Source organism: Bacillus sp. XT-4 (assembly GCF_050864245.1).
Lineage (GTDB): Bacteria > Bacillota > Bacilli > Bacillales > Bacillaceae > Bacillus > Bacillus altitudinis.
In genome coordinates this window covers 454,158-510,586 of record NZ_JBPAFI010000001.1, presented here as the reverse complement: position 1 = coordinate 510,586, position 56,429 = coordinate 454,158, and the positions used below count along the sequence as shown (strand labels likewise).

Annotated in this window: 67 protein-coding genes, 1 tRNA gene and 1 pseudogene (2 of these 69 cut by a window edge); 56 read left to right on the top strand and 13 right to left on the bottom strand. The window is 40.5% G+C overall.

Annotated elements, in window-relative coordinates:
* The 13 genes from era to ACRRMM_RS02670 form a co-directional block, all read left to right on the top strand.
* Positions 1-3, top strand: partial view of a GTPase Era gene (era, locus tag ACRRMM_RS02730; RefSeq protein ID WP_007501305.1) — the 3' end only. It extends 903 nt beyond the left edge of the window; 3 of the gene's 906 nt are visible here — the last part of the coding sequence; its start codon lies beyond the left edge, outside the window; the stop codon is at positions 1-3.
* A 147-nt stretch (positions 4-150) separates the two neighbouring features.
* Positions 151-294: a YqzL family protein gene (locus tag ACRRMM_RS02725; RefSeq protein ID WP_008342408.1), complete on the top strand. Its 144-nt coding sequence runs from the start codon at positions 151-153 to the stop codon at positions 292-294.
* Between the two features lie 35 nt (positions 295-329).
* Entirely contained in the window at positions 330-1,100 is a 771-nt protein-coding gene (recO, locus tag ACRRMM_RS02720) for a DNA repair protein RecO (protein ID WP_007501304.1), read from the top strand.
* A gap of 329 nt (positions 1,101-1,429) precedes the next feature.
* Positions 1,430-2,317, top strand: a complete 888-nt coding sequence (gene glyQ, locus ACRRMM_RS02715; protein WP_003217487.1) for a glycine--tRNA ligase subunit alpha — start codon at positions 1,430-1,432, stop codon at positions 2,315-2,317.
* The gene (gene glyS / locus ACRRMM_RS02710) at positions 2,310-4,355 is read left to right on the top strand and encodes a glycine--tRNA ligase subunit beta (RefSeq protein ID WP_017367621.1); all 2,046 of its coding nucleotides are present in this window, start codon (positions 2,310-2,312) and stop codon (positions 4,353-4,355) included. The genes glyQ and glyS overlap by 8 nt, the downstream gene beginning before the upstream one ends.
* 166 nt (positions 4,356-4,521) lie before the next feature.
* Complete coding sequence (locus ACRRMM_RS02705) at positions 4,522-5,160, top strand: helix-turn-helix transcriptional regulator (RefSeq protein WP_024423017.1); 639 nt, start codon at positions 4,522-4,524, stop codon at positions 5,158-5,160.
* A 25-nt stretch (positions 5,161-5,185) separates the two neighbouring features.
* Positions 5,186-6,007 (top strand): pyruvate, water dikinase regulatory protein, encoded by an 822-nt coding sequence (locus ACRRMM_RS02700; RefSeq protein ID WP_008342399.1) that lies wholly within the window; start codon positions 5,186-5,188, stop codon positions 6,005-6,007.
* A gap of 261 nt (positions 6,008-6,268) precedes the next feature.
* Complete coding sequence (locus ACRRMM_RS02695; RefSeq protein WP_008342395.1) at positions 6,269-6,769, top strand: YaiI/YqxD family protein; 501 nt, start codon at positions 6,269-6,271, stop codon at positions 6,767-6,769.
* 33 nt (positions 6,770-6,802) lie between these two features.
* Positions 6,803-8,632 carry a DNA primase gene (dnaG, locus tag ACRRMM_RS02690; RefSeq protein ID WP_008342393.1) on the top strand — a complete coding sequence of 610 codons (1,830 nt, stop codon included), beginning with the start codon at positions 6,803-6,805 and terminating at the stop codon, positions 8,630-8,632.
* Between the two features lie 203 nt (positions 8,633-8,835).
* Positions 8,836-9,957, top strand: a complete 1,122-nt coding sequence (rpoD, locus tag ACRRMM_RS02685) for an RNA polymerase sigma factor RpoD (RefSeq protein ID WP_326136234.1) — start codon at positions 8,836-8,838, stop codon at positions 9,955-9,957.
* Between the two features lie 301 nt (positions 9,958-10,258).
* The gene (gene cccA, locus ACRRMM_RS02680; protein WP_008342390.1) at positions 10,259-10,618 is read left to right on the top strand and encodes a cytochrome c550; all 360 of its coding nucleotides are present in this window, start codon (positions 10,259-10,261) and stop codon (positions 10,616-10,618) included.
* Positions 10,619-10,738: 120 nt separating this feature from the next.
* Positions 10,739-11,455 carry a tRNA (adenine(22)-N(1))-methyltransferase gene (locus ACRRMM_RS02675; RefSeq protein WP_017367620.1) on the top strand — a complete coding sequence of 239 codons (717 nt, stop codon included), beginning with the start codon at positions 10,739-10,741 and terminating at the stop codon, positions 11,453-11,455.
* Positions 11,448-12,569, top strand: coding sequence for a Nif3-like dinuclear metal center hexameric protein (locus ACRRMM_RS02670; protein ID WP_048001530.1), 1,122 nt, complete (start codon positions 11,448-11,450; stop codon positions 12,567-12,569). Before ACRRMM_RS02675 ends, ACRRMM_RS02670 begins: the two co-directional genes overlap by 8 nt.
* A 36-nt stretch (positions 12,570-12,605) precedes the next feature.
* On the opposite strand, the gene ACRRMM_RS02665 is transcribed toward ACRRMM_RS02670, so the two are convergent.
* Complete coding sequence (locus ACRRMM_RS02665) at positions 12,606-13,550, bottom strand: 4-hydroxy-3-methylbut-2-enyl diphosphate reductase (RefSeq protein WP_007501283.1); 945 nt, start codon at positions 13,548-13,550, stop codon at positions 12,606-12,608.
* A gap of 156 nt (positions 13,551-13,706) precedes the next feature.
* Positions 13,707-14,420, bottom strand: coding sequence for a VrrA/YqfQ family protein (gene vrrA, locus ACRRMM_RS02660; protein ID WP_076822217.1), 714 nt, complete (start codon positions 14,418-14,420; stop codon positions 13,707-13,709).
* A gap of 155 nt (positions 14,421-14,575) precedes the next feature.
* Between vrrA and ACRRMM_RS02655 the strand changes: the two genes are divergently transcribed.
* Entirely contained in the window at positions 14,576-15,895 is a 1,320-nt protein-coding gene (locus ACRRMM_RS02655; RefSeq protein ID WP_048001533.1) for a DEAD/DEAH box helicase, read from the top strand.
* 9 nt (positions 15,896-15,904) lie between these two features.
* Positions 15,905-16,798 carry a deoxyribonuclease IV gene (locus ACRRMM_RS02650; protein ID WP_017358005.1) on the top strand — a complete coding sequence of 298 codons (894 nt, stop codon included), beginning with the start codon at positions 15,905-15,907 and terminating at the stop codon, positions 16,796-16,798.
* Positions 16,799-16,847: 49 nt separating this feature from the next.
* Here ACRRMM_RS02650 and ACRRMM_RS02645 read toward each other — a convergent pair whose 3' ends face one another.
* A complete protein-coding gene (locus ACRRMM_RS02645) occupies positions 16,848-17,102 on the bottom strand; it encodes a DUF2624 domain-containing protein (RefSeq protein WP_008342377.1) in 255 nt (84 codons plus the stop codon).
* Between the two features lie 140 nt (positions 17,103-17,242).
* Between ACRRMM_RS02645 and ACRRMM_RS02640 the strand changes: the two genes are divergently transcribed.
* From ACRRMM_RS02640 to ACRRMM_RS02620, 5 genes are all read left to right on the top strand, one after another.
* Positions 17,243-18,124, top strand: a complete 882-nt coding sequence (locus ACRRMM_RS02640) for a YitT family protein (protein ID WP_008342375.1) — start codon at positions 17,243-17,245, stop codon at positions 18,122-18,124.
* Between the two features lie 136 nt (positions 18,125-18,260).
* Entirely contained in the window at positions 18,261-19,037 is a 777-nt protein-coding gene (locus ACRRMM_RS02635) for a metal ABC transporter ATP-binding protein (protein WP_017367616.1), read from the top strand.
* Positions 19,037-19,897: a metal ABC transporter permease gene (locus tag ACRRMM_RS02630; protein WP_007501274.1), complete on the top strand. Its 861-nt coding sequence runs from the start codon at positions 19,037-19,039 to the stop codon at positions 19,895-19,897. The genes ACRRMM_RS02635 and ACRRMM_RS02630 overlap by 1 nt, the downstream gene beginning before the upstream one ends.
* Entirely contained in the window at positions 19,875-20,303 is a 429-nt protein-coding gene (locus ACRRMM_RS02625; protein ID WP_003217433.1) for a Fur family transcriptional regulator, read from the top strand. The genes ACRRMM_RS02630 and ACRRMM_RS02625 overlap by 23 nt, the downstream gene beginning before the upstream one ends.
* 141 nt (positions 20,304-20,444) lie before the next feature.
* Positions 20,445-21,362 carry an ROK family protein gene (locus ACRRMM_RS02620; protein WP_008342363.1) on the top strand — a complete coding sequence of 306 codons (918 nt, stop codon included), beginning with the start codon at positions 20,445-20,447 and terminating at the stop codon, positions 21,360-21,362.
* 227 nt (positions 21,363-21,589) lie between these two features.
* Here the strand turns inward: ACRRMM_RS02620 and ACRRMM_RS02615 are convergent, their stop codons facing one another.
* Complete coding sequence (locus ACRRMM_RS02615; protein ID WP_008342361.1) at positions 21,590-22,168, bottom strand: 5' nucleotidase, NT5C type; 579 nt, start codon at positions 22,166-22,168, stop codon at positions 21,590-21,592.
* Between the two features lie 139 nt (positions 22,169-22,307).
* Between ACRRMM_RS02615 and ACRRMM_RS02610 the strand changes: the two genes are divergently transcribed.
* Entirely contained in the window at positions 22,308-22,670 is a 363-nt protein-coding gene (locus tag ACRRMM_RS02610) for a cell division protein CrgA (RefSeq protein WP_432450776.1), read from the top strand.
* Positions 22,671-22,718: 48 nt separating this feature from the next.
* Here the strand turns inward: ACRRMM_RS02610 and ispG are convergent, their stop codons facing one another.
* Positions 22,719-23,834, bottom strand: a complete 1,116-nt coding sequence (gene ispG / locus ACRRMM_RS02605) for a flavodoxin-dependent (E)-4-hydroxy-3-methylbut-2-enyl-diphosphate synthase (RefSeq protein ID WP_008342357.1) — start codon at positions 23,832-23,834, stop codon at positions 22,719-22,721.
* Positions 23,835-23,940: 106 nt separating this feature from the next.
* Positions 23,941-24,243: a hypothetical protein gene (locus tag ACRRMM_RS02600; RefSeq protein WP_046527054.1), complete on the bottom strand. Its 303-nt coding sequence runs from the start codon at positions 24,241-24,243 to the stop codon at positions 23,941-23,943.
* Between the two features lie 185 nt (positions 24,244-24,428).
* Between ACRRMM_RS02600 and ACRRMM_RS02595 the strand changes: the two genes are divergently transcribed.
* Complete coding sequence (locus ACRRMM_RS02595) at positions 24,429-24,974, top strand: GNAT family N-acetyltransferase (RefSeq protein WP_019743866.1); 546 nt, start codon at positions 24,429-24,431, stop codon at positions 24,972-24,974.
* Between the two features lie 39 nt (positions 24,975-25,013).
* On the opposite strand, the gene ACRRMM_RS02590 is transcribed toward ACRRMM_RS02595, so the two are convergent.
* Complete coding sequence (locus tag ACRRMM_RS02590) at positions 25,014-25,766, bottom strand: DUF1189 domain-containing protein (protein WP_035390831.1); 753 nt, start codon at positions 25,764-25,766, stop codon at positions 25,014-25,016.
* Between the two features lie 143 nt (positions 25,767-25,909).
* On the opposite strand from ACRRMM_RS02590, the gene ACRRMM_RS02585 reads away from it, so the two are divergent.
* From ACRRMM_RS02585 to pstB (ACRRMM_RS02545), 9 genes are all read left to right on the top strand, one after another.
* The gene (locus ACRRMM_RS02585; protein ID WP_007501265.1) at positions 25,910-26,395 is read left to right on the top strand and encodes a DUF456 domain-containing protein; all 486 of its coding nucleotides are present in this window, start codon (positions 25,910-25,912) and stop codon (positions 26,393-26,395) included.
* Between the two features lie 183 nt (positions 26,396-26,578).
* On the top strand, positions 26,579-27,187 hold the full coding sequence (sodA, locus tag ACRRMM_RS02580) for a superoxide dismutase SodA (protein WP_007501264.1): 609 nt from the start codon (positions 26,579-26,581) through the stop codon (positions 27,185-27,187).
* Positions 27,188-27,310: 123 nt separating this feature from the next.
* Positions 27,311-28,597, top strand: a complete 1,287-nt coding sequence (locus ACRRMM_RS02575; protein ID WP_025207632.1) for an MFS transporter — start codon at positions 27,311-27,313, stop codon at positions 28,595-28,597.
* A gap of 122 nt (positions 28,598-28,719) precedes the next feature.
* Complete coding sequence (locus ACRRMM_RS02570) at positions 28,720-30,855, top strand: peptidoglycan D,D-transpeptidase FtsI family protein (RefSeq protein ID WP_039964027.1); 2,136 nt, start codon at positions 28,720-28,722, stop codon at positions 30,853-30,855.
* A gap of 214 nt (positions 30,856-31,069) precedes the next feature.
* The gene (locus tag ACRRMM_RS02565; RefSeq protein ID WP_007501261.1) at positions 31,070-31,987 is read left to right on the top strand and encodes a phosphate ABC transporter substrate-binding protein; all 918 of its coding nucleotides are present in this window, start codon (positions 31,070-31,072) and stop codon (positions 31,985-31,987) included.
* Positions 31,988-32,066: 79 nt separating this feature from the next.
* Positions 32,067-32,993: a phosphate ABC transporter permease subunit PstC gene (gene pstC / locus ACRRMM_RS02560; protein WP_017357999.1), complete on the top strand. Its 927-nt coding sequence runs from the start codon at positions 32,067-32,069 to the stop codon at positions 32,991-32,993.
* On the top strand, positions 32,993-33,877 hold the full coding sequence (gene pstA, locus ACRRMM_RS02555) for a phosphate ABC transporter permease PstA (RefSeq protein WP_007501259.1): 885 nt from the start codon (positions 32,993-32,995) through the stop codon (positions 33,875-33,877). The genes pstC and pstA overlap by 1 nt, the downstream gene beginning before the upstream one ends.
* A 23-nt stretch (positions 33,878-33,900) precedes the next feature.
* Positions 33,901-34,713, top strand: a complete 813-nt coding sequence (gene pstB, locus ACRRMM_RS02550; protein WP_007501258.1) for a phosphate ABC transporter ATP-binding protein PstB — start codon at positions 33,901-33,903, stop codon at positions 34,711-34,713.
* 15 nt (positions 34,714-34,728) lie between these two features.
* Positions 34,729-35,511, top strand: coding sequence for a phosphate ABC transporter ATP-binding protein PstB (gene pstB / locus ACRRMM_RS02545; protein ID WP_008342337.1), 783 nt, complete (start codon positions 34,729-34,731; stop codon positions 35,509-35,511).
* A gap of 45 nt (positions 35,512-35,556) precedes the next feature.
* Here the strand turns inward: pstB (ACRRMM_RS02545) and ACRRMM_RS02540 are convergent, their stop codons facing one another.
* Entirely contained in the window at positions 35,557-36,057 is a 501-nt protein-coding gene (locus ACRRMM_RS02540; RefSeq protein WP_007501254.1) for an endolytic transglycosylase MltG, read from the bottom strand.
* On the bottom strand, positions 36,054-36,401 hold the full coding sequence (locus ACRRMM_RS02535) for a hypothetical protein (RefSeq protein ID WP_003217285.1): 348 nt from the start codon (positions 36,399-36,401) through the stop codon (positions 36,054-36,056). The genes ACRRMM_RS02540 and ACRRMM_RS02535 overlap by 4 nt, the downstream gene beginning before the upstream one ends.
* A gap of 451 nt (positions 36,402-36,852) precedes the next feature.
* Between ACRRMM_RS02535 and rpmG the strand changes: the two genes are divergently transcribed.
* The 11 genes and pseudogenes from rpmG to ACRRMM_RS02480 all read left to right on the top strand — a co-directional run bounded on the left by rpmG (position 36,853) and on the right by ACRRMM_RS02480 (position 46,406).
* A complete protein-coding gene (gene rpmG / locus ACRRMM_RS02530) occupies positions 36,853-37,002 on the top strand; it encodes a 50S ribosomal protein L33 (RefSeq protein ID WP_008360061.1) in 150 nt (49 codons plus the stop codon).
* 49 nt (positions 37,003-37,051) lie between these two features.
* Positions 37,052-37,612 carry a 5-formyltetrahydrofolate cyclo-ligase gene (locus ACRRMM_RS02525; protein WP_048001749.1) on the top strand — a complete coding sequence of 187 codons (561 nt, stop codon included), beginning with the start codon at positions 37,052-37,054 and terminating at the stop codon, positions 37,610-37,612.
* 136 nt (positions 37,613-37,748) lie between these two features.
* Positions 37,749-37,961 (top strand): annotated as a pseudogene (locus ACRRMM_RS02520) (hypothetical protein).
* Between the two features lie 89 nt (positions 37,962-38,050).
* A complete protein-coding gene (locus ACRRMM_RS02515; protein WP_017357994.1) occupies positions 38,051-38,224 on the top strand; it encodes a hypothetical protein in 174 nt (57 codons plus the stop codon).
* Between the two features lie 86 nt (positions 38,225-38,310).
* A complete protein-coding gene (locus tag ACRRMM_RS02510; RefSeq protein WP_428828446.1) occupies positions 38,311-39,849 on the top strand; it encodes a rhomboid family intramembrane serine protease in 1,539 nt (512 codons plus the stop codon).
* A gap of 70 nt (positions 39,850-39,919) precedes the next feature.
* Entirely contained in the window at positions 39,920-40,123 is a 204-nt protein-coding gene (locus tag ACRRMM_RS02505) for a YqgQ family protein (RefSeq protein ID WP_008342322.1), read from the top strand.
* Between the two features lie 13 nt (positions 40,124-40,136).
* Positions 40,137-41,090: an ROK family glucokinase gene (locus tag ACRRMM_RS02500; protein ID WP_046343980.1), complete on the top strand. Its 954-nt coding sequence runs from the start codon at positions 40,137-40,139 to the stop codon at positions 41,088-41,090.
* Between the two features lie 212 nt (positions 41,091-41,302).
* Entirely contained in the window at positions 41,303-43,222 is a 1,920-nt protein-coding gene (locus ACRRMM_RS02495) for an LTA synthase family protein (RefSeq protein WP_007501242.1), read from the top strand.
* A gap of 86 nt (positions 43,223-43,308) precedes the next feature.
* Positions 43,309-44,430 (top strand): M14 family metallopeptidase, encoded by a 1,122-nt coding sequence (locus ACRRMM_RS02490; RefSeq protein WP_116307144.1) that lies wholly within the window; start codon positions 43,309-43,311, stop codon positions 44,428-44,430.
* A 330-nt stretch (positions 44,431-44,760) separates the two neighbouring features.
* Entirely contained in the window at positions 44,761-46,014 is a 1,254-nt protein-coding gene (locus ACRRMM_RS02485) for an MFS transporter (RefSeq protein ID WP_048001385.1), read from the top strand.
* Between the two features lie 77 nt (positions 46,015-46,091).
* A complete protein-coding gene (locus tag ACRRMM_RS02480; protein ID WP_017367597.1) occupies positions 46,092-46,406 on the top strand; it encodes an MTH1187 family thiamine-binding protein in 315 nt (104 codons plus the stop codon).
* A 222-nt stretch (positions 46,407-46,628) separates the two neighbouring features.
* On the opposite strand, the gene ACRRMM_RS02475 is transcribed toward ACRRMM_RS02480, so the two are convergent.
* The gene (locus tag ACRRMM_RS02475) at positions 46,629-46,802 is read right to left on the bottom strand and encodes a DUF2759 domain-containing protein (protein WP_003217333.1); all 174 of its coding nucleotides are present in this window, start codon (positions 46,800-46,802) and stop codon (positions 46,629-46,631) included.
* A gap of 160 nt (positions 46,803-46,962) precedes the next feature.
* On the opposite strand from ACRRMM_RS02475, the gene ACRRMM_RS02470 reads away from it, so the two are divergent.
* Positions 46,963-47,601, top strand: coding sequence for an MBL fold metallo-hydrolase (locus ACRRMM_RS02470; protein WP_017357989.1), 639 nt, complete (start codon positions 46,963-46,965; stop codon positions 47,599-47,601).
* A gap of 48 nt (positions 47,602-47,649) precedes the next feature.
* Here ACRRMM_RS02470 and ACRRMM_RS02465 read toward each other — a convergent pair whose 3' ends face one another.
* On the bottom strand, positions 47,650-47,892 hold the full coding sequence (locus tag ACRRMM_RS02465) for a DUF2626 domain-containing protein (protein WP_003217440.1): 243 nt from the start codon (positions 47,890-47,892) through the stop codon (positions 47,650-47,652).
* A 212-nt stretch (positions 47,893-48,104) separates the two neighbouring features.
* On the opposite strand from ACRRMM_RS02465, the gene ACRRMM_RS02460 reads away from it, so the two are divergent.
* The gene (locus ACRRMM_RS02460; RefSeq protein WP_007501232.1) at positions 48,105-48,485 is read left to right on the top strand and encodes a Spx/MgsR family RNA polymerase-binding regulatory protein; all 381 of its coding nucleotides are present in this window, start codon (positions 48,105-48,107) and stop codon (positions 48,483-48,485) included.
* Between the two features lie 55 nt (positions 48,486-48,540).
* Here ACRRMM_RS02460 and ACRRMM_RS02455 read toward each other — a convergent pair.
* Positions 48,541-48,611 (bottom strand) — tRNA-Gln (locus tag ACRRMM_RS02455).
* Between the two features lie 99 nt (positions 48,612-48,710).
* Between ACRRMM_RS02455 and ACRRMM_RS02450 the strand changes: the two genes are divergently transcribed.
* From ACRRMM_RS02450 to ACRRMM_RS02410, 9 genes are all read left to right on the top strand, one after another.
* The gene (locus ACRRMM_RS02450; RefSeq protein ID WP_007501231.1) at positions 48,711-49,580 is read left to right on the top strand and encodes an STAS domain-containing protein; all 870 of its coding nucleotides are present in this window, start codon (positions 48,711-48,713) and stop codon (positions 49,578-49,580) included.
* A gap of 457 nt (positions 49,581-50,037) precedes the next feature.
* On the top strand, positions 50,038-51,108 hold the full coding sequence (comGA, locus tag ACRRMM_RS02445) for a competence type IV pilus ATPase ComGA (protein WP_019743634.1): 1,071 nt from the start codon (positions 50,038-50,040) through the stop codon (positions 51,106-51,108).
* Positions 51,089-52,129, top strand: a complete 1,041-nt coding sequence (gene comGB, locus ACRRMM_RS02440) for a competence type IV pilus assembly protein ComGB (RefSeq protein ID WP_079920615.1) — start codon at positions 51,089-51,091, stop codon at positions 52,127-52,129. Before comGA ends, comGB begins: the two co-directional genes overlap by 20 nt.
* Positions 52,130-52,146: 17 nt before the next feature.
* Positions 52,147-52,440, top strand: coding sequence for a competence type IV pilus major pilin ComGC (gene comGC, locus ACRRMM_RS02435; RefSeq protein WP_008342186.1), 294 nt, complete (start codon positions 52,147-52,149; stop codon positions 52,438-52,440).
* Positions 52,433-52,879 (top strand): competence type IV pilus minor pilin ComGD, encoded by a 447-nt coding sequence (gene comGD, locus ACRRMM_RS02430; protein WP_125590428.1) that lies wholly within the window; start codon positions 52,433-52,435, stop codon positions 52,877-52,879. Before comGC ends, comGD begins: the two co-directional genes overlap by 8 nt.
* Positions 52,863-53,177 carry a competence type IV pilus minor pilin ComGE gene (gene comGE / locus ACRRMM_RS02425; RefSeq protein ID WP_007501227.1) on the top strand — a complete coding sequence of 105 codons (315 nt, stop codon included), beginning with the start codon at positions 52,863-52,865 and terminating at the stop codon, positions 53,175-53,177. Before comGD ends, comGE begins: the two co-directional genes overlap by 17 nt.
* The gene (comGF, locus tag ACRRMM_RS02420) at positions 53,119-53,616 is read left to right on the top strand and encodes a competence type IV pilus minor pilin ComGF (RefSeq protein WP_125590430.1); all 498 of its coding nucleotides are present in this window, start codon (positions 53,119-53,121) and stop codon (positions 53,614-53,616) included. Before comGE ends, comGF begins: the two co-directional genes overlap by 59 nt.
* Positions 53,613-53,996: a competence type IV pilus minor pilin ComGG gene (locus ACRRMM_RS02415; protein WP_125590432.1), complete on the top strand. Its 384-nt coding sequence runs from the start codon at positions 53,613-53,615 to the stop codon at positions 53,994-53,996. Before comGF ends, ACRRMM_RS02415 begins: the two co-directional genes overlap by 4 nt.
* Positions 53,997-54,056: 60 nt before the next feature.
* Positions 54,057-54,245 carry a YqzE family protein gene (locus ACRRMM_RS02410; protein ID WP_008360237.1) on the top strand — a complete coding sequence of 63 codons (189 nt, stop codon included), beginning with the start codon at positions 54,057-54,059 and terminating at the stop codon, positions 54,243-54,245.
* Positions 54,246-54,279: 34 nt separating this feature from the next.
* Here the strand turns inward: ACRRMM_RS02410 and ACRRMM_RS02405 are convergent, their stop codons facing one another.
* A complete protein-coding gene (locus tag ACRRMM_RS02405) occupies positions 54,280-54,606 on the bottom strand; it encodes a DUF3889 domain-containing protein (RefSeq protein WP_019743005.1) in 327 nt (108 codons plus the stop codon).
* Between the two features lie 252 nt (positions 54,607-54,858).
* On the opposite strand from ACRRMM_RS02405, the gene tapA reads away from it, so the two are divergent.
* The 3 genes in view from tapA to tasA are tightly spaced (at most 58 nt apart) and all read left to right on the top strand, a layout consistent with a single transcriptional unit that may run on beyond the window.
* Positions 54,859-55,386, top strand: coding sequence for an amyloid fiber anchoring/assembly protein TapA (gene tapA / locus ACRRMM_RS02400; protein ID WP_041091748.1), 528 nt, complete (start codon positions 54,859-54,861; stop codon positions 55,384-55,386).
* A gap of 49 nt (positions 55,387-55,435) precedes the next feature.
* A complete protein-coding gene (sipW, locus tag ACRRMM_RS02395; protein ID WP_125590433.1) occupies positions 55,436-56,008 on the top strand; it encodes a signal peptidase I SipW in 573 nt (190 codons plus the stop codon).
* Between the two features lie 58 nt (positions 56,009-56,066).
* Positions 56,067-56,429, top strand: partial view of a biofilm matrix protein TasA gene (tasA, locus tag ACRRMM_RS02390; protein WP_008342195.1) — the beginning only. It continues 438 nt past the right edge of the window; only the first 363 of its 801 coding nucleotides appear in the window; the start codon lies at positions 56,067-56,069; its stop codon lies beyond the right edge, outside the window.

The following is a 56,429-nucleotide window of genomic DNA, read 5'->3' as shown; positions in this document are numbered from 1 at the left end:
TAAAAACCGATACAGTTGTTAGTAGATCTGACAATGGTGCGGTTCGATTAGTAAAAATTGTTTATCATGAAATGGAGGTAGCCTGGTCAAGATAAAATTAATATGTTGGATGTAGCGTTGCTGCTTCTAATAAAGAAAGGTGGGGTTTTTATGTTGAATTTTACATGGAACGTATTTTCACAAACAGGAAGCGTTGACACGTATCTGCTTTTCAAAGAGTTAGAAAAGGAGAACCTGGAAAGACCCGATGTACTTGAAGAAGAAATAGCACGACTTGATTTTCCAATCTTATAATTCTTGACCCCCTCCAATGCTCGGAGTGTAGACAAATGCTCATTAAAAGTGAAGGAATCGTCCTTAGAACAACAGATTATGGCGAAACAAACAAAATTGTCACGCTGCTCACTAGAGAACATGGGAAAATTGGTGTGATGGCAAGAGGCGCTAAGAAATCGAACAGCCGCCTGTCAGCCATAAGCCAGCCGTTTTTATACGGAACCTTCCTGATCCAATCATCAACAGGACTTGGAACGCTCCAGCAAGGTGAAATGATGGAAAGCATGCGAACCATTCGGGAAGATTTATTTCTGACTGCATATGCCGCATATATGACAGAATTACTTGATAAAGGAACAGAAGAAAAGAAGCCAAACCCTTACTTGTTTGAACTTCTTCTTCAATCTTTACGCCATCTCAATGAAGGCACAGATGCTGATATTATTTTATTTATCGTAGAGGTCAAAATGCTGTCAGTGATGGGGTTGAAGCCTGAACTGGACCAATGTGTACACTGCGGTCAAAAAGAAGGGCAGTTCCATTTCTCAATTAGAGATAACGGATTCATCTGTAGGCAATGCTTTTCTAAAGATCCATATAAACTGCCCTTATCCCCAGCAGCAGCAAGACTGCTCCGTTTGTTTCATTATTTTGATTTATCAAGGCTTGGTCAGGTTGACGTGAAACCACAGACGAAACAAGAAATTCGTCAAGTGCTCGATCATTATTATGAAGAGTATTCAGGTCTTTATTTAAAATCAAAAAAATTCATGAATCAAATGGAATCCATGAAAAAGCTAATGGACGGTGAAAACAAAAGTTGACATCTCTCGTGACTTTTTGTAAGATCATCTAAGATCAAATATGTTGCATTGACAGAAAGAAGTACTTACGTATCAGCCATAAAAGCGACCTTAGGGCGGTGTGAGCTAAGGATGGACACGTAACGAAAGGCATTCTTGAGCAACGTAAAACAAAGCGGCTGGGTGCTACGACACCAGCAAATAGGGTGGAACCGCGGGAAAAACTCTCGTCCCTATGTTTGCAAGGAACCTTGTGAGCATAGAGACGGGAGTTTTTGTGTTTTGCAAAAAGGTTCTAGGCCCCACCGCCATACATAGCGGATGGTGTAAAAAAGATGGAGGTGCGATCATTGAATATTCAAGACATGATTTTGACACTGCAAAAGCATTGGTCAAATGAAGGCTGCGTATTAATGCAGGCATATGACACAGAAAAAGGTGCTGGAACGATGAGTCCATACACGTTCCTCAGAAGCATTGGGCCAGAGCCATGGAAGGTAGCTTATGTAGAACCTTCAAGACGCCCGGCTGACGGCAGATATGGAGAAAACCCAAACAGATTGTATCAACATCATCAATTTCAAGTGATCATTAAGCCATCACCTGACAATATTCAAGAACTGTATCTAGAATCATTGAAGGCGCTTGGCATTGACCCGCTGAAACATGATATTCGTTTTGTTGAAGACAACTGGGAAAACCCATCTCTTGGCTGCGCAGGACTTGGCTGGGAAGTTTGGCTTGATGGAATGGAAATTACGCAATTTACGTATTTCCAGCAAGTCGGCGGTTTAGAATGTAAGCCAGTTTCTGTTGAAATCACATACGGAATTGAGCGCCTTGCTTCTTACATTCAGGACAAAGAAAATGTGTTTGACCTTGAATGGACAGATGGCTTTACTGTAAGAGATTTATTCTTAATGGCTGAATACGAGCATTCTGTGTATACGTTTGAAACATCTAATACGGATATGCTGTTCGATTTATTTACAACATATGAAAAAGAAGCACATAGCCAAATGGACAAAGGACTTGTTCACCCGGCATATGATTATGTACTCAAATGTTCTCACACCTTTAACCTGCTTGATGCCAAAGGCGCGATTTCTGTGACTGAGCGAACAGGTTATATCGGAAGAGTACGTCAGTTAGCGAGAAAAGTAGCCAAAACATATTACGAAGAACGAGAAAAACTAGGATTCCCTATGCTAAAAGAGGAGGCGGCTTCTCATGAATAAACAAGATGTATTACTTGAAATCGGCTTAGAAGAGATGCCGGCTCGTTTCATGCCAGAAAGCACAAAGCAGCTAGGTGACAAAGTAAAAGCTTGGTTCGTAGCGCAAAATATTTCATTCGAAGACGTTGCTTTATTTAATTCACCAAGACGTCTAGCTGTACTCGTTAAAGGTGTTGCAGAAAAACAAGAGGACATCAAAGAAGAAGCAAAAGGACCGGCTAAAAAGATTGCTCAAGATGCTGAAGGCAATTGGACAAAAGCTGCCGAAGGTTTTGCCCGCGGACAAGGCGCTTCAACAGATGATCTTTATTTCAAAGACATCAAAGGTGTGGATTATGTCCATGTCCAAAAGTTTCAAGAAGGAAAACAAGTCAAAGACCTTCTTCCAGCATTGGGGGACATTGCCGCTTCATTGAGTTTTCCAAAGAACATGAGATGGGGAAGCGAGGATTTACGCTATATCCGTCCAATTAAATGGATTGTTTGTTTATTTGGTCAAGAGATCATTCCTGTCGAAATTGCAGGAGTGAAAAGCGGACGGGAGACTAGAGGACATCGTTTCCTAGGGACGACAGCCAGCATTGACACACCAGCTTCTTATGAGCAAACATTAAGAGATCAATTTGTCATTGTAGATTCAGATAAAAGAAAACAATTAATTACTGAGCAATTACATGCGCTTTCTTCCGAAAAAGGCTGGGTCATTCCAGTTGATCCTGAGCTTCTAGAAGAAGTGAACGATCTCGTTGAATATCCAACCGTTCTATTTGGTTCTTTTGAAGAAGAATTTCTTGCGCTGCCAGAAGAAGTGCTTGTCACGACAATGAAAGAGCATCAGCGTTATTTCCCAGTGAAAAATGAACAAGGGGAATTACTGCCGCACTTTATTACGGTCAGAAATGGAAACAGTGAGGCACTTGAAAATGTGGCAAGAGGGAACGAAAAGGTTCTTCGTGCACGTTTATCAGATGCGGCATTTTTCTATAAAGAAGACGAAAAACTCGTCATTGAAGACAACATTCAAAAGCTTGATAAAGTCGTATTCCATGAGAAACTTGGCACGATTGGCGACAAGCTGAAAAGAGTAACAGACATTGCCGTCCGCCTTGCTAGTCATGTGGGAGCAGATGAAGAAACGTCTAAACGCGCTGCAAGAGCAGCCAGTATTTCTAAATTTGATCTTGTGACTCAGATGGTCTATGAATTCCCAGAACTGCAAGGAATCATGGGTGAAAAATATGCTAGAGCACTTGGCGAGCATGAAGAAGTGGCAAAGAGTATCAACGAGCACTATATGCCGCGTTTTGCCGGTGACGATGCGCCGTCAACACTTATTGGGGCGATTGTTGCAGTGGCGGATAAGCTAGATTCTATTTGTTCATTCTTCTCAATTGATGTCATTCCAACGGGCTCTCAAGATCCTTATGGATTAAGAAGACAAGCGAGCGGTATCGTTCAAATCCTGCTTGACCGCCAATGGAATCTTTCATTTAAAGAGCTTTTAGCACTAGCTCAAGTAGAGACAAAACATGAAGCGGCTCTCATTGAATTTTTAACACACCGTTTGAAATATGTTCTCCAAGCAGAACATATCCGTCATGACGTGGTGGAAGCAGTCCTTGATGTTGAAAATATTGAACCATATGCAGTTGTGAAAAAAGCAGCTGTTCTTGAGGAGAGCGTGAAACAGGAAAGTTTCAAAGAAACGGCTGAGGCACTAGGCCGCGTCATTTCAATCAGTAAAAAAGGGGAAGACGCACAGATTCAGCCTGAACTGTTTGAAAATGAACACGAACAAAAGCTATTTGAAGCGTATCAGCAAGCGGAAAAAGCCGTCAACGAGCATATGGCAAGTGGACAGTACCATTCAGCACTTGAAGCGTTAGATACGTTAAAGGCACCAATTGTTCATTATTTCGACCATACAATGGTTCATGCCGATGATGAAAAACTGAAACAAAATCGTTTGGCACAAATGGTCAAACTTGCAAAAGTCATTCAATCATTTGCGAATATGAACAATTTAATTGTAAAATAAATACCTAAGAACGGTTGCCTTTTTCGAAGGGCAATCGTTTTTTACTCATTTAATTCACGGTTTTTGAGTGGATTTTTGTTTCATTCGGACGAAGATGCGCTATAATATGATGAGTTATGAAATTGATATACATAAAGTAAGGATTCGCTCTCTCTATTTAAAGGTGGTGAGTACAATCGAGTTAAATAAACGGCAAGAGCAGATTTTACAGATTGTCAAAGAGAATGGTCCGATCACTGGAGAGCATATCGCCGATCGGCTGAACTTAACAAGGGCTACCCTCAGACCGGATTTAGCCATTTTAACGATGTCTGGCTTTTTAGAAGCAAGACCAAGGGTCGGCTACTTTTTTACAGGCAAAACAGGCACGCAGCTTCTGGCAGATAAGCTGAAAAAACTTCAAGTGAAAGATTTTCAGTCCATTCCGGTCGTGATACACGAGAATGTTTCGGTTTATGATGCGATTTGTACGATGTTTTTAGAGGATGTGGGCACATTATTCGTTGTGGACGATCACTCTATTTTAACAGGCGTGTTATCAAGAAAAGACCTCCTTCGAGCAAGTATTGGGAAACAAGAGCTTCCGTCTATACCTGTCCATATTATTATGACAAGAATGCCGAACATTACCGTTTGCCGCAAAGAAGATTTTATTATGGATGTGGCCAAGCACTTGATTGAAAAACAAATAGATGCACTTCCTGTTATAAAAGATACGGATAAAGGCTTTGAAGTGGTCGGCAGAATTACGAAAACAAACATGACGAAAATACTTGTTAGCTTATCAGAGAACGAAATTATCTAATTACAGAAGACTGCGAGGGGATGTTATGAGTAATCGTGTAATTTTTGTTGTATCAGATTCAGTCGGAGAAACGGCAGAGCTCGTGGTCAAAGCGGCACTTAGCCAATTTGATGGCGGCTCATCCGACCATTCAAATATTAGAAGAATCCCATATGTAGAGGATGTCGGTACGATTAAAGAAGTGATTTCATTGGCGAAAGCAGATAATGGAATCGTTTGCTTTACTCTTGTTGTGCCAGAAATGCGCCAATTCTTAATTGAAGAAGCAGAAGCGAATGGCGTCGTGTACTATGACATTATCGGTCCACTTATTGATAAAATGGAGACGGCATATGGAAATGAAGCGAAACATGAGCCAGGTCGTGTACGTCAATTAGATGAGGACTATTTTAAAAAGGTAGAAGCCATTGAGTTCGCTGTGAAATATGATGATGGCCGGGACCCAAGAGGTATTCTAAAGGCTGATATTGTGCTGATTGGTGTATCGCGTACGTCTAAGACACCACTTTCTCAATACTTAGCACATAAACGCTTGAAGGTAGCAAACGTTCCGATTGTTCCTGAAGTTGATCCGCCAGAGGAGTTATTCTCAGTTGATCCAAAAAAATGCATCGGCCTAAAAATTAGTCCAGACAAACTAAATCATATCCGTAAAGAACGTTTAAAATCACTCGGTTTAAATGACCGTGCCATTTATGCGAATATCGAGCGGATTAAAGAGGAACTAGAATATTTTGAAAAAGTGGTTGACCGCATTAACTGTCAAGTTGTTGATGTATCGAATAAAGCAGTTGAGGAGACAGCAAATGTCATTCATCAAATGCTGACCAAAAGAGGTTCCGAATAAACTCAGGATGCTCCTCCTGGGTTTTTCCTATGGTGGGAAACGGGTAAACAAAAACAATAGCATATTTGCTGCATTTGTATTATAATAAAAAATTGTGATAAAATGATTGATTTTAGGTTTAAGTTAAGTCAAGAACGAATAAACTAATATTGGCAGAAGTCAAGTGATTCTGAACATAACTTTTCGACAAAATGAGTTTTACTGTTGATTGCTTTATGGGGGAAAAGTATGGTCTTTTTGCTTCTCTAAAGCAGGAATAAGGTGGAGGGATGGAGAATTAGTCACCTGAATGAACGTAAAAAAGAAAGGACGATTTATGTCGATGCAGATGCTTGTCCTGTAAAAGACGAAATCCTTTCTGTCGCATCTCAATTTCAAGTACCTGTGACTTTCATTGCTTCATATGAGCATTTTCAAACCAAACGATCACCACTTGAAGATTGGCGGTTTGTTGATACACATAAGGAAGCAGCAGATTTAGTCATTGCGAACTTAGCTGTCAAGCACGATATTGTTGTCACCCAGGATATTGGTCTGGCCTCCTTACTGCTTCCAAGACAAGTCATTGTTCTGTCTGAAAGAGGACGAATGTACACAAACGAAACAATTGATTTTGATTTGGAACGCAGGCATGTTTCCAGTAAACAGCGAAGAAAAGGTGTATACGGAAAAGGTCCCAAAAAGCTTTTAGAAGAGGATAAAAAGCGATTTATTGCCCAACTACAAAAAATCCTGTCGAATCATGAAGGATTTTTGAATTAAAAGGCGAATAATGTACGACGGAGTGTTATTAGGATGAGCAAACGTATACCAGATGAACTTTTGGAGCAAATCCAAAAAAACGCAGACATTGTCGAAGTGATTGGAGAATACGTACAGCTTAGAAAACAAGGTCGGAATTATTTCGGTCTTTGTCCATTCCATGGTGAAAATACTCCTTCATTCTCTGTTTCAGCAGATAAGCAAATCTTCCATTGTTTTGGCTGTGGTGCAGGAGGCAATGTATTTTCGTTCCTCAGACAAATGGAAGGCTACTCATTTATTGAAGCCGTTTCACATGTTGCTGATAAGTACCATATTGATTTGCCGGATCATGTAGCGAATGCGCAGATCAGTTCCTCACAGCAAGAGGATACAGCAGATCATAAAATGATTGAGGCGCATGAGCTTCTTAAGAAATTTTACCACCATTTGCTGGTAAATACAAAGGAAGGTCAAAACGCACTCGATTATTTAAGGTCCAGGGGCTTTACGGATGAAACAATTGCCAAGTTCGAGATCGGGTATGCTCTCGACTCGTGGGATTTCGTGACCAAGTTTTTAGAAAAACGAGGGTTTGATCCTGCGATGATGGAGAAGGCTGGTCTTTTGATTCAACGAGAAAACGGCACAGGTTTTTTTGACCGCTTTAGAGATCGTGTCATGTTTCCGATTCATGATCATCACGGGACGGTCGTCGCTTTTTCTGGAAGATCACTTGGTGATCAGCAGCCAAAGTATATGAATAGTCCTGAAACGCCACTTTTTCATAAAAGTAAGCTGCTTTATCACTTTCATGACGCGCGTATGCATATTAGAAAACGCGAACGTGCAGTCCTTTTCGAAGGATTTGCTGACGTCATCTCGGCTGTCACAAGTGGTGTTGGCGAAAGTGTTGCAACAATGGGTACGTCTTTAACAGAAGAGCACGTAAAGCTTCTTAGGCGGAACGTAGAAGAGATCATTTTATGTTATGACTCTGACACGGCCGGGTATGAAGCGACCATGAAAGCATCAGATTTGCTTGGAAAAAGAGGATGTAAAGTTCGCGTTGCCATGATACCAGATGGACTTGATCCAGATGATTACATTCGTAAATATGGCGGCGAGAAATTTAGGAATGACATCATAGATGCAAGTGTGACATTAATGACATTTAAGATGAATTTTTTCCGAAGAGGAAAGAATTTGTCTGACGAAGGAGACCGCCTGACTTACATGAAGCAGGTTCTCCGAGAAATCAGCCGATTAAACGGTTCCTTGGAACAAGAGATTTACATGAAGCAGCTGGCCGGGGAGTTCTCCATTTCACTTGACTCATTAAAGGAGCAATTGGAGCTTTTTGAAAAGCAGCAGCGACAAGAGGCCAAGAGCTCGCAAGAAGAAAATGGGCTTGAAAAGCGGCGTGCACATCTGTCAACACAGGTAAGACGAAAACGTCTAAGGCCGGCATATGAAAACGCAGAGCGAATGCTCCTTGCACATATGTTGAAAAATGATGACGTGATCCGAAAAGTGCTTGATAGGATAGGGTTTGAATTTAATATAGATTCGCACAGAGCGCTGGCAACATACATTTATGCATTGTATGAAGAAGGCAAGGAGCCGACCCCGCAGCATCTGATGAACCGTATAGAAGATGATGTGATCAATCAGCTCCTGACGGATATTTTCATGATTCAAGTTGGAGACGAACTAAGTGAAGCTGAATTAAGTGATTATGTAAAAAAAGTGTTGAATCATCGGAATTTGTCAATGATAAAGGAAAAAGAACTAGAACGTGCAGAGGCGGAGAGGCAAAAAGATTTCTTCAAAGCGGCAACACTTGCAAAAGAAATTATTCAGTTGAACCGTTCGCTGAAGTAATACGTCTACTATTTATGACAAGACTTACGGCTGGCAATGAATCCTTTAATGGGAGGAGCATAAGACCGCAAGCATCTTGCCTTCATCATTATTTATTTTATTCCTATTTGCTCATTCTGTTTGATAGAGAGAGAAAGGCAGAGCAGAAGCAAATCGCAAGTTACTTTAGAATTCGTTGCAAGCTTTGGAAGGAGGGATCCATAATGGCTGATAAACAAGCCCACGAAACTGAAACTGAATTAACCTTTGAACAGGTGAGAGATAAGCTCACTGAAACGGGTAAAAAACGGGGCGTTTTAACATACGAAGAAATTGCAGAGCGTATGTCTAGCTTTGAAATTGAATCAGACCAGATGGATGAATACTATGAATACTTAGGCGAACAGGGTGTAGAACTCATCAGTGAAAACGAAGAGACTGAAGACCCAAATGTTCAGCAGCTGGCTAAGGCAGAAGAGGAATTTGACCTGAATGATTTAAGCGTACCACCAGGTGTCAAAATTAATGATCCTGTTCGTATGTACTTAAAAGAGATCGGGCGCGTCAATTTGCTATCTGCGAAAGAAGAGATTACGTATGCTCAAAAGATTGAAGAAGGCGATGAGGAATCAAAAAGAAGATTAGCGGAAGCGAACCTTCGTCTTGTTGTCAGCATTGCGAAACGTTATGTTGGTCGTGGTATGCTGTTCCTTGACTTAATTCAAGAAGGAAACATGGGGCTCATGAAGGCGGTTGAGAAGTTTGATTACCGCAAAGGATACAAATTCTCAACATATGCGACTTGGTGGATTAGACAGGCGATCACACGTGCGATTGCCGATCAGGCGAGAACAATCCGGATCCCGGTTCATATGGTGGAAACCATTAATAAATTAATCCGTGTCCAAAGACAGCTTCTACAAGATCTAGGTAGAGAACCAACGCCAGAAGAAATTGCGGAAGACATGGATTTAACACCAGAGAAAGTAAGAGAAATTCTTAAAATTGCGCAAGAGCCAGTATCTTTAGAAACACCTATTGGTGAGGAAGATGACTCGCATCTTGGTGATTTTATCGAAGACCAAGATGCGACTTCTCCATCAGACCATGCTGCCTATGAGCTCTTAAAAGAGCAGCTTGAAGATGTATTAGATACGCTAACGGACCGTGAAGAAAATGTGCTGAGACTGCGTTTCGGACTAGATGACGGAAGAACACGCACATTAGAAGAGGTAGGAAAGGTTTTTGGCGTAACAAGAGAGCGTATTCGCCAAATTGAAGCGAAAGCTCTTCGTAAATTAAGACACCCAAGCAGAAGTAAACGATTAAAAGACTTCTTAGAATAGAAACCGGACGGATCTTGAGAGAGATCCGTTCTTTCTTCATCAAAATGAAAACGCTTTTTTGATCTGATTATATTTTACTGAATAACAAATGAATTTGCAACGTTCTTAGAGAAAAGATGTATAAAAAATACATCTAAATGTGCTGAAGGCTTCTTTTCTCATTTTGAATCATTTTTGTCTAATCTGTGAACTTGACCAAAGTTTTGTATCATAATTCGTTTACTTTTTGTAAAATTAAAGTAGAATTAGAATTGTTTGCATAGTCTCAAAGGGGTTTTTCACAAAGGGGAGGATGAAAGAAATGAAACGGAATCCACTTATACCATTCTTATTGATTGCCATTTTAGGTATTGGACTCACTTTTTTCTTATCAATGAAGGGGCTGAAAGATGAAGACAAAATTGCCTCTGGGGGCAAAGAGCAAAAGCAAGAAGAGACCGCAAATGCAACGCCGGAAGAATTGTATAAGCAGAACTGTATTAGCTGTCATGGGGAAAACTACGAAGGTGGCGCTGGTCCTGCATTAAAAGGTGTTGGCGACAAGCTTGAAGTAGCAGACATCAAGAAGAAAATTCAAGAAGGCGGAAATGGGATGCCGGGCGGGCTAATTCCGAATGAAAAGCTCGATGAAATGTCAGAATGGGTATCCAAAATTAAATAATAAAGCGCAAAAAGCTCTTTTTCATCAGAAGAGCTTTTTTCATTTGAAAACGACTTTTAAAAAGTCCATAATTTATATAAGATAGACAAGTATGAACATTAAAGAAAAGTAGTGATATGGATGAATGAAATGAATTTGTCAAAACGATTAAAAAGAGTCGCAGACTTTTTACCAAAAGAGGCGGTCTTTGCTGATATTGGCTCAGATCATGCCTATTTGCCATGTTATGCGATATTACATCATAAAGCATTGAAAGCCATTGCTGGTGAAATTACTGATGGACCACTTCAATCTGCGAAGCAGCAAGTACATAGGCTTGAATTAGATGAGCAGATTTCAGTCAGAAAAGGAAATGGCCTTGAAGTGATTGAAAAAGGCGAGGTAAATGCTGTCACGATTGCAGGGATGGGCGGAGCACTTATTGCAAGCATTCTAAATGAAGGTAAACACAAGCTCACAGGGCAGGAGAGGCTTATTCTTCAGCCTAATATTCATGCCCACCATATTCGTTTATGGCTCTATCAAGAGGGGTATGAATTGATGGATGAAGTGATTTTAGAAGAGGATGGCAAAATATACGAAATCATCATTGCCGAAACTGGCGACAAAGATAAAGCCTATGAAGGCATGTCGATTGAAAAAGGCATGCTCGTTGGTCCGTTTCTTGCCAAAGAGCAAAATGATGTCTTCCGGCGCAAATGGATGAATGAGCTTCAGCACATGGAGCATATAGAAGGCCAGATTCAAAAAGCAGCGCCGACGGAAGAGAACAAAGAACGTCTGAAAGAGCTGAATGCGAAAATAAAAATGCTAAAGGAGGTTTTGACTGTTGGCTAAAACAGTGAACGGGCATGAAATCATCCAATTATTTGAGCAATTCTCACCAAAGGCATATGCGGTGGAAGGTGATAAAATTGGGCTCCAGATTGGAACGCTGAATAAAAAAGTGACCAATGTCATGATCACCTTAGATGTATTAGAAAATGTGGTAGATGAGGCAATTGAGCGGAAGGTGGATCTCATTATTGCCCACCATCCGCCAATTTTCCGTCCATTAAAACATGTGGCGACAGATCAGCCGGCAGGACGGATCATTGAGAAATGCATCAAACATGATATTGCGGTGTATGTAGCACATACAAACCTGGATGTGGCTGATGGAGGAGTCAATGACTTGCTTGCAGAGGCTTTAGAGCTCGGGGAAACAAAAGTGCTAGTTCCAACATACGAAGATCCAATTAAGCAGCTAGCTTTGTATGTCCCAGTGGAATTTGAAGAGGCCATCAGGACGGCTTTAGGAAATGCGGGAGCTGGCCATATTGGCAACTACAGTCATTGCGCTTTTTCAAATGAAGGGACAGGCAGTTTTCTGCCATCAGAAGAAGCTGTGCCATTTATTGGTGAGACGGGTAAATTGGAATTTGTGAAAGAAGTACGAATTGAAACCATTTTCCCAGCGAGTATTGAAAAACAAGTGATTCGTGAAATGATCAAAGCACACCCTTATGAAGAAGTGGCTTACAGTGTACACACGACAGATCTTCCTCCTATTCAAAAAGGCCTTGGCCGTATTGGAGAATTAAAAGAACCTATGACACTTAAAGACTTCACTCAATTTGTGAAAACGAAGTTAGATGTGAATGGAGCGCGTTTTGTAGGAGATCAGGAAGCGGTCGTGAAAAAAGTAGCTGTGCTTGGAGGAGACGGAAATAAATATATCCATCAAGCGAAAAGAATGGGTGCAGATGTGTACGTGACTGGCGACCTTTATTTCCATGTCGCTCACGATGCCATGATGCTCGGACTGAATGTAGTGGACCCAGGTCATTACGCAGAAAAGATCATGAAAGAGGGCGTGAAGACAAAGCTAGAATCGCTATGTACAGATAAAAAATATGATGTGCAATTCTTTGTATCAGAATCAAACACAAATCCGTTTCAATTTGTGTAAATAAAAACGTCAGAGCATAGCAGCTCTGACGTTTTTTTATTTCTTTGTTTTCACGCGAGGTAATATCTTAGAAAGAGGAACCGTCCGTTCAATTTTCCATGTCGATTCATCATCAGGTTCGTAGTTTTCTAAGAAACGAATGACTTCTTTTGTAATAGGTGTTGGTGTGGAAGCACCTGCAGTAACGGCAACTGTTTTTACCCCTTGGAGCCATTCAAGCTTTAACTCACTGAGATCACCAATTCGGTAAGCCTGCGTTCCTGCAATCTCCATTGACACTTGCGCCAGACGATTTGAGTTATTGCTTTTTGGATCGCCGACCACAATGGTCAGATCGGCTTGGCCTGCTTGCTGTGACACAGCTTCCTGACGTACCTGTGTCGCAAGGCAGATTTCTTGATGGTACTCGACGTGAGGGTATTTTTCTTTAATGAGCTCCATCAGATCATGAACATCCCACTGAGACATTGTCGTCTGATTGGTGATGAGTAGTTTATCTGACGTTAAATCGAGCGCTTTAATATCAGCTTCTGTTTCGACAAGGTGCACTTTGTCAGGTGCAACACCGACGGCTCCTTCTGGCTCAGGGTGCCCCTTTTTCCCGATATAAATAATGTCATATCCATCAGCTGTTTTTTCTGAAATGAGTTCATGTGTTTTCGTGACATCTGGACACGTCGCATCAATGGCGACAAGGCCTTTTTCTTCTGCAATTTGACGGACTTCAGGAGATACGCCGTGAGCGGTGAAAATCACTGTGCCACTTTCAACCTGTTTTAAAATATCTAGACGGTTTGGTCCGTCCAGTGTGTAAATTCCATCTTCTTCGAAGGCATCTGTGACATGTTTGTTGTGCACAATCATACCTAATATATAAATTGGGCGTGGCAAGTTTTTATCAAGTGCGGCATTTTTAGCAATGACCATTGCATCTACAACGCCATAGCAATAGCCACGCGGCGAAATTTTAATTACATTCATTTATTCGTCCTCCTGTAGGGAAGTGCTGCTAGAGAAGAACAATATAAAAAGCCGTGAAAAACGGCTTTTGATCATTCTCTTCCTTCATTATAGCCAAAGTAAGCGCATATATCAAAGATTGTTATACATGGGAAACACTTCGCCTTTAAAAGATCACTAGACATATAGTTTCGGAATGGAACTGCCCGATCTTTTTTTCGGTTTTGCTTCAGGAGCAGCTGATGTGTATACAGTGTTTTTTTTGACAAGGATGTCCTCTGGTTCTTCTTCTTTTCCTTCTTCTATTTCATCATCAACTGGTTCTTGCGGAACGTCTGTTTCTGCAGTGATTTCTTTTGGTTCTTCGTCTGCATCATTCGTATTTGTTTCATCATCATCCGCACTGCCAAGCTGGCTATAGAGTTTAATCATGGCAGGCAAATTTCTGACTAAAGGACCGTATTGCTGAATCATAGGCGTGAATTGCTGCGCCATTCCGAGTACTTTTTGAACATTTCCTAACATGCTTGAAAGGTTCGCAGGGTTTGCGAAGCTCTGGATTCCTTGTAATCCCGCACCACCTCCAGCTCCAGAGATCCCTGCTCCTCCAGCTCCAGGAAGAAATTTTGCCAGCATGCCCTTAATTCCGGCTCCGCCGCCTAGTGCTCGGCTTTCGCCTCCAGGAATGCCACCCATCCCGCGTAGACCGCCGCCTTGTACAGACGGAGAGCGAGGCATCATTTGTTGAAATTGGTTGCCTTGCCCTTGAAAAGGCTGTTCGATCGGAGCCTGCTGTCTCCGTTGAAAAATCCCGGGCTGACCGCCATTTCCAAGGTGCCGGCGTGAGGGACGATGCGGCTGAAAATCGCCCATAGGCCTTTGCCCTAACATACTTGTACCTCCCTTACTGCATTCTCTTTCTCTTCATAGGTTATGCAGGGAAGTATCATTTGGTTTCCTGTGAGAAAAGCGGACATGGTTTTTTTGCTGAAAATCAGCTATAATGAGGAGATGAGCAAAAAGGCATTGCCTTAAGGAGTGAAAACATGAAAGAAACGAAATTTACGACATATGAATTAAAGTCTTTTATTATAGATGCTATTCATGAACTGGGCTTTTATGAGCCGACTGATATTCAAAAAAGAATCATCCCTGCTGTTTTAAAAGGTGAAAGCGTGATTGGACAGTCACAAACAGGGACAGGGAAAACCCATGCGTATTTATTGCCGCTTATTCATTCAATTGATCCAAGCAAAGAGCAAGTACAAGTGGTCATTACTGCACCAACACGAGAATTAGCGAATCAAATTTTTAAAGAAGCACAAACGATCTTAAAAAATACGTCTCCAGAAGAAGAAATCAAGGCAAAGCTTTACATTGGCGGAACGGACAAGCAGAAATCCATTCAAAAGCTAAAGAATCAGCCGCACTTAGTGGTCGGCACTCCTGGACGTATTGCTGATCTTATTCATGAGCAAGCGCTGAATGTGTACAAAGCAACATCTCTTGTCATTGATGAAGCAGACCTTATGCTAGATATGGGCTTTTTAGAAGATGTGGATCGTATTGGTTCACAAATGCCAGAACAGTTGCAAATGCTCGTGTTCTCAGCAACTATCCCAGAAAAATTAAAACCTTTCCTCAAAAAATATATGGATAATCCGAAATATGCACATGTTGAACCGAAACGCATTACGGCTGAAAACATTCAGCATATTTTAGTTCCATCTAAACAACGTGATAAATTAAAATTACTTCATGAAATGGTGACGAATGTACAGCCTTATTTAGGGATCATCTTTGCCAATACAAAATCAACTGTTGATGAAATTGCCTCATTCCTACAGGAAAAAGGAATGAAAATCGGGGTGCTTCATGGCGGTTTAACGCCTCGTGAACGTAAAAAAGTGATGAAACAAATTGAAGATTTGGAGTTCACATATATTGTGGCATCTGATCTTGCTGCCCGCGGGATTGATATTAAGGGCGTCAGCCACGTGATTAACTATGAGCTCCCATCCGATCTTGATTTTTATGTTCACCGTGTGGGAAGAACGGCTCGCGCTGGTTCATCTGGCATTGCAATGACCATTTATGATCTCGCTGATGAGGATGCACTCGTTCAAATTGAAAAAATGGGTGTTGTGTTTGAAAACAAAACGATTGTTCATGGCGAATGGCGAGATGCAGATGATCGTTTGAAGCGTCAAAGACGTAAAAAAGCACCAAATGAAATTGAAGAAAAAGCAAAACGCCTTGTCAGAAAACCGAAAGCCGTCAAACCTGGATATAAAAAGAAAATGACACGTGAGATGGATAAGATCAAAAGACAAGAACGTAGAAAGTCAAAGCGTAACGGAAAGTAGGGGGACACATTGTTGAAGATTGGATCACATGTATCCATGAGCGGAAAACATATGCTACTTGCAGCGAGTGAGGAAGCTGCCTCTTATGGTTCAAATACTTTTATGATTTATACAGGTGCACCGCAAAATACGCGCCGTAAAAAAATTGAAGATCTCAATATTGAAGCTGGACAAGCGCATATGAAAGAGCATGGTATGACAGATATCGTCGTTCATGCACCGTATATTATCAATATTGGGAACACAGTGAATCCAGCGACATTTGAGCTTGGAGTGGATTTCCTTCGCTCTGAGATAGAGCGTACAGAAGCGCTAGGTGCAAGACAAATTGTTCTTCATCCAGGTGCGCATGTCGGAGCAGGTGCAGATGCTGGAATTCAAAAAATCATTGAAGGTCTCAATGAAGTCATTGTGAAGGGGCAGGAGGTTCAAATTGCGCTGGAAACAATGGCGGGAAAAGGATCAGAGTGCGGAAGAAGCTTTGAAGAGCTTGCTCAAATTATTGACGGTGTGACACATAACGAAGCACTTTCTGTCTGCTTTGATACGTGTCACACGCACGATGCTGGTTATCCCATTGTGAGTGATTTTGATGGAGTATTAGAAGAATTTGATCGAATTGTTGGGATCGACCGAATCAAAGTTCTTCATATTAATGATAGTAAAAATGTACAAGGCGCAAGAAAAGACCGACATGAAAATATCGGTTTCGGAGAAATTGGTTTTGATGCCCTGAGCTATATCGTTCATCATCCACAGCTTCAAGATGTGCCGAAGATTCTAGAAACGCCTTATGTAGGTGAAGATAAAAAGAACAAGAAACCACCTTATAAATTCGAAATTGCGATGCTGAAAGAAAAGCAATTTGATGAAGGTTTACTAGATAAGATTACGGGTCAATAAAAAGTGCATGCAATGTGATGAGGTGCCGCTAAATGCGGCCCTTTTTTGCCTAATTTGTGAACTGATTAAACAGATCGTTGACGGTCTGTGCAGTTTGTTTAGACGTAATCGCTTCTACTTGCTTAAGCAGCCGGTTGCGCTCTGCATCATTAAAAATATTGACGTTTTTCCCATTCATGAGTTTGGCGACCTCAGCAGCCTGATTGGATGTTAAACTGACCCCGTACTGTTTCGCATACCTTAACAAATCATTTGCTGTGATCTGATTCAGACGCTGCAACACAATTTTTTGAATTAAAATCAATTCCATTCCTCCCCTCTGTATCAATGTATGGGCGAAAACGGAAAATGTGCAAAAAATTTTATTTTACTCTGTGAAATGATAAAATAGTAAAGTGAATAAAATGTTCATTGAAAACTAAACATGTGTAGAAGGGAGAACGTATGGCAAATAGTAAACAGCATAGAAAGGAATCAGTGCCTCATTTTATTTTGAGAATTTTTCTGATTCTAGTAGGAGCTGCATGTGCAGCAGTCAGCATTGAATTATTTTTAGTGCCAAACAATATTATTGATGGAGGCATCATCGGTATTTCGCTTATTTTGGATTATCTTTTTACGGATAACCCATTCATTAATTTCGCGACGATTGTTGTCATTTTAAATATTCCATTTATGATATCAGGATACAAACATATTGGGAAAACCTTCTTGATTTCCACTGTGATTGGGATTGTCAGCTTGGCCGTGATTGAATCTTCACTCCATCATGTAGAAGCATTTACGACGCAGCCGATTTTAGCTACTGTATTTGGGGGGCTGTTACTCGGGTTTGGCGTTGGGCTTGTGATACGGAATGGAGGCTCAATGGACGGAACGGAAATCTTAGGAATTCTTCTGACGAAAAAAATTCCTTTCTCCGTCGGTGAGTTTGTCATGATCGTCAATGTGTTCATTTTTATTTGGGCGGGCTTTGTCTTCGGACCGGAGCAAGCTATGTATTCTGTCATGACATATTATTTGGCAATGAAAACAATTGATGCTGTCATTCAAGGACTAGATGAAACAAAAGCTGTCATTATCGTTTCGGATTATTATGATGAAATTTCAGATGCGATCCTTCATCGTCTCGGCAGGGGAACGACCAAGCTTAGAGGAAAAGGCGGTTATACCGATGAAGAAAAAGATGTCATTTACGCCGTCGTGACAAGACTTGAAATTACGAAGCTGAAATCTATCGTGTTTGAAATTGATGGTCAAGCCTTTATTACGATTATGGATACGCATGAAACAAAAGGCGGTAAATTCAAAACAGCCATTCATTAGCTTTTATTTTACTTTTTTATCTTTCTTTTATATAATGAAATGTATGTATGGACAAAGAAAATGGCTTTTGCCATTTTCTTTTTGTTGTATAAATCGTAATCATTCTTTTTATATTGGATTAAAGGTGGAAAGATTTATGGCAAAGCCAATTATTGAAATGAAGGATATTTCGTATTCATATGGACAGCGAAATGTCATCGATCACATTCATTTAACAGTAGAGGAAGGAAACTTTCTAGCACTTGTTGGACCGAATGGATCTGGTAAAACAACCTTATTAAAATGCCTGCTTGGCTTGATTAAACCACAGCAGGGAGAATTGAAGCTCTTTGGCACACCTGCTCAAAAATTTAAAGACTGGGATCAAATTGGATTTGTTTCTCAAAAGGCGAATAGCTTTAATACAGGGTTTCCTGCTTCTGTATACGAGGTCGTGGCAAGTGGTTTAACGGCGAAGATTGGTTTATTCAAACGCATGACTAAGCAAGATAAGCTTCAAGTAGATGAGGCCATACGCTCAGTTGGCATACAAGACTTAAAACACCAAAACATTGGTGAGCTTTCAGGCGGTCAGCAGCAGCGTACATTTATTGCCCGTGCGCTCGTCAGTCAGCCGAAGCTGCTCATTTTAGATGAGCCGACTGTGGGTGTAGACCAAAGAACAGTAGAGGGCTTTTATCAGCTGTTAGAAACATTGAACAAAGAAAAAGGAATGTCTTTAATTCTCGTTACACATGACGTAGGAACCGTTTCTGACAAAGTCACGCATGTGGCTTGTTTAAATCAGACACTTCATTTTCATGGAGATGCGGAAACGTTTGATTCGATGGATGATCAGGCGCTTTCTCAGTTTTACGGGCATGACATTCAAGTGATTCATCACGATCATCACCATCATGGGGGACATGAATAATGCTATTTCCATTTTTTCATTATGAATTTTTACAAAATGCGTTTATCGCAGGGATGCTGATCGGCTTTATTGCGCCCTTACTTGGTGTATTTATTGTCGTGAGAAGGCTCTCTCTCATCGCAGATGCGCTTAGTCACGTGTCACTTGCTGGGATAGCGGCAAGTTTATTCCTTGATAAAAAATTTGGACTTTTGACAGGGGTTAGCCCGCTTTACTTAGGAATGGCTTTTTCTGTGGCTGGCTCATTGTTTATTGAACGTCTGCGCTCTGTGTATAAACATTATCAGGAGCTGGCGATTCCCATTATTTTATCAGGTGGTATTGGGATCTCTGTTATTTTCATTTCACTTGCAAATGGTTTTAATACAGATTTGTTCAGCTATTTGTTTGGAAGTGTCAGTGCGGTTTCAAGGCTCGATCTTTGGATTATTGTTGGGATCTCACTTGTTGTTGTATTAGTGGTTGTGCTCTTGTATAAAGAATTGTTTTTGCTTTCTTTTGATGAAGAACATGCGAAGGCTTCTGGTATTTCAGCGAAGTGGATTCATTTTATTTTTATTTTAGTTGTTGCACTTGTCATCGCAGCATCGATGCGTATTGTCGGTACACTCCTAGTGTCGGCACTCATGACACTGCCTGTTGCGGCAAGTATTCGGATTGCCAAAGGGTTTAAACAGGCGATTTTCCTTTCCATCTTATTTGGGGAATTGTCTGTCATGGTCGGCTTGATTTTAAGTTATTATCTTGATTTAGCGCCGGGTGGAACCATTGTGATGCTGTCTATTTTGATTTTAATCGGGTGTATTAGTATTGGGAAATTCAGAAGGGGGAATCATCATGAACGTACAAGAAGCGCTTGATTTATTAAAGGAAAAAGGCTATAAATATACAAGCAAACGTGAAGATATGCTTCAATTGTTTTCTGATTCTGATAAATACTTGACCGCTAAAAATGTATTAACAGCATTAAGTGAAGATTACCCAGGGCTTAGTTTTGATACGATTTATCGAAACCTGTCTTTATATGAAGATCTTGGGATATTAGAGACAACGGAATTATCAGGGGAGAAACTGTTCCGTTTTAAATGTTCGTTTTCCCATCATCATCATCACTTTATTTGTTTGACATGCGGTAAAACAAAGGAAATCGACGCTTGCCCTATGGACAAGCTTGATGCTGATCTAGAGGATTATCACATTAGCGGACATAAATTTGAGATTTACGGAACGTGTCCTTCTTGCGAACCGAAGGAAGTTCATTCATGAAAGAAGCCAGCCGATGGGCTGGCTTTTTGTTTTGTCATGTTGAAAACGTTTTACAAAGGATAGCTGTTTCATTAAAATGAGAACAACAGATCATCTATAGAAGCAGATTTGAGTCTTTAGAAATAGGGGGAGGGGTCAAAAGTGGCGTATTATATCGTATTCGATGTAGGCGGGACAAAAACAAAGCACGGGGTCATGAATCGAAATGGTGAGCTGATCACGAGCGGCGACTACGAAACAAACTGCCGGCAGCTTAAGCGGTTTTTAGAGGACATGGAGAACGTGGTGAAAGAGTATCAAAGGACTTGGGATATCAAAGGGATTGCGATGAGTCTTCCGGGGTTTGTTGACAGTCAAACGGGTTATACGGAATTTGCAGGAGCGATTATTGCTTTAAATGGCCAAAATGTCAAAACACTTTTGGAAGAAAAAACATCACTTCGTGTAGAAGTAGAAAATGATGCGAACTGTGCAGCTCTGGCTGAAAAATTTAGTGGTCATGCGAAAGAGTGTGACAGCTTTATATGTATGACGCTTGGGACTGGTGTCGGCGGTGGTATTTTTGCTGGTGGCGAGCTTGTGCGCGGTGCCTCTTTTCGCGGCGGTGAATTTGGCATGATGCTGACAGAAACAGAAAACGGTCAGTTTACCACACTCAACAGCAGTGCTTCGACAGCTGGATTGATACGAAGCTACAAAGAGCAGCAAGGAATTCCACAAAGTCAGCAAATCGACGGTCAAGAAATCTTTGAAAAAGCCAAGCAAGATCCGGCCATTGAGAAGATGATCGATAAGTGGTACAAGCGAATCGCAATTGGCATTTACAATGTGGCAACAGTTCTCAATCCAGAGAAAATCCTCATTGGCGGGGGCGTGAGTGCAAGGCCCGATTTGATTCCAAACATTGAGAAACATTTACATACTTTGCATGCATGGAAAAACATACAGGTGACACTGGAAACGTGCTATTACTTCAATCAGGCAGGTATGATGGGTGCACTTTATCATTTTTTAATAAAAGAAGGACATCATCGTACAATCAAAAAGCCGATACATTAAACTGATCGGCTTCAGCGCGCAGACAAACCCTCGCATTCTTTGTCAGTCCTGCGTGCTGGTGCTCACGAATGTTACATTCGCTCCGCGCCAGTACTCGTCCTTCCTAGGGCTGCAAAGGTTTTCTATCACGCTGAAACGAAGACAAAGGGCTAAAATAAAGTTCATTTTAGCCCTTTGTCAACAATCTGAAGCCGATACATTAAAAACGTATCGGCTTTTGATCTGTTTTAGTAAGCAGTTTGCAGACGCTTTTCATACTGTTTGATCCATTGGGATGCTTCTTGCCAATTATTCACGCGAATGATCCGTTCATCAATTGGCATTTGATTATACGGTGAGTTAAACAGAATCACTGGAATGTCAGCTTCTTTTGCAATCATTGTGGCATTGCCATGATGATCTTCAAAAAACACATCGATCTTATGTTTTTGAACAGCTTCCACCTTATGATGTCCGCCAACAAGCTCGATATCGTCATAATGGACATGATTCTCCTCAAACCATTTGTAGGTGATGTCTGAGTGATGCTGCCTTCTGGCTGTGATATAAATCAATTGATGATGATGTTTCATTTGATTGAGGATTTCTTTTGCACCCTCGGCAGGCTTTGCCTGTTTATAAATAAGAGGCTCATACTCATTCATCCAGCCCCAAAATTCTTCATTTGAAATCTTTAAAAGCTTCGTCAAATCATATTCCGTCATATCATCTAGTGTGATGTCACATTGAAACGACTCATTTAAGTAGGGGACAAAGGTGTCCTGCGCCGTGACTGTGCCATCGATATCAATTCCTAAACGTAACATGCCCACACTCCTCATATTTATCCTCTTAAAGTGTAACATAATCAATTCACAATTCCAGCAAGTTTTAGCAAACATGAAACAGACATTTTTGCTCATACTAAAAAAGCTCCTTTCTATTAACCAAAAGGGGGAATTGATCATGGAAAGAGACGAAGATTTCAGAAGAAATGATCGTGAAATCGACACACACTTTAGTAATGATGATAGCTATTTAGAGGAAACAGCTGCTGAAATAGCAGAGCCATATCAAGCATCAAGAGATCGTGAAGACAGAAGAGAACGTGACCATGTAGGTGACGATTCAGGCAGTAAGGGGATAGGCTATACAGCACTCGCGATTGCGATTATCTCATTATTTGTCTTGCCGGTGCTATTAGGGGTAGCGGCAATCGTCGTTGGTTATGTTGCAAGAAGAAAAGGAGCACATGCGCTTGGCGCGTGGTCAATCGGGATCGGAATCGTTTCCGTCATCCTCGGCATCTTTATCACCCCGTTCTTTTAACAGGATAGGAACAGAAAAACGCCTGACAGTGATGTCAGGCGTTCTTTGTTATGCGTTCGCTTGTTTTGCTTTTTCAGCTTCCATTTTTGCATAATGTTCTTCAGCGATTTTATCGATTTCTTTTTTCAGTTCTTCGACCATTGTTTCTTCTGGCACTTTCCGAACGATTTCACCTTTGCGGAATAAAAGGCCTTCACCTCTAGCGCCAGCGATGCCAATATCAGCTTCACGCGCTTCACCCGGACCGTTTACAGCACATCCGAGAACAGCTACTTTAATTGGTGCTTTAATTTTAGAAATATATTCTTCGACTTCATTTGCAATGCTAATGAGGTCAATTTCAATTCGTCCACAAGTTGGACAAGAGATGAGTGTTGCTGCATTTGATGCAAGGCCAAATGATTTTAATAATTCACGTGCCACTTTGACCTCTTCGACCGGGTCAGCACTTAATGAAATACGGAGTGTGTTACCAATCCCCATATTCAAGATTGCGCCAAGACCAGCTGCACTTTTGACCGTACCTGCAAATAACGTACCTGATTCTGTAATCCCAAGATGAAGAGGGTAATCAAAGGCTTTTGCTGCTTTTTCGTATGCCTCAATCGCAAGGTTTACATCAGATGCTTTCATACTGACAATGATGTCATGAAAATCTAGGTCTTCTAAAATTTTAATGTGATGCAGTGCACTTTCAACCATACCATCTGCTGTTGGATAGCCGTATTTATCAAGAATCTTTTTCTCGAGTGAACCGGCGTTTACCCCAATACGAATTGGAATGCCTTTTTCTTTTGCCGCTTTCACAACAGCTTCGACTTTTTCTCGTCTTCCGATGTTTCCTGGGTTGATACGAATTTTGTCTGCACCTGCTTCAATGGCTTTCAGTGCAAGCTTGTAGTCAAAATGAATGTCGACAACAAGGGGAATGTTGATTTGTTTTTTAATGTCCGCAATCGCATTTGCTGCACGCTCATCTGGGCATGCGACACGCACGATTTGACAGCCAGCTTCTTCTAAACGTTTAATTTCAGCTACTGTCGCTTCGACATCATGTGTTTTGGTTGTCGCCATACTTTGAATGACGACTTCATTGTTTCCACCTATAGTTAAAGGTCCCACTTTGACGGGACGCGTTTTTGTACGATGTGTGACTTCACTCACTTGTCAATCGCTCCTTAGTGTACATGCAATTCGTTTGCAGTGTACGACGTGTTTTACATCTCATATTGTAACAGTCTCTTTGTATGAATGACAAGGAATTAACGTTTTATCTCTTATAGACCGGAAACTTGTATGTGCTGCCTGCCCGAATTTCGTTCGCTTTGACGCCTTGATTCAGTGCTTCAAAGTCTTCGATCACTTTATCTAATGGCTTACTTGTATGTACGATAGAGACGACGGTTTGACCTTGTTTAACAGTAACAGTTTTATATGCCTGTTTATCAGCTGTTTGAAAGGCGCTGGCGGGAACAGCAGGTCCTTCCTGAACGGGGATCGTTCCATTTTTCAAATCAAAAAAGATAATAAAGAGGACAAACAAACTGACTAGTAAAAAAATAATTCGCCGCATTTTACTCACCGCTTTTAAGAGTTTACTTCAGTGTATGCATGTCCTGAGTTGATAGAACCAAAAAGAGTGAAAAAGCTAGGGAAGGGTGGTTCTAGTGAGTTCTATTATGACTTGTAATCGGAAAAATCTTTGATAAGCCGAAGCGCTTTCTTTATTATGATAAAATAAAAAAAGGGGGAGAGTATATGAAGAAAATCAGTCAGCATATATATGTAAGAACACTAACAGAAAGTGATGCAGAAGCTCTATTAACACTTGAACGAGAGAATCGCACCTATTTTCAGCAATTTACACCTTTGGTTCAGGATGATTTTTTTACTGTACCTCGTCAAAAGGAACGGATTAACCGCAGTATGCAAAGGCGTGCAAAAGATGAAGCCTACATGCACGGTATTTTCTTAAATGAAACAGATGCATTAATTGGAACGATCTCACTCCATTCTGTTGAAAGAGGACCGATTCAAGGGGCTTTGCTTGGATATGTGCTTGATGAAAGGCAAGGCGGGAAGGGGTATATGACAGAGGCGATTCGTTTGATTATCGATTATGCCTTTTATGAACTGTACCTTCACCGTATTGAGGCTGGCGTAAAACCATCTAACATTGGTTCCATTCGTGTGCTTGAGAAGACAGGGTTTGAAAATGAGGGACTTCATCGTAAAAAAGTAAAGATCAATGATAAGTGGGAGGATCACTATTTGTTTGCGATCATCCATCCAGATGAGTCATAGGGTCAAAACAAATAAAAAAGCTCCCCGAAATGAGGGAGCTTATTTTTTTGCAGGTATTTCTTTAACGACAAGATATAAGAAAATAAAGTTAATCACCCAATTTAATAAAAATGAGTTCGCAACCGGCGTGTTTAATGCACTCATGATGGCGAAAAAGACGGTTGTTAATGTGAGTGAATAGGCAGAGAGCTTCCAAAGCATTTGAAAGGACAGCTCTTTTTGCTGCATTCGTTTAATAAATGTACCAAGCATGGCTAGGAATGTTGCGCTGATGAACATGAGAGCAGCAGTAGATAGGTACAGCAGGACACAAATGACAGGGATAATGATCGCTTGATTCTGGTTTGTGACGCTGGCAAGTTCATCTTTTGTGAGTGTTCCGCCAAGCAGCTGGTATGGAATATCTGTCATTTGTCCGTCAATGGCAATCACTGCTTTTTCTTTCAATAACGCAATGGCTGTTTGTTTTGATTCAAGCTCACTTGATTTTATTTTTTCAGCGGGATCAAAAATAATCGTGATGCCGTTTTCTTCTTTTTCGATCGGCGTGCTTTGATCCGCTTGAAGCGTTCCTTTTTCAATGGAAAAGTCGGGTAAATCTTTTTTTATCACATGCTGAAATCCTGACATCGCATTTGAAATCTCTTTGCTCATATGATAGCCCTGGGGGACAGCTGCGATGATCGAAAGGATAAAGATGAATAAAATAGCCTTTCCAATCCCAGTAAAACGTGCTCTGGCAATATCTTTTGGTGAATAAATTCCTTTTAACAATAAACTAAATACGTTCAACCGATTCACTTCCTACATTCTTTTCTATTTCTCACATTGTATCAATGTCTATCCATCCAGTACAAGTACGGCCTTCATTGCTGGTTAAGATAGAAGGAATGAGGCATAATGTATACAGCATATAAAAAGGAGGCGGCTGCGGATTGGACGTGCTGTATTGGATTTTGATCGGCTGTGCATTTATCATTGCGTTTGTGGGACTTGTCTATCCAATCATTCCTAGTGTGGTTTTCATGGTTCTTGGGTTTATTTTATATGGGCTCTTTTTTAGCTTTGAGAAATTGACGCTCACCTTTTGGCTCATTCAAGCCATGTTTACAGCTGTGTTATTTGCCGCGGATTATGTCTCCAATCTGATTGGGGTGAAACGCTTTGGCGGCAGCCGGGCGGCCATTTGGGGAAGTACCATTGGGCTTTTAGCCGGTCCTTTTGTGATTCCGATTGCTGGAATTATCATTGGTCCATTTATCGGCAGTGTCATCGCAGAGCTGCTCGTTCATCAAAAAGATCTGAAGACAAGTGTGAAAGTTGGGCTTGGCTCATTAATTGGTTTTGTGTCAGGCGTATTTGCAAAAGGGTTGATTCAAGCACTGATGCTGGGAATCTTTTTGTTTTATGTGCTTCGCTAAATGGAAAATCGGTGTTTAACACTCTTTCTGAAGGGTTAAATACAAAATAAACACTGAAATGTTTCAGATCATGAGCAATAACGTTGAAACAAGCCGTTTCTTTTGATACTCTTTGATTAGGGTGAATTGCTTGCTTACTAAGGAAGCATTTCAGTACATACATTTCTAAGGAGGAATTTAACCATGGCTTTTAAACTTCCAGAATTACCATATGCTTACGATGCATTAGAACCACATATCGACAAGGAAACAATGACGATTCACCACACAAAACACCATAACACTTATGTAACAAACTTAAACAAAGCAATCGAAGGTGTATCAGCTCTTGAAGATCAATCAATTGAAGAGCTAGTGGCTAACTTGAACTCTGTGCCTGAAAACATTCGTACAGCTGTACGTAACAATGGCGGAGGACATGCGAACCACTCATTATTCTGGACGCTTCTTTCACCAAACGGTGGCGGCGCACCAACTGGTGAACTTGCAGATGCGATCGAAAAAGAATTAGGCGGATTTGAAAAATTCAAATCTGATTTCGCTGCAGCAGCTGCAGGACGCTTTGGTTCTGGTTGGGCATGGCTTGTTGTGAACAATGGCAAACTTGAAATCACAAGCACACCAAACCAAGATTCTCCTTTAACTGAAGGAAAAACACCAATCCTAGGACTAGACGTTTGGGAGCATGCTTACTACCTAAACTACCAAAACCGTCGTCCTGATTACATTTCAGCATTCTGGAATGTTGTGAACTGGGATGAAGTGGCTCGCCTTTACAGCGAAGCTAAATAAATGATTTGATTTGAAAAGACCTGCTTCTCTCTGAGAGCGGGTCTTTTTATATTTTCCCTCCTTTTTTTACATATCTGCCTTTTGATGAGACAGACTATTGTGTAGAAAAGGAGAATGAATGATATGAGCAGATTAAAGAAAATGTTCGGGGACATGGATGTCACAAGAGATTTATTGCTCCTCCTCACGATTGGCGGATTATACGCACTTGCGATTGCGCTTTCGAATACGTTTGTGAACGTGTATTTATGGAAACAGTCTGGGCGATTTACAGACCTTGCGATTTATAACTTGGCAATTGTTGTCCTTCAGCCCATTACCTTTTTATTTGCTGGACGGCTCGCTAAAAAAATAGATCGTGCATTTGTCCTTCGTTTCGGTGTCATCTTCTTAGCCGCTTTTTACTTAATTGTTCTCATGGCAGGAGAGCAAGCGGCAGCTCGGCTCGTGTTATTAGGCAGTGTGCTTGGAATCGGCTATGGTTTTTACTGGCTTGCCTTTAACGTGCTCACTTTTGAGATTACTGAACCTGAAACAAGGGATTTCTTTAATGGATTTTTAGGAGTGCTTACCTCTACAGCCGGTATGATCGGGCCGCTCATTGCAGGAATTGTCATTTCTCAATTAACGGATGATACAGGCTATACAGTAATTTTCACTTTATCGCTTTTTTTGTTTTCACTAGCGGTTGTGATGAGTTTTTTCCTCAAGAGGAGACAATCAAAAGGAAAATTTATCATTAAGCAAATTTGGAAAGAGCGCCATGCGGACGAGAATTGGCGTAAGATCACAACTGCTCACTTTTTTCAGGGGCTCCGTGAAGGCGTGTTTGTCTTTTTAATCAGTGTCTTTGTGTTTATTGCAACAAACAGTGAGCTTGCTTTAGGCACATTTGGTCTAGTCAATTCAGGTGTTGCCTTTTTTGCCTATTTTTTTGCTACTCGTTTGATTAAGAAAAAATGGCGCAAAAAAGCGATTATGTTTGGCGGGCTTATTTTATACGGCGCTTTATTTTTAATCGTCTTTCACTTGTCCTATGTATCACTGCTTATGTACGCAGTAGCCATTGCGATCGGCTACCCGCTTCTGCTAGTTCCGTATGTCTCTTTAACTTACGATGTCATCGGTCATGCCAGATATGCAAGAAAAGCCCGAATTGAATATATTGTCGTCAGAGAACTATTTTTAAATGCAGGGCGTATTTGTTCGATTGTCTTTTTTCTTTTATCTGTCACCTTACTGGGCGATCGGCTTGGGATTCCTGCTTCACTTGTCATACTCGGAGCGGGGCACACCCTTATTTATTATTTTGTAAAGGACATTCATTTAAAAGAGAAAACAGCTGATATAGAAGAGGCTGACGGTCAAAAGCCTGTTTCTCAAACGAACCTTATGAAGGGAGAAAGGTAAAATTTCTTACCAATGGAACATCAAATTTCTAGATAAATGATAGAAAAACCGCTAAAATGATGATGGCACCTTTTATACATAAAAAGGGGTGCCATTTCTTTCTTGATAGAAAAGGTGATGTGATGAGAAACAAGAAAAACAAAAAAGACGCGAAGGAAGGGCGCAAAACACTTCCGATCCGGCTGAATTTATTATTTTTAGCTGCGTTCATTATTTTTACCGGTGTTGTGGTCAGACTCGGTTTTGTGCAGATTGTGAATGGAGAAGATTATAAAAAGCAGGCAGAAAAACAAGAAGACGTGAATGTCAGTTCATCTGCTCCGCGCGGAAAAATTTATGATCGAAACTATAACACGATTGTCAGCAATAAAGCGCTAAATGCCATTACATATACGAGAACCTCGACGACTTCACAAGAAGAGCGGCTCAAAGTGGCAACAAAATTAGCGGATATGATTCACGTAAGTACGAAGAAAATCACAGATCGTGATAAAAAAGATTTCTGGATCTTAACCCATCCGAATGAAGCGAAAAAGCTTGTTCAAAAAGAAGCCGATTTAAAGGGTGACGATAAGGTCTCTGATGATAAACTATACGAGCTCCAGCTGAAACGCATCACAGACAAGGAATTAAATCAACTGACGAAAAAAGATTTGCAAGTGCTTGCGATTAAAAGACAAATGGATGCAGGCTATGCACTTACGCCTCAATTCATAAAAAATGAAGACGTTAAACCAAGTGAAATTGCTTACGTCTCTGAGCATTTGGACGAGCTGCCAGGTGTAGATGTCACAACAGACTGGTCACGCAGCTATCCTTATAAAGGACTGCTCCGCAGTATGCTCGGCAGTGTGTCTTCAAGTGATGAAGGTCTTCCGTCGTCACTGCTTGAACATTATCTATCACTCGGCTACAGCCGAAATGATCGTGTAGGAAAAAGCTATCTTGAATATCAATATGAAGATGTCCTGCAAGGTCAAAAAGAAAAAGAACAAAGTACAACAGATAAAGAAGGCAATGTCACAAGCTCTAAAGTGTTAACAGAAGGAAAGAGCGGGAAAGACCTTGTGCTGACGATTGATATTCAGCTGCAAAAAGCGGTGGAAAAAATCATCGAAAAGAACTTGAAAAGTGCGAAGCAAAGAGGCGGAACAGAACTTCTTGATCGTGCGTTTGTTGTCATGATGGACCCGAGAAATGGGGAAGTACTCTCGATTGCGGGTAAACAGATTACCAATAAGAATGGGTCATACAAATTTGATGACTATGCACTAGGAACGATGACATCATCATATGCGATGGGATCAGCAGTAAAAGGGGCAACTGTGCTGACAGGTTATAAAACAGGCGTCCTTCATATTGGAAGCACCCAATACGATGAACCGCTCTATATCGCTCAGTCACCGCCGAAAAAATCCTATCAAAATATGGGACTCATTAATGATTTAACCGCACTAGAGCGTTCATCAAACGTGTATATGTTTAAAACAGCGATTGCAATTGGGAAAGGGGAATATCGTAAGAATCAGCCGCTCCCAATTGATACAAAGGCGTTTGATACGTTCCGTTACAATTTTAGTAAATTTGGTCTTGGAGTAGAGACAGGTATTGACCTGCCAAACGAAGCAACTGGCTATCGTGGAACATCTACACAATCTGGTCTGTTACTTGACTATGCGATTGGACAATATGACACGTTTACACCGCTGCAAATGGCGCAATACGTTTCAACGATTGCCAATGGCGGCTATCGTTTACGTCCTCAGCTCGTAAAAGAAGTGAGAGAGCCAGATCCGCAAAGAGGCATTGGGGCTGTAACGGAGTCCGTCAAGCCGGATGTACTGAATAAGCTCGATATGACAAGTGATGAGATCAAACGCGTACAGCAAGGATTCAAGCTTGTGATGCAGAACCCAAGAGGGACAGCTTATTCGAACTTTGGCAACAAAAAATACAATCCAGCTGGCAAAACAGGGACCGCTCAATCATTCTATGACGGCCCGATTAAAAGCAAACGCGGCACACCGACGTATAACACAACACTTGTTGCGTATGCGCCTGCTGATAATCCAGAAGTAGCGATTTCAGTTGTCGTGCCTTGGGTGTATCAAGATTACAACCAGCGCTATCCGATTACAAATGATATTGGTGAACAAGTATTAGACAAGTACTTTGAACTGAAATCGAAACAGGAAAGCAATGATACACAAGCGAAGAACAAAAACAAAATTGAAAATGAAGCAGAAACAAATAACTAGACCTATTCTAGGTAAAAACGCTCACTTTTTGTGGGCGTTTTTTTATATTTTCTTCAAACTTTTCGATATAAATTGACAAAAATCATAAAAAACCCCGCAATTTCTCTACAAATCTTCGACATTTACAAAACCTTAACATTCCATTTAAACGAAATTAATAAAGAACCTTTAATGTATTACTCGTAGGACAAATTATTCAGGGGGTATTCTTGAAATGAAAAAGAACAAATTATGGCTGCTTACTTTCCTTACTATCGCATTGTTAGCATTCGTCACAGCATGCGGAAACAGCAGCTCAAGCGGAGATTCAAAAGACAGTAAAGGAAATGCTTCAAACAAAGATGAGGCATCAGGTTCCATTACCATCTCAGGATCATCTGCGATGCAGCCTTTAGTTCTTGCGGCAGCAGAAAAATTCATGGATAAACATCCAAAAGCCGATATTCAAGTACAAGCCGGCGGTTCAGGAACAGGACTTTCTCAAGTATCAGAAGGATCTGTACAAATTGGGAACTCAGATGTATTCGCAGAAGAGAAAGACGGAATCGACGCAAAAGCTTTAAAAGACCACAAAGTAGCAGTTGTTGGAATGGCGGCAGCTGTTAACCCTGAAGTTGGTGTCAAAGACATCACAAAGGACGAATTGAAAAAAATCTTCACTGGTAAAATCAAAAACTGGAAAGAGCTTGGCGGGAAAGACCAAAAAATCACACTTGTGAACAGACCAGACTCATCAGGAACTCGTGCAACATTTGTGAAATATGCACTTGACGGCGCGACACCTGCAGAAGGAATCACAGAGGATTCTTCAAACACAGTGAAAAAGTTGATTGCAGAAACACCAGGTGCGATTGGGTACCTAGCATTCTCTTATTTAACAGATGACAAAATTACACCGCTTAGCATTGATGGTGTGAAACCAGAAGAAAGCAATGTAGAAAGCGGTAAATATACAATTTGGGCATACGAGCACTCTTATACAAAAGGTGAGCCAGACGGTTTAGCAAAACAATTTTTAGATTACTTGATGAGTGACGAAGTACAAAAAGAAATCGTTAAAGACCAAGGCTACATCTCAGTCTCTAATATGAAAGTAGAAAGAGACGCAACAGGCAAACAAACAGATAAGTAAAAGGTCTTGAATTGATGATGAAGGAAAAGTGGAGCTTTTCACTTTTCCTTTTATGACATTCATAGGAGTGTAGAAAAAGATGAAACAGATAGAACATACAGAAGCGAGCGATCGACTGATCAGCTCGAAAAAAAATAGGCAAATGGATGAAGTAAGAGGAAGTATTTTGGTGAAATTTTGCGCATTCTTAATGATTGCTGTATCAATTGCCATCACAATCTTCCTTGGCATTAAGGGTTTACAATCTTTCATCGTAAATGGTGTAAGCCCAATTGAGTTCTTAACCAGTATCAATTGGAACCCTACAGCAGAAAATCCGCAATACGGCGCATTTCCGTTTATCTTTGGTTCAATCGCTGTCACGCTTCTATCAGCACTTATAGCAGCACCGCTAGGCATCGCAGGAGCGATCTTCATGACAGAAATTGCACCTGCATGGGGACGGAAAATTCTCCAGCCAGTGATTGAACTGCTTGTAGGGATTCCATCCGTTGTTTACGGATTCATAGGTCTTACAGTATTGGTGCCGTTTATTGGACACTTTAAGTCAAGCGGTTCAGGGCACAGTGTTTTAGCAGGAACGATTGTCCTTTCTATTATGATTCTGCCAACTGTTACATCCATTGCAACTGACGCAATGGCTTCACTTCCAAAAAGTTTACGTGAGGGATCGTATGCATTAGGCGCAACAAGATGGCAAACGATCAGACGTGTTCTTGTACCTGCAGCGCTTCCGACATTAATGACAGCAGTCGTGCTTGGAATGGCAAGAGCATTTGGAGAAGCCCTTGCCGTTCAGATGGTCATTGGAAACACGCGTAATCTACCAGAAAGTATTATGGACACAGCTGGTACATTAACAACCATTATTACGTTAAACATGGGACATACAACGTATGGAAGTGTTGAAAACAATACACTTTGGTCAATGGGACTTGTCCTTCTAGTTGTATCATTTATGTTCATACTCATTATCAGATACTTGTCATCTAGGAGGAAGATTTAATGAATAGCAAAATGACCGATCGTTTTGCCACAATCGTTTTTGGATTATGTGCCGCCATTATCACGGCGATACTTGTTGGCTTGTTTTCTTATATCATCTTCAACGGTGCCAAAGAATTAAATTTTGATTTTTTGACTACCCGCTCAAGTGCGATTGGCTCTGGTGGCGGTATTAGGGATCAGCTGTTTAACTCGTTTTACATTCTATTTATTACGATGCTGTTTACCGTGCCTCTTGGCGTGGGCGGCGGGGTGTACATGGCAGAATATGCACCTCAAAACAAAGTGACTGATTTTATTCGTACATGTATTGAAGTGTTATCGTCTCTGCCATCGATCGTCATCGGTATGTTTGGTTTGCTGATGTTTGTTAATTTAACAGGATGGGGCTATACGATCATCGGAGGAGCCCTTGCGCTGACTGTCTTTAACCTGCCAGTGATGGTCAGGGTGACAGAAGATGCACTTCGATCTGTACCGAAGGATCAAAAGGAAGCATCGCTTGCGCTCGGTGTGACAAAGTGGCATACAGTGAAGACGGTTCTGATCCCAGGTGCGATTCCATCCATTATTACCGGAGCGATTTTAGCATCGGGAAGAGTTTTCGGTGAGGCGGCTGCTCTTCTTTTCACAGCAGGTCTTTCAACACCGCGTCTTGATTTTACAAACTGGAGTCCTTTCTCCGATACGTCACCACTGAATATTTTTAGACCGGCAGAAACATTAGCCGTTCATATATGGAACGTCAATACACAGGGGATTATTCCAGATGCAGAGGCCATTGCAAATGGTGCATCAGCCGTACTTGTGCTCTCTGTATTAGTATTCAACTTAGCAGCTAGATGGCTTGGTTCATTTATTCATAAGAAGCTTACGTCAAAATAAATAGTGAGAGGTGTGAAGGGGATATGGTTCAAATGCTAGCAGAAAAAAAAGAGATTGCAGCAAAAAAGGCTCCACTTCAAGCGGAACAGATTCTACAGGTGCAGGATTTAAGTATTTATTATGGTGAAAAAAGAGCAGTCAATCAAATTTCATTTGAAATTGAAAAAAATGCAATTACTGCATTAATCGGCCCATCAGGGTGCGGAAAATCGACTTTTTTACGCAGCATTAACCGCATGAACGACCTAATTCCAGGTGCACGAAGTGAAGGGGCGATCATGTACGAAGGGTTAAATATTTTGGATGACCGTATTAATGTGGTGAATTTAAGAAGAGAAATCGGGATGGTCTTCCAAAAGCCAAATCCATTTCCTAAATCCATCTACAACAACATTACGCATGCGCTAAAATATGCGGGTGAAAAAAGGAAATCAGTGCTTGATGATGCGGTAGAAGAAAGCTTAACAAAGGCAGCGCTATGGGATGAGGTCAAAGATCGCTTGCACCGCTCTGCTTTATCATTATCAGGTGGCCAGCAGCAGCGTCTCTGTATTGCACGTACCCTTGCGATGAAACCTAGCGTGCTTTTATTAGATGAACCGGCTTCTGCCTTAGACCCGATCTCAAATGCAAAAATTGAAGAGCTATTATCGGAATTAAAACATGATTATTCGATTGTCATTGTCACACACAATATGCAGCAAGCGTTACGTGTATCTGATCATACAGCCTTTTTCCTGAACGGTGATCTAGTGGAATACGATGCGACTGAACGTATCTTTACACGTCCTGCGCAGCAAAAAACAGAAGACTATATTAATGGTCGATTCGGATAAGGCGGGTGGATTTTGATGAATGCAGTAGCAACTGAAACAGTCAAAAAAGAAGTGTTTCGTGTGAATGATATGAACCTTTGGTACGGACAGCATCACGCACTGAAGCATATTGATTTAGACATTAAAGAGCATGAGGTCACAGCGATTATCGGTCCGTCCGGCTGCGGAAAGTCAACATTTATAAAGACCTTAAATCTCATGGTCAAAACAGTGCCAGGTGTGAAAATCACGGGGGATATGATGTATAACGGTGACAATATTTTAAAAGGCCGTGTCGATCTAGTGGAACTGCGTAAAAACGTCGGGATGGTCTTTCAAAAAGGAAACCCATTCCCTCAATCTATCTTTGATAATGTCGTCTACGGGCCAAGAATTCACGGGGTGAAGAGCAAGCAGCAATTGAAAGAAATCGCTGAAAAAGCGCTTCGTGATGTTGCCCTTTGGGATGAAGTGAAAGATCGATTAAGTGCGCCTGCATTAGGTCTTTCTGGTGGTCAGCAGCAGCGTCTTTGTATCGCAAGAGCCATTGCCACAAGCCCGGATATTCTATTAATGGATGAACCAACATCTGCGCTTGATCCTGTTTCAACATTAAAGATTGAAGAATTAATCATGAAACTAAAAGAGAAATATACGATTGCCATTGTGACGCATAATATGCAGCAAGCGGCAAGGGTATCAGACCGAACAGCGTTCTTTTTGATGGGCGAGCTTGTTGAGGTCAATGATACGAATGTGATGTTTTCAGAGCCAAATGATCAAAGAACAAATGATTATATATCAGGACGATTTGGATAATCAAAAACCCCCTGGAGGTCAATGCCGCCAGGGGGTTTTTTGATGTTATTTTGTTAAGGCTTTGACAATTTGTTTGAATGTCATACCTGTTTTTAAATTGAATTTGCCGGCACGAATTTCTTTATGGTAGCCTGCGTCTATCACGTAATCATTAAAATCTTTAGACGAGTTGATGATTCCGTCCTTTTCAAGCATGTCTGAAACATCACTTGTGCTCATACCGTTTTTAATCACGAATTTAACCGTTTTGCCTTTTGGCTTGTCCGTTGTTTGTTTATCGTTTTGAGAATCGCCGTCTTCACTTGCTTTCAGCGCTTTTTCTTTATAATCAAGAAGTTGTTGATATGTTTCACGGCTGACGGAGACTTCTTTTTTAGAGTCTAAGTAATTTTTCACGTCAGTGTCTGTCACTTTCGCTGCGAGGGTTTCTTTTGTTGTAGAATCAGCTGCCGCTTCATCTTTTCCAGTAAGGAAAAAGACGATCGCCAGAACACCAGTTGCAAGAATCATACCTGCTGCAAACGTTTGGATGCTTTTTTTCGTCATACAAGCACCCTCTCGTTGTCTTTAATGATCATGTTCACATCTTCTACAGATACATGCTCAGCGCGCGCAATGGCCTCAGGAGACATGCCATTTTGATGCTTTGAAATGATTTGTCTTGCAATAGATGGATCAATTTCTGAATGCTTGCGGACAACGATGTTTGTTTCAAGCAATTCTTCTTCAAGAACCTTCATTTTCTTTTTCAGTTTATAGATTTCTTGCATTGCAGATAGTTGAAGTGTTTCAAGTTCCTGTTCGACTTCTTTAATCGGCTCTCTTTGAAAATATGAGAATGCGATCAGTACAATACTGACAACAAGCAATCCGATAATTGCAATTTCCATGTTTCATCACCTTTTATTCATATTTTAATGCTGAAAGCCAAAAAAGGCTCTCATAATTGTTTCAGACAGTTTTCGACCCTTCTTTTTTATACCATAAAAAAGCTAGTTTCAAAAGGAATTGCCGAAAAAATCACCTTTTTTTCATCATTTTTCTTTTTATAGGGAAACCGAGTATGAAAACCTTGCCCGCTGTTAAAATAAAAGAAGACGGATCAGATGAAAAAAAGCTGTGGAACAAAGAGGGGGTTCTCATGTATACAGTACGACAAAGAACGTGTTTTTATAGGGGAGAAGGCGATTTTTCATCACATGACCAGACAATATGGATCAGGATGCGGGTGGAATGCATTGAAAAATGAAATTGGTGAAAAAACATTCTAGCATTCCTTAGCTAGAAGTGGTATTATAGTTAGGTCTGAATGTGAATTGATTTTAGTTTGGAGGGAAAAACATGCGCGTAAATATTACTCTAGCTTGCACTGAATGCGGTGAGCGTAACTATATTACTAAAAAGAATAAGCGAAACAATCCAGATCGCGTTGAATTCAAAAAGTATTGCTCACGTGATAAAAAACAAACTTTACATCGTGAAACAAAGTAAGCAGCAGGGAATTTTCCTGCTGTTTTTTTATGATGGGAGATGAACCTGTATGAAAAAGGAGCTCCGCCTTCAAACATTAGCCATGCTTGATCAGATAAGCGCTGAAGAGTTCAATCGCCACGCCGCTCTACTTCATGAACACGTGTTGCAGCTGCCAGCATGGAAACAGGCGAAAACGATTGCTTTGACTATGTCTAGGGGAAAAGAAATACCGACAATGCCTCTGATTGAAAAAGCGTGGGAAGAAGGAAAAACAGTTTGTATTCCCACCTGTTTTCCGAGAACAAAAGAGATGGTGTTTTATGAATATACACCTGAAACAAAGATGAAATCTAGCTACTTTGGGCTATTGGAGCCAGACCCTCTTGAGTCTACAGCTGTACATAAAGAAGCCATTGATTTGATCATTGTTCCTGGGGTGTGCTTCGATCAGCGTGGTTACCGGATTGGGTTTGGTGGGGGCTATTATGATCGCTACTTAGCGGACTACCACGGGGGAACCATTGCCCTTTGTTTGTCTTTACAGCAGACGAGGCATATTCCGGCTGAAGCGCACGACATACCGGTATCTATGATTGTCAGTGAAAAAGGTACGTTATATCAAAAGTGAAAGCCCGCTCATTGTCCAAAAACGGGCTTTTTGTGTTGAGATCGTTTCATTAGTTCATGGCATTTTAGCTAGTAGGAGGCATGTTTTGAAAAAATTTCGAGGAAAGAAAAGATACTTCCGTAATTTGTGGGAGTAAGTGAATACTTTTGACTTACAACTCGAACATGATTCATGGGTTTATTTTTAGCATACACACCTTGATTTTTTTGGAGTCGGAAAAATAAGAAGAGAGTATATCAAAGCGTTCAAAGATTTAATCGACCTTCATCAATTTGGCGGTTCTTATGATCAATCAGAGTGTGAAGAGGTCTATTATATTCAATCAAAAGAACAAGGGATTAGAGTGTGAAAGTAGATCGCATGGTAAGAGATAAAAATGATGGTTCATGCATAAACAAATCCTATTTAAGCCACGATACGAACATAGGAGGGAATATGATGAATAAAATGATTTGGAGCATTGTGTTCACACTGTTTGCATTCGTTCTTGTGCAAAATCGTTATCGGGTCATGAATTTGATCTTAGGTCAAAACCAAGTGCGTCACTTTTTTATTAAATGGCTAATGAAAATCCCATATTTTCGGACGAAATTTATTCGCCAAGCATTCTAATCCCGCAAAAGCCGGGATTTTTTTGTTGAGAAATGCGTATAAGAGTAATTCTTGCTATAATAATGTAAAAAATGGAGCGCGAATGAATGAATGTCATAGATAGTCTATTTTGGCGAGTGATTGATGAACTCAGACAAAAAGGATACGAGATGATTCAAAGCCCGTACCCAGAAGATGAAATCTTTTTTGAAGCACCACGAAACTCAGGATATGATCTCATCCGTCTATATAGAAGAGATGTGAATTTTAGACAGGAGATCGTTCGAGATATGGAAGAGCAGGCTTTTCGGATGAATCAGTTGAGAGAAGCCATGCGTAAACGTTCTCTCCATCTCCTGCAGCTACAATTTACAGCTGATCATCCAGTAGATGATTGGGAAGACATAAACGGTCAACCGCAAAAACAGCAAAAGGTGACGGTGACACCTGTTTTACTGAATGAAGAAACCCTTCAAAACGATGGACGCGAGTTGCAAAAATGGCTGAATACATCACTTTCGATTGATGTAGAAGAGGCGAAAGCAGATACAGCCGAAGATGTGATGCAGCTTAAAATGAACGTGCTTCAGGCATTTCAAGATCAGGAAAAGCAGCGTGAACGAGAACGGGCCGTTTTTCAAAATGGCAGACCGATTTTTACCTATATGTTAATCGCAGTCCAAGTGGTGATGTTTCTTTTACTTGAATTATCTGGTGGAAGTACCAATACAGCCACTTTAACAGCATTTGGTGCGAAAAATAATATGCTGATTTTAGAGGGTGAATGGTGGCGTTTTGTGACACCTATGTTTTTACACATTGGTTTGACGCATTTACTCTTTAATACATTTGCTCTTTGGTCCGTTGGAGCGGCTGTTGAGAGAATTTATGGTTCAGGAAGATTTTTGCTCATTTATTTAATTTCCGGCATCTTTGGCTCCATAGCGAGCTTTGTGTTTAATACAGCCATCGCAGCAGGAGCATCAGGTGCGATCTTTGGCTGTTTAGGCGCATTGTTATATTTAGCGATTTCTAACCGGAAGCTCTTCTTTCGTACGATGGGGACAAATATTATCGTTATTATCCTCATCAATTTAGGGATAGGTTTCACTGTATCAGGGATTGATAATGCAGGGCATCTTGGGGGGCTTGCTGGCGGATTTTTAGCCGCTTTAGCGGTCCGTCTTCCTAAACAGTTTCAGCCTGTCAAAATGCTTCTTGCTAGTCTTCTTCTCCTCCTTATTGGCGGCTTTGGATTGTATACAGGGTTTCATTCAGACGATCAAAAAGAAGCGGCGGCAACTAGCGAGGCAGCGAGTTTATTTGATGAAAAGAACTATAGCGAAGCAAGTCAGCGTCTAGAGGAATATGTAAAGCAAAAGGATGCCTCAGCTGAAGCACTTCATATATATGCGCTTTCCGAAGCGCAGCTTGGACATCTTGACAAGGCCATTGAGTATTTGCAAAAGTCGCTTGAAAAAGATCCTAATGAGCCGAATAAATTGTATCACTTATCGTTGTTACATGTAGAAAAAGGCGAGACAGCGGAGGCAGACGACTTCATCGAAAAAGCATTAAAACAAGATCCGCAAAATGACCAATTTTTAAAGTTGAAACAATATATTGAAAACACTCAAACACGTTGAATGACTTGACTGAAAGCGTATTTATGAATACGCTTATCCTATCTGTTGATTTAGAGAAATGGTGAAAATAATGAAAACGTTATATGATGTACAGCAGCTGCTCATGAGATTTGGAAATTACGTATATTTCGGAGATCGTGAAGTGGAATTAGAATTTATGGCAGATGAATTGAAGGAAATGTACACATCGGGCATCATCGATCGAACTGAATGGTCAAACGCAATGACCATCCTTCAAATGGAACTAGCCAAATTAAACCGAAAAACAATGTGAAGGTGGAGGACATATGACAGGGGATTGGTTTGTAGGAGTTGATCTTGGCGGTACGACAATTAAGCTTGCGTTTATTAATCTTTATGGTGAAATTCAGCATAAGTGGGAGATTCCTACGGATAAATCTGGGCAGACAATTACAGTCGACATTGCCAAGTCAATTGACCATAAACTAGTTGAGATCAGCATGCCGAAATCAGCCCTAATTGGGATCGGTATGGGGGCACCGGGACCAGTGGATAAAGTATCCGGAATTGTCTATAAAACAACGAATCTGGGCTGGACAAACTATCCCTTGAAAGACCATTTAGAGGCAGAGACAGGACTTCCATCTGTCATCGAAAATGATGCGAATATTGCTGCACTCGGTGAAATGTGGAAGGGTGCAGGTGATGGCGCCAAAAACATCCTGATGGTTACACTGGGCACAGGGGTTGGCGGCGGTATTATTGTCAATGGAGAAGTGGTTCAAGGCGAAACAGGTGCTGGTGGAGAAATTGGTCATATTTGTGCCGTTCCATTTCAAGGAGCACCATGTAACTGCGGAAGAACAGGCTGTATTGAAACCATTGCGTCTGCCACAGGTATCGTCCGAATCGCAAAGGATTCATTACAAACAAAGAGCCATACATCATCACTTGGCTCACTTACTTCGCTGTCTGCAAAGGATGTATTTGAGGCAGCAGAAAACGGAGACGAACTGGGGATGCATGTCGTAGATGAAGTAACAACCCATCTTGGTCTTGTCCTTGCGAATCTAGCCAGTGCCTTAAACCCAACAAAAATCGTCATTGGCGGCGGTGTATCTAAAGCGGGCGAGCTTCTTCGCAGTAAAGTAGAGCGTGTCGTCAAGCATCATGCCTTCCCGCCATGTGCTGAGGATGTTGAAGTGGTGATTGCCTCACTAGGAAACGATGCAGGCGTGATCGGCGGTGCATGGATGGCAAAAAACAAGTGGCTGTCTTGAACAAAAATGTCATAATGATGTCATTTTTATTAAAATCAGCGATAGATAGGCATGAAATTGAATGTTTAGCATATTCATAAGTTTGTCATGGGGAAAAAGACATTGATTTTCCAGCATAGACAGGATAAGATATACTTTAGTTATTTTTGAAGAAGCACCAATAATTGGGGATGTCCCTAACCTGAGTGCGTTTTTAGCATAAGGAGGTTACAATGCGAAAGAAAAGATTAAAGGCGATGTCATTTTTACTGATTGCGACTTTGTTAATGTGGGTGAAAACCTATGTTATCTATAAATCTAGCTTTAATATCAAAATTGAAAATTTCATGCAGGAATTTATCCTGTTTATTAATCCGCTTAGCTTTCTCTTGTTTATCTTCGGTATCGGTTTATTCTTTAAAGAAAAAAATCGCAATCGATATATCATTGTGACGAGTTTTGTTCTGACATTTATTTTGTTAGCTAACATTGTATTTTATCGATTCTACAGTGATTTTCTAACCATCCCCGTCCTATTTCAAACAAACAATATGGGTGACCTCGGGTCAAGTATTACCTCTTTAATTGAACCAGTTGATTTTCTGATGTTTGTTGATATCATCATTTTAATTTGGCTCTATAAAAAACAGCCTTCCTTTAGAACAGATGTAACGATTTCACGTAAGGGACGTGCAGCTTATTACTTATTTGTGGCAGCCACTTTCTTTTTTAACCTTGGTTTGGCTGAAACAGAAAGACCAGAGCTGTTAACTCGTTCATTTGACCGTGAGATGCTAGTGAAAAACATCAGCTTATATAACTTCCATATTTATGATGGGGTTCTGCAATCGAAGCAATCCGCTCAGCGAGCACTTGCCGACAGCAATAGCTTAACGGAAATTGAAAACTATGTAAGCGCAAATCAAACAGACCGTAATGAAAAGACGTTTGGTCAAGCAAAAGGACGAAATGTCATTCTAGTATCGCTTGAGTCTACCCAGAGCTTTGTGATCAATGAAAAATTGAATGGGAAAGAGATCACGCCGTTCTTAAACAAATTGATCAAGAAAAGCTATAATTTCAGTAATTTCTATCATCAAACGGGTCAAGGGAAAACATCCGACTCCGAGTTTATTGTTGATAATTCACTCTATCCGCTTGGAAGAGGAGCTGTATTTTTCACAAATCCAAGCAACGAGTTCAAAGCCGCACCTGAGTTGTTAAAAGAGGAAGGCTATCATTCTTCTGTTATTCATGCGAATAACAAAAGTTTCTGGAACCGTGACCTGATCTATGACAGCTTTGGCTACGACAAATTTTTTGATATTAAATCATTCGATGTAAATGAAGAAAATTCAGTTGGCTGGGGACTAAAAGATGGTCCGTTTTTTGAGCAGTCAGTGGATTTAATGAAAACGATCCCGCAGCCGTTCTATACGAGATTGATTACATTAACGAACCATTTTCCATTCGACTTAGATGAAGAAGATAAGCTCATTGATGAATATGACTCAAAGAGCAAAACGTTGAACAAATACTTCCCTACAGTGCGTTATCAAGATGAGGCACTCAAGCTTTTCTTTAAAAAAATGAAGGAAGCAGGGTTATACGATAACTCCATTTTTGTGTTATATGGGGATCACTACGGGATTTCTGAAAACCATAACGAAGCAATGGGACAATTCTTAAACAAAGACATTACACCTTTTGAAGAAGTTCAGCTTCAAAAAGTACCATTTGTTGTACACATTCCTGGTATCACGGATAAACATCCAAAAGAGATTGATACAGTTGGCGGCCAAGTGGATATCCGTCCAACAGTCATGAACCTTCTAGGAATCGATACAAGTAAGCAAATTCAATTTGGTCATGACCTATTATCAAAAGATACAAATGACTTCACAGTGCTTCGAGATGGAAGTTTTATTACGAAGGACAGTGTTTTCACAGCTGGTGTGTGCTACAACAAAGAAACGGGTGAGCCGAGAGAAGATGAGTCTGGTTGTCAGTCTTATGAAGAAAAGGCAAAGCAGGAGCTTCAATTCTCTGATCAAATTATCTATGGAGATCTCCTTAGATTTTATGACCGAAACAACTCGGACCATTCACCATCTAAAAAAGAAGATGACACTGAGCTAAAAAAGGCGTCTTAATTTAAAAGAAAACCTCTGCTATTTACATGCAGAGGTTTTCTTTTTTTACTTACTGGTTCATATAGTGTGAGAGGGGAGGGATGTAAATGAAAAAGTCGTTTGGCACAATTGAATGGCATCTGGGTGAAGCAAGGAAGGAGGATGTGGCAAAGCAGCTTGGTATAGGGAAAGAAGCTTTCCGTTTGTCCAATCAATCAAATACGGATCACCTCCTTTTACCGGGGTATAGACTTCCAGAAGGGACCCATTCATTTCAATCGGTAGGTGATGTGCAAAGCTTCATTGCGCCTTACCGGCTCCAGCAATCAGATGATTGGATCAGCGGAATATTTGAATATGATAGCGCTCACTTAGAAGGAGAGCTTCAATATTTGAAAGCTGTTTTTCCTTTTCTTCAAATGAGTGTGATTGGTCAATCAGTGCTTGATACGCCCATTTATGAAATCCGTACGGAGCCTGTACAACATTTACATTCCATACATGTTAATGCCTCTTTTCATGCAAATGAATGGATCACGACCTCTGTTTTATTAAAATGGCTTAAATCACTTTGTTTAGCGGCCTCTGACCCAGTGCAAGCAAGACATCATGAAGCGGTTCGTATATTGCAGACTACTGCTTTGTCTATTGTCCCGATGGTAAATCCAGACGGTGTTGATTTGGTTCGCAATGGTCCAGAATCTTTAGGGCTGTGCGGTGAGGAGTTCGCGCCGCTAAATGGTGGATTTTCCGATTATCGAGAATGGAAGGCGAATATTCGAGGAATTGATCTAAACAATCAATTTCCTGCTTATTGGGAAATCGAATATTATCGTAATAAGCCGAAAGCTCCGTCTTATAGGGATTTCCCAGGGCATCAGCCGTTAACAGAACCAGAAGCGAAAGCAATGGCACATCTCGCCTTACGAAAACGCTTTGACCGGCTAATTGCCCTTCATACACAAGGAGAAGAGATATACTGGGGTTTTCTTGGCCACGAACCGGCCATTTCAAAAGAGACGGTCGAACGGTTAGAACGGGTGAGTGGTTACAAAGCGATTCAATATCTTGATAGCTATGCAGGTTATCGAGATTGGTTTATTTATCAATGTAAAAGTGAGGGCTATACGGTGGAACTTGGGCGAGGTAAGAACCCGCTTTCTATGAGTCAATTTGATTCGATCTATGAAAAAACAAAGCGGTTACTGTGGGAAGCATGTAAGTATTAAAAGCACCTAATTGGTGCTTTCAGCGTGTAGACAAACCCTCGCATTCTTTGTCAGTCCTGCGTGCCAGTGCTCACGAAGGTGAAATTCGCTCCGCACCAGTACTCGTCCTTCCTAGGGCTGCAAAGGTTTTTTATCACGCTGAAAAGAAGACAAAGGGCTAAAATCAAGTTCATTTTCGCCCTTTGTCAACAATCATTTAATCCGTTCAAACCAATCAATTTCTTATGGTCAATAAAAACCGTGCTGATGTGATTGACGAGAGCATCCCTGTAAGCTATTGTGAAAGAGTGGTTGTAAAAAAAAGGATATGAATTAGGGAGATGTCGATGATTGAATGCTCAAAGCCTGTGGAAACGGAATTTTACTTATCTATTTGTTTCTAAAATGTGTAAAATTACTGCTGATAGTTTATCTTTTAATACCATTTTGTGGCTTTTAGTGCTAGGGGGAAAGGGAGCAATTGGAACAGCATTTTTTATTGCCGTTAGTTTTGTCCCTCAAGCCATTATTGGGCCGTTTATTACCCCAATGATGAAGCCGCATCAATTGAAATTTTGGATGTGCTTTGCTGATTTAACTCGGGCGGCGATTATACTTGTGATTGTGGTGAGTTATTTTTATGATTTTTCTCCTTTAGCACTCATCATTGGCGGTATGTTGCTGCATTCAGCGACTGGTGGTTCCTATGAACCAGCTTCGGTGTCTATTATTCCAAAGCTTGTGCATGAAGATGTGATACAAAAGGCGAATGCAACCATTCAATCAGCCAGTCATGTGGTCAGGCTTGTGACTGTGACGATTTGTGGTGTCATGATTGCATTTGTAGGGGTAGGATATACAATGCTTGTGATTATTCCTCTTTACCTCATGTCCGCTTTGCTGGTTTTGCTGATTACATATAAAACGGAAGCGATCATGGATAAAGGAAAAAAAGGATTATCATACGGAAAACGATTAATAAGAGGATTTTCACTTGTGAAAAGTCATCATATTTTGTTTCCATTAGCCATTTTTTGTGTTTGCTCCAATTTTGCTGCGGCACCGTGGGAGGCATTGTCGGTTATTTATTTAACAGAAGATTTACATAGTGGACCAGTAGTATATTCATTCATCAAAGTGACCACGGCATTAGGTGCATTTTTGATGGGATTCGTTTTAACAAAGGTGAAAGTGAATCGATACGGTCTGTTGTTTATCGGGGCAGGAATCGTTGATGGAATTGCATTTTTCATTACAGGGATGAATGCTTTATTACCACTTGTGTTTATATCTGCATTTGCCTTAGGTGCAGCCATCAGTGCAGTCAATGTACCTGAGCATACGATGATTCAATTGTCAGTAAAAGCGGAGGATCAGCCGCAAGTGTATGCGATTATTAACATGATCTCGTATTTAATGATACCGTTAGGCGCTCTCATTGGTGGCTATATGGCGACGTTATTCGGTTCAGGTTATGTCATTGCAGCAGGAGGACTGATCGAAGCCATTTCAGGTATCTGCTTGCTCCTTTTCACGAAGATTGGGAAGGTAGAAAGAGCAGACTTGACGATAGAACGGGACAAACCAAGCTTAAACGCTACATGAACATGGCATTTTTGAATCACGATGGGTTACAATGAGAACGAGAAAGAAATAGGATGTCATTGAAAGGAGCAAGAACCATGGCAATAGCAGATGTCACCATCATTCCAATAGGCACTGAGACACCAAGCGTGAGTGCATATGTAGCAGACGTACAAAGACTGTTAGAGGGCTTTCAACAAGAAGGGAAAATCAAATATCAGCTCACACCAATGAATACTTTAATTGAAGGGGAGCTATCCGTTTTATTTGAGGTCATTCAGCGTATTCATGAAGCTCCATTTGAAAAGGGTTTACACCGAGTAGCAACCAATATCCGCATAGATGACAGAAGAGATCAAACGACCACCCTTTCAAGCAAATTAGAAAGCGTGAATAAACATTTGAATCAATAGAAAAAGCCTGCTTATTGCAGGCTTTTAGGGTGTAGACAAACCCTCGCATTCTTTGTCAGTCCTGCGTGCTGGTGCTCACGAATATCAAATTCGCTCCGCGCCAGTACTCGTCCTTCCTAGACTGCAAAGGTTTTCTATCACGCTAAAAAGAAGACAAAGGGCTAAAATCAAGTTCATTTTAGCCCTTTGTCAACAATCTGAAAGCCTGCTGATTGCAGGCTTCTAATGTGCAGTTGGATAACCGCTATAGATGATGGTCATGACGGTAAACCATCCAAAAACCAAAAATGTGGCGCCAGCGAAAGCAATGGCTAGTACGTTCACTTTTTTGAGTGAGCGATAGATGCCGAGAGCGGCTAAAATCGTGACTAGACCAAAAATAATGACGAGCATCATATGAAAGTCCCCCTTTGTCATCAATCCCCTTGATTTCCTTTCTTTTCATTTTAACCGTTTTCATAAAGCTTGTCGAGTACATTCAAGTTGACGATTGTTTGAATTTTTATTGAATAGCCTTCATAATAAAAAAGAATGAAAAAAGTAGTAGGTGATGAAAATGAATTGGAGAAGAATGCCGCTAGGCTATGTGCAAGCGAACGCATATATTTGGAAAAATGAACAGGGAGAATGTTTAATTTTTGATCCAGGTGGCGAAGCGCAAAAGCTAATTTCTTATGTGAAAGAAAAACAGCTGAAACCACTTGCTGTCTTATTGACACATGCCCATTTTGATCATATTGGTGCAGCAGATGAGGTGCGTCAAGAATGGGGAATTCCGCTTTATGTCCATGAAAAGGAAAAAGAATGGCTGACAAATGCTCAGTTAAACGGTTCAGCTCGACTAATTGGTAACGGAATTACGGTCAAAGAAGCTGAACAATTGATTACGTCAGAAGGACCTCTTCAAATTGGATCGTTTACATTAGAAATGTTCCACACACCAGGTCATTCACCTGGCAGTGTGTCTTACTATTCAGCGGAAGAAGGATTTGTGATTTCTGGTGATACTCTATTCCAAGGTGGTATCGGGAGAACTGATTTAACGGGCGGTAATCAAGACGTGCTGCTTCAATCGATACATGACAAATTGTTGTCATTGCCAGAATCAACTCTTGTGTTAAGTGGACATGGCGAGGAAACAACTGTGCTTACAGAACAGGAGCAAAATCCGTTTATCAATGGGTTTTCTTTATAATAGCACGCACGAAAAAAGCATCTCTTTCAAAAGAGATGCTTTTTTCTATTAATGTCCGGTACCGGGAACCATGATGAAAATCGAATAATATGTAAATCCGGCAAAGAAAATCGTCAAGTACGCTCCGAAAATGTAAATATACATTCTTTCGGATAAATTCAAGTAGGATAAAAATACAAAAAGAACGGTTTGACCGAAGAACAGCAAGGATGCATCTTTCATATGTCCTAAATAGAACATGACAGCAAAAATACCCGTCCAAAACCCAAGAACGCGGAACATGCGATTCATTTCTTTCCCTCCCCTTAAAAAACCCCTTTGATTCATATTATAGCTGATGATCACTTGTTATGTAAACATTTACATTTTTGACAACGTGTGAACATTCATTCTTTCGTTAGAAAAAATTTTTTTGAAAAAGTGATGAAAAAGTGTTTATGCCTAAATGCATGAGGGTACTTAGTCCATAAGAGAAAAGGTTAACGACCTAAGGAGGAAGACTAATGAGTGACATTACTTTTTATTCATACCCAAGCTGCACGTCTTGCCGCAAAACAAAACATTGGTTAAAGGCGAATCAAATTGATTTTAAAGAGCGTCACCTTTTCAGAGAAACGCCAACACTAGACGAATTGAAAAAAATCCTTTCCTTAACAACAGAAGGAATGGATGAAATTTTAGCTACTCGAAGCCAAGCTTTTAAAAGCTTAAATTTAAATATTAATGATCTAAAAGTAAATGAGGTACTTCAGCTTCTCATTGAAAAACCAAAGCTGCTCCGGAGACCTATTATCATTGATGGAAATAAATTAGTGGTCGGCTATAATCCAGGAGAACTCATGAAAATTTCAAAAAAGAAAGCGATTCATCAATCGGTTTCCTAATCAAAAACGAAGATCAGCTGAATGATGTTTCAGCCGTCTTCGTTTTTGTGCTGAACTGGGCTAGCTGGGTTCGAACCAACGATCACGGAGTCAAAGTCCATTGCCTTACCACTTGGCTATAGCCCAATATGAAACGTGTAATGCTATTGTTCACCATCTGCGGTCATTTATACATAAAAAGTTGGTTGTCACTAGTTGTAAGTGAAAAAGGAGCGAACGACAGAAATGAAAAATGAAAAATCTGAGCAATTATATGAATTTATTCTTAAAGAAGCCCCTGTCATGACCGAAGAATGGCTGAAAACAAGAACAGAAGAAGGCTCATTATATTCCAAACATGCTTCAGAGGAGACAGAAAAGAAGCTGAAAGAACAAAACACAGCATTTATTCAAACGATTGCAGCAACGTTAGTCACGCTATCAGATAAAGTAGAAGATCATCTAAAAAAGTGGTCAGTTGATATTGCCCGCGATCGAGCTGTTCATGAAGTACCTTTATATGAAATCATCGGACAATTTAAGGTGTTCCGCCACATTTTTTGTTCCAGAATTGAGACCTTTACACAACAAACAGAGCTTGAAGTGACGCTCAAAGATGTGTGCGATTGGAATCAGCATTTTCACGCCACATTTGATGACATGATTGCGCGTTTATCAGAAGAGTATGACCGCGTGACGATCAATCAGCTTAATGCACAAAGAGAAATGATTCAAGAGCTTAGTGCGCCTGTTATTCCAGTTTCAAAAGAGATCGGTATTTTGCCGCTGATTGGTGAAATTGATACGTACCGGGCGAAAATCATTTTGGAATCAGTACTAGAACAGGCATCTAGACTGCGTCTAACCCATTTATTTATTGATATATCTGGCGTTCCTGTTGTTGATACAATGGTTGCTTATCAGCTGTTTAAAGTGGTTGATAGTGCGAAGTTGCTAGGAATTGAGACGATTATATCAGGCATTCGCCCAGAAATCGCTCAAACTGTAGTGAAACTCGGCATTGATTTCTCAAAAGTAAATACTGAACACAGCCTTGCAAAAGCTTTAGAAAAAAGAGGCTTTCGTATCTTTGAAGAGCAGCAAGAAGCAACGTGAACCAAAAAATGTTACTAGTAAAAGTAACGGGTCCGTTGACAAGGAGAAACAATATAATGAGCATATGAATGAGATGACCAATTCGCATACGATTTGGTCTCTTTTTTTACCCATAAATCAGATACGAAAGGATATTCTTTATCTTCAAATCAGCAATCTATTAAGGAGGATTAAATTTGGAGACACCTCCTTGTAACAGATCATCCATAATGAAAGAACCAAATGAAATAATCATCAAAAAGAGGTGCCAATAGCACTTCTTTTTTATTTTCTCCTCTGAACGGAACCCGTTGTTGTAAAAGTCAAATTTTTTGATATGTCTTTCTGTTATTTATAGATGAAATACACCTCAAATTGAACATTTTTAACCCTCTTCAGTCATGAAAATCATGAAATACGTTTTTGTCAGGCACGTTCCACCATCATACAATATGGTCACTGAAAGGAGTGAACACCCTTGTATGGCATTGAATATTTGGGGCAAGAGCTGCTAGAAGAGGCGTGCCGCATGAGAGCATCTGATGTGCATATTGTTCCGAGAGAAAAGGAAGCTTCAGTCTCTTTTCGTGTAGACGCTGACCTCATTCAGCAGCGGATCATTGACAAAAAGAGCGGAGAGCGGCTCATTGCTCATTTCAAATTTTTATCTTCTATGGATATTGGTGAAAGAAGGAGACCACAAAATGGATCATTGGCTGTGATGTTAAGACGCGGTCAAGTGTTTGTTCGGCTTTCTACATTACCGACTGTAAATGATGAAAGTTTAGTGATTCGGATTTTACCGCAGGATCATGTGCCGAAAACAAAGTATTTGTCACTGTTCCCGAAGGCTTCAGCGAGATTATTATCGTTTCTGAATCATTCGCATGGGCTCATTTTATTTACTGGACCAACAAATTCAGGGAAAACGACAACACTTTATTCATTGATCCAGTTTGCCAAAAAACATTTTAATCGAAATATTATTACCCTTGAAGATCCTGTGGAAACAAGAAATGAAGAAGTGCTGCAGGTTCAAGTAAATGAAAAAGCTGGTATCACGTATGCGGCAGGTTTACGCGCTATTTTAAGACATGATCCAGATATGATTGTGCTTGGAGAAATAAGAGATGCGGAAACAGCGAGAACAGCTATTAGAGCAGCTTTGACAGGTCATTTAGTCATGAGCACACTGCACGCAAAGAATGCAAAAGGAGCTCTTTATCGAATGCTCGAATTTGGTGTGACGATGAATGAACTCGAACAAACAATGGTTGCCATTGCTGCTCAGCGGTTAATCGAACTCGCATGTCCATTTTGCGGCGAAACGTGTGAGCTTTATTGCAAACTAAATCGGTCAGTCAGACGAACAAATGTATTTGAATTGCTTTACGGAAAGGAGCTTGGTGAGTGTATCAAAGAGGCAAAAGGAGAGTACGCTCATTCGTCATACGAAACACTGCAAAGATTAATTCGGAAAGGAGTGGCACTCGGCTATTTATCAAAAAGCACATATCATCGCTGGGTTTATGAAGAAGCGAACCTCTAAAGCCTGGTCTAAAAAAGAACAAGCTGAATTCTTATCGAAACTGGCTCAATTGATTCAAGCCGGATATACATTGGTTGAGGCATTAACGATGGTGAATATTCAGTTATCAAAAAAACAGCAACAGCGATTAACGCCAGGCATTCAGTGGCTGCTTGAAGGGGAGCCTTTTTACGTTGTACTTGAGCGACTTCATTTTCAGCGGGAAGCCGTCGCTATTCTTTGTTTTTCAGAGAAACATGGCAGCCTAGCGCGAGCTCTTGAACAAAGCGCCCGATTTCTAGAGAAAAAAATCATGCAGGTAGACACATTCAAGCGTATGTTACGATATCCGATTTTTCTTATGTTTACGGTTTTTGTTGTGCTCATCATTGTTCAGCAAATGATCGTTCCTCAATTTTCTTTATTATATTCATCTATGAATACAAGCATGTCATGGCTCATTCAAGGAATGTTTGGCCTCTTCCAATTCCTACACGCTTTGCTGCTCATGATCGGTTGTATATGTATCTGTCTTTTTGGATATTATGAGCTCTTTTTTAAGAAAAAATCGACCCTTGAGAAACTGAAAGTCATCAGCAGGCTGCCGGTGGTATTTAAAGGGGTGCAGCTGATGCATACGTATCTTTTTTCCCTTCAGCTAAGCGGACTTCTTCAAGCTGGGTTATCGATTTACGAAAGTTTGCAAGCTTTTAAACAGCAGACCTATTTACCCTTCCTTCAAGAAATGTCTGAACAAATGATAGGAGAGTTAAGAAAAGGTGAGAGTATGGAACATCAAATAAGCCGGTCTCCTTTTTTCGAAAGGCATTTTGCGGCTGTCATTAAGCATGGGGAAGCAAGTGGGATGCTAGCAAGAGAAATGTACACATATAGTCAATTTCTCTTAGAGAATGCAGAATTGAAAATTGAAAAATGGGTTTCATGGCTGCAGCCTGTCATCTATGGCTTAACAGCATTTCTTATACTCATTGTGTATTTATCTATTCTTTTACCAATGTATCAACTAATGGAACAAGTGTGAAAAGGGAGGACAAAGGCATGAATGATAAAGGATTTACACTGTTAGAAATGTTAATTGTCATGCTTGTGATCTCCATTCTTTTATTGATCACCATTCCAAATATCACTCGGCATCATCAAAGCATTCAAGCAAAGGGCTGTGAAGGGCTGAAATCAATGGTGAGTACACAGGTAATGGCATATGAATTAGAGCATGATGGCAAGACGCCATCTTTAGCTGAATTAGAAAAAGAAGGCTATGTCAAAAAGGGATTAACTTGTCCGAATGGAAAGGCAATTTTCATTCAAAATGGGGATGTGAAAAATGAATAAATCGCTTTTCCAGGAGAAAGGATTTACACTCATTGAGCAGCTCTTGATCGTCATGATTTTCTCTATCTTATTATCGATAATAGGTGGAAAAGTTCCCAAAATATTAGAAAGTGCTGAAGCAAAAAAGCAAGTGAACTTGCTAAAAAAAGATCTTCAATTGGCATCTTATACTGCATTTATTAAAAAAACACGAGTAACTGTTGAGTTTCACCCGACCAATGTATCTTATCAAGTCATCGAGCAGAATAGTGAGCAGATCATTGCTTCTAATCCACATAAAAAAGGCACCATCAAGCAATCCACATTTCAAAAAGGCCTTCACTTTAATAAAAACGGACATCCAAATAGCGGCGGTTCTCTCATTGTTCAATTTGGCAGTCAAATATATAAACTCACGATTTACTTAGGGAGCGGGCGGATTCATGTTCAGCAACAATAAAGGATTTAGTACGTTTGAGATGCTCTTTTCTTGCCACCTCTTTCTATTTGCTGCTCTTGTGCTCGTGCCATCCTTTGAAAAACTGACAATAGGGAAAGAAGAATTAAGAGCCAAACTGGAAGCTTATCAAATTTTACATGAGTATATGAATAAAGCTTTTATAGAAGGTCAAAATGAATCAAGTACAAAGAAACGAGGCGAGATCACATATGAATTCATTTGGGGTCAGGAGAAGGGATGTGTTTCATACAAAGTACAAAAAAAGAAGACGATTTGCTTTCGACATTTGGAGCGATGAACAAGGCTTTACACTCGCTCAAGCAATATGGCAATTGCAGCTATTTTTGCTGCTTTCTTTTGGCTGCATGCTGCTTTTATCAATTGTTGAAAAAGCTCATCCGTTTGCAGAAATCAACAAATTTTCGCAAATGGAGTGGAAACAAACGGTCCTGCAATTAGAGGAGGATCTAAATTGTGCTGTCGCTGTAAGAGCGATGAAAAATGGAACAGCACTGGAGTATATTTCTAATCAAGGGCGAGTGGTGACGATTGAGCCGTATCAAGAGATGCTTCGTAAACGAACGGATCAGGCAGGCCATCTCCCTTTATTACAAAAGGTGAAACAATTCCATGTAAGAACAAAAGAGCAAACCACCACTCTCCAAGTCACAGATGTATTTGGTCAAGTACATGAAGCTGTTTTTTTCACTTACAAAGGAGTGATTCCTAAAACGTGAAAAGAGAAGACGGGTTTATTTATCCTCACGTACTTGCTGTCATTCTTTTATTTTTATTGATTCTAGGCTCAATGACCATTGGGCTTCAAAAAGAGTTGAAAAGTGCAGAGCTCACGATTTCTTTTTATCAAAAACAGCAGTTATTTCGTTTAGGTCTAAGTGAAGCTGCAAACAAATTAAATCGTATTTGTGATCAGCCATTGAGCCCAATTTTCACAGAAGAAGGTCGAGTGACGTTGAAGCGAATTGGGTGTGATGACAGAAAAAAGCTAGTCCGCCTCTTGGTTAACATCGAGACAAAGGGTGGTGTAACTGACGAGCGGGAACTAGAGATGAATAAGGAGACAGGAGAAATCAATCAATGGATCAGCACTTATTAGCGAGTGTATAAAACGATACTATTCTTGGTAACACTTTAAGGAAGAAGAGGTGAGTGTTCGATGAAGACAAATGATTATGTAAAATATATGACGCAGGAAATTATTAAATATATGAATACACCACGTGACGAGCGGAAAGAACATAAACAGGAAAAAATGGAGACGAAACCACCATTTTCTCAGCGTTTATTCGGTGTTCTGCCTTTTGGCTTTTCAATGATGCTAAAAAAACGTCATCGACAAAAGTAAAAAGCCGCCAGCAGGCGGTTTTTTTAATGCCATTTTAGCTGTATTCTTCCACAACAATGACTTTATTGACCTTGTTCGAGTAAGGGTTATAGGAAATGGTGACATATACCCCAAATTCTTTGGCCTGATCTTTCAACGTAATATGATATTGCTTCACGGATTCTTTCTCCCGGTGCCGATCCCACACTTTTTGTTTGAATAAAACATGTGCTAACGGATACCGTTTTTTTGCTTCTTTGACTGCCCTTGTTTCCCATTGATCTGCGGCAACAGTGATTCCTTTTGCCTCCGCTAGATGGGCGCTTTGGATCAAAGGGCTTAACAGTAAACTGAGCATGATCATGATTCTTCTATAATTCAACTAACATCACCTCACCAATTATTATCCTGACCAAATCCTGCACTTTTATGTAAATTTTTAAGAAGTACAAATGTCACAGAAAAAAATATTGAATATGGCGAAAGAATGAGAAAATGGAAGAATTTTCTCGGTAATGTTCTTGTTTAAGAACAAAATGGACTAATTTGACGTTTTGGATTTTATAGGTAATTCCTTATACTGAGTGTAATCGTTCTTTTTAAAGAACAATTGTTCAAGGAGTTGAAAGATTCAATGAAACAGCCGCTCTTTGTACTATTTTGTGCTATTTGTTTGATTTTCACTTCTTTTTTTATTACGTCTACTAATGCTTCTTTTAACGATGTTGAGCATTCGAATTTTGTCATGAAAACATGTGAAAATTTCGAAGAGACAGATCAGCATTGCCAGCCGAAGAAATGGGATAGAAGCCATTTGAAACTGATCGATCAAACGATCATTGAGGGGACAGTCTGTGCGCCTCAAAAGCTGAGCATGTCACTAAAAAATATTGGACAACCCATCGCGCACTCTGAATGGAAGTGGGAACTACATAAAGTAGAGAGTGTTCAGATGCCATTACAAGATGGCCATGTTATTGAAAAAGGTGCTATACAGTCCCTCTCATCAGAAGAAACGACGACTGTCACGTCAGGTAAAGCAAAAACAAATGGAATCTATGTGTTTAAAATCTATTATCCTAAAGGGTTTGGTGGTTCTGAAAAGCCATTCTTTACGTCTCAACATATGCAGCTTTCGAATTGTCAAGAAAAGGTGTCCTAAAGGGGACTAGTCTTTTGAATGAAACATGATATGTAAAGGGGAGAAAGGTATGAAAAAGTGGATGAAAATGTCTGGGAGTATTGTTTACGCGCTGGTCTTCACGATGATGATTGTGTGTATTATTGTCGTGTTGTCATCAAGAACAACAGGAGGAGATCCTCAGATTTTTGGTTATGAGATCAAGCAAGTATTATCTGGATCAATGGAACCTGAATTTTCGACTGGTTCATTGATTGTCGTGAAACATGTCACCTCACCTGAAACACTCAAAAAAGGGGATATTATTACGTTTCAAACGAAGCAAGACCAATCCTTTGTGACTCACCGCATTGTTGGGGTGAAAGGAAAAGGAGTAAATAAAGCCTTTGAGACAAAAGGAGACCACAATATGTATCAAGACGGCACGCTCGTCAAAGCGAATCAAGTGACTGCGCAGTATACGGGCGTGAACATTCCTTATGCAGGAAAGCTTCTTTCGTATGCAGGAACTTCTGCTGGGACCGCTCTTTTGCTCATTATTCCAGGGGTGATGCTGCTTGTTTATTCAACCATTCATTTTGTTGGTGCTGCCAAACATAGAAGACATACGGCTGAGTTACATATGTCAGAGGAACAAGCATAAATTTTCGTTTGTAACCTAAATCAGGTTTCAATAAAACAATTTATTAGGGGGTTCAATCATGGCAATGAAAAAATCAATTCGTTTAGGTGTTTTATCAGGAGCATTAGGTCTTGCTTTAATTGGAGGGGGAACGTGGGCTGCATTTAATGATGTTGAGACGGCAAACGCGGTCTACTCTACAGGAGAGCTGAATCTATCTGCAAAAGAGAATTCCGGCGCCATCAACCTTGCGAACATAAAACCCGGTGACCGTATAAAGAAGGAATTTAATTTTGAAAATAAAGGGTCTCTTGCAATTAATCAAGTCCTGATGAGTCTTGATTATAGCCAGTTTCAAGATGGAACATCAGCGAAAAATGGCGGGAAGAATACAGCTGAAGAATTCCTCAGCCAATTTCAGGTGAGTGTTCTAACGGTTGGA

Bases quoted from the DNA above. Each gene is read 5' to 3' on its own strand.
- ACRRMM_RS02525 (WP_048001749.1), top strand. From the start codon at position 37,052: ATGAAAAAGGAGCTCCGCCTTCAAACATTAGCCATGCTTGATCAGATA.
- ACRRMM_RS02575 (WP_025207632.1), top strand. From the start codon at position 27,311: ATGAGCAGATTAAAGAAAATGTTCGGGGACATGGATGTCACAAGAGAT.
- recO (WP_007501304.1), top strand. From the start codon at position 330: ATGCTCATTAAAAGTGAAGGAATCGTCCTTAGAACAACAGATTATGGC.
- vrrA (WP_076822217.1), bottom strand. From the start codon at position 14,420: ATGTTAGGGCAAAGGCCTATGGGCGATTTTCAGCCGCATCGTCCCTCA.
- ACRRMM_RS02540 (WP_007501254.1), bottom strand. From the start codon at position 36,057: ATGACGAAAAAAAGCATCCAAACGTTTGCAGCAGGTATGATTCTTGCA.
- ACRRMM_RS02500 (WP_046343980.1), top strand. From the start codon at position 40,137: ATGACAGGGGATTGGTTTGTAGGAGTTGATCTTGGCGGTACGACAATT.
- ACRRMM_RS02565 (WP_007501261.1), top strand. From the start codon at position 31,070: ATGAAAAAGAACAAATTATGGCTGCTTACTTTCCTTACTATCGCATTG.
- ACRRMM_RS02595 (WP_019743866.1), top strand. From the start codon at position 24,429: ATGAAGAAAATCAGTCAGCATATATATGTAAGAACACTAACAGAAAGT.
- ACRRMM_RS02465 (WP_003217440.1), bottom strand. From the start codon at position 47,892: ATGAATCGCATGTTCCGCGTTCTTGGGTTTTGGACGGGTATTTTTGCT.
- ACRRMM_RS02625 (WP_003217433.1), top strand. From the start codon at position 19,875: ATGAACGTACAAGAAGCGCTTGATTTATTAAAGGAAAAAGGCTATAAA.
- comGD (WP_125590428.1), top strand. From the start codon at position 52,433: ATGAATAAATCGCTTTTCCAGGAGAAAGGATTTACACTCATTGAGCAG.
- ACRRMM_RS02570 (WP_039964027.1), top strand. From the start codon at position 28,720: ATGAGAAACAAGAAAAACAAAAAAGACGCGAAGGAAGGGCGCAAAACA.
- ACRRMM_RS02460 (WP_007501232.1), top strand. From the start codon at position 48,105: ATGAGTGACATTACTTTTTATTCATACCCAAGCTGCACGTCTTGCCGC.
- ACRRMM_RS02410 (WP_008360237.1), top strand. From the start codon at position 54,057: ATGAAGACAAATGATTATGTAAAATATATGACGCAGGAAATTATTAAA.
- ACRRMM_RS02640 (WP_008342375.1), top strand. From the start codon at position 17,243: ATGGCAAATAGTAAACAGCATAGAAAGGAATCAGTGCCTCATTTTATT.
- rpoD (WP_326136234.1), top strand. From the start codon at position 8,836: ATGGCTGATAAACAAGCCCACGAAACTGAAACTGAATTAACCTTTGAA.
- pstB (WP_007501258.1), top strand. From the start codon at position 33,901: ATGGTTCAAATGCTAGCAGAAAAAAAAGAGATTGCAGCAAAAAAGGCT.
- tapA (WP_041091748.1), top strand. From the start codon at position 54,859: ATGAAACAGCCGCTCTTTGTACTATTTTGTGCTATTTGTTTGATTTTC.
- cccA (WP_008342390.1), top strand. From the start codon at position 10,259: ATGAAACGGAATCCACTTATACCATTCTTATTGATTGCCATTTTAGGT.
- ACRRMM_RS02725 (WP_008342408.1), top strand. From the start codon at position 151: ATGTTGAATTTTACATGGAACGTATTTTCACAAACAGGAAGCGTTGAC.
- ACRRMM_RS02700 (WP_008342399.1), top strand. From the start codon at position 5,186: ATGAGTAATCGTGTAATTTTTGTTGTATCAGATTCAGTCGGAGAAACG.
- ACRRMM_RS02600 (WP_046527054.1), bottom strand. From the start codon at position 24,243: ATGCGGCGAATTATTTTTTTACTAGTCAGTTTGTTTGTCCTCTTTATT.
- sodA (WP_007501264.1), top strand. From the start codon at position 26,579: ATGGCTTTTAAACTTCCAGAATTACCATATGCTTACGATGCATTAGAA.
- ACRRMM_RS02475 (WP_003217333.1), bottom strand. From the start codon at position 46,802: ATGATGCTCGTCATTATTTTTGGTCTAGTCACGATTTTAGCCGCTCTC.
- comGB (WP_079920615.1), top strand. From the start codon at position 51,089: ATGAAGAAGCGAACCTCTAAAGCCTGGTCTAAAAAAGAACAAGCTGAA.
- ACRRMM_RS02675 (WP_017367620.1), top strand. From the start codon at position 10,739: ATGAATGAAATGAATTTGTCAAAACGATTAAAAAGAGTCGCAGACTTT.
- ACRRMM_RS02505 (WP_008342322.1), top strand. From the start codon at position 39,920: ATGAAAACGTTATATGATGTACAGCAGCTGCTCATGAGATTTGGAAAT.
- ACRRMM_RS02535 (WP_003217285.1), bottom strand. From the start codon at position 36,401: ATGGAAATTGCAATTATCGGATTGCTTGTTGTCAGTATTGTACTGATC.
- pstC (WP_017357999.1), top strand. From the start codon at position 32,067: ATGAAACAGATAGAACATACAGAAGCGAGCGATCGACTGATCAGCTCG.
- rpmG (WP_008360061.1), top strand. From the start codon at position 36,853: ATGCGCGTAAATATTACTCTAGCTTGCACTGAATGCGGTGAGCGTAAC.
- ACRRMM_RS02635 (WP_017367616.1), top strand. From the start codon at position 18,261: ATGGCAAAGCCAATTATTGAAATGAAGGATATTTCGTATTCATATGGA.
- ACRRMM_RS02630 (WP_007501274.1), top strand. From the start codon at position 19,037: ATGCTATTTCCATTTTTTCATTATGAATTTTTACAAAATGCGTTTATC.
- ACRRMM_RS02665 (WP_007501283.1), bottom strand. From the start codon at position 13,550: ATGAATGTAATTAAAATTTCGCCGCGTGGCTATTGCTATGGCGTTGTA.
- pstB (WP_008342337.1), top strand. From the start codon at position 34,729: ATGAATGCAGTAGCAACTGAAACAGTCAAAAAAGAAGTGTTTCGTGTG.
- sipW (WP_125590433.1), top strand. From the start codon at position 55,436: ATGAAAAAGTGGATGAAAATGTCTGGGAGTATTGTTTACGCGCTGGTC.
- ACRRMM_RS02515 (WP_017357994.1), top strand. From the start codon at position 38,051: ATGAATAAAATGATTTGGAGCATTGTGTTCACACTGTTTGCATTCGTT.
- ACRRMM_RS02470 (WP_017357989.1), top strand. From the start codon at position 46,963: ATGAATTGGAGAAGAATGCCGCTAGGCTATGTGCAAGCGAACGCATAT.
- ACRRMM_RS02510 (WP_428828446.1), top strand. From the start codon at position 38,311: ATGAATGTCATAGATAGTCTATTTTGGCGAGTGATTGATGAACTCAGA.
- comGC (WP_008342186.1), top strand. From the start codon at position 52,147: ATGAATGATAAAGGATTTACACTGTTAGAAATGTTAATTGTCATGCTT.
- ACRRMM_RS02490 (WP_116307144.1), top strand. From the start codon at position 43,309: ATGAAAAAGTCGTTTGGCACAATTGAATGGCATCTGGGTGAAGCAAGG.
- ACRRMM_RS02495 (WP_007501242.1), top strand. From the start codon at position 41,303: ATGCGAAAGAAAAGATTAAAGGCGATGTCATTTTTACTGATTGCGACT.
- glyS (WP_017367621.1), top strand. From the start codon at position 2,310: ATGAATAAACAAGATGTATTACTTGAAATCGGCTTAGAAGAGATGCCG.
- dnaG (WP_008342393.1), top strand. From the start codon at position 6,803: ATGAGCAAACGTATACCAGATGAACTTTTGGAGCAAATCCAAAAAAAC.
- ACRRMM_RS02655 (WP_048001533.1), top strand. From the start codon at position 14,576: ATGAAAGAAACGAAATTTACGACATATGAATTAAAGTCTTTTATTATA.
- ACRRMM_RS02615 (WP_008342361.1), bottom strand. From the start codon at position 22,168: ATGTTACGTTTAGGAATTGATATCGATGGCACAGTCACGGCGCAGGAC.
- ACRRMM_RS02450 (WP_007501231.1), top strand. From the start codon at position 48,711: ATGAAAAATGAAAAATCTGAGCAATTATATGAATTTATTCTTAAAGAA.
- pstA (WP_007501259.1), top strand. From the start codon at position 32,993: ATGAATAGCAAAATGACCGATCGTTTTGCCACAATCGTTTTTGGATTA.
- comGE (WP_007501227.1), top strand. From the start codon at position 52,863: ATGTTCAGCAACAATAAAGGATTTAGTACGTTTGAGATGCTCTTTTCT.
- ACRRMM_RS02610 (WP_432450776.1), top strand. From the start codon at position 22,308: ATGGAAAGAGACGAAGATTTCAGAAGAAATGATCGTGAAATCGACACA.
- ACRRMM_RS02480 (WP_017367597.1), top strand. From the start codon at position 46,092: ATGGCAATAGCAGATGTCACCATCATTCCAATAGGCACTGAGACACCA.